Annotated in this window: 58 protein-coding genes, 1 tRNA gene and 1 pseudogene (2 of these 60 running past the window's edge); 35 read left to right on the top strand and 25 right to left on the bottom strand. The window is 62.4% G+C overall.

Features of this window, described 5'->3' with window-relative positions; genetic code table 11:
• On the bottom strand, window positions 1–347 hold the start of the coding sequence (locus tag AC1DZ8_RS01070; protein ID WP_477306795.1) for a sensor histidine kinase. The gene continues 1,513 nt to the left of window position 1, outside the view; only the first 347 of its 1,860 coding nucleotides appear in the window; the start codon lies at window positions 345–347; the stop codon falls past the left edge of the window.
• A gap of 240 nt (window positions 348–587) precedes the next feature.
• Here AC1DZ8_RS01070 and AC1DZ8_RS01065 point away from each other — a divergent pair, with 240 nt between their 5' ends.
• On the top strand, window positions 588–1,922 hold the full coding sequence (locus AC1DZ8_RS01065) for a dicarboxylate/amino acid:cation symporter (RefSeq protein ID WP_477306793.1): 1,335 nt from the start codon (window positions 588–590) through the stop codon (window positions 1,920–1,922).
• A gap of 145 nt (window positions 1,923–2,067) precedes the next feature.
• Window positions 2,068–2,649: a histidine phosphatase family protein gene (locus tag AC1DZ8_RS01060; protein WP_477306791.1), complete on the top strand. Its 582-nt coding sequence runs from the start codon at window positions 2,068–2,070 to the stop codon at window positions 2,647–2,649.
• 172 nt (window positions 2,650–2,821) lie between these two features.
• Here the strand turns inward: AC1DZ8_RS01060 and AC1DZ8_RS01055 are convergent, their stop codons facing one another.
• Window positions 2,822–3,586, bottom strand: coding sequence for a pseudouridine synthase (locus AC1DZ8_RS01055; protein WP_477306789.1), 765 nt, complete (start codon window positions 3,584–3,586; stop codon window positions 2,822–2,824).
• Between the two features lie 35 nt (window positions 3,587–3,621).
• On the opposite strand from AC1DZ8_RS01055, the gene AC1DZ8_RS01050 reads away from it, so the two are divergent.
• On the top strand, window positions 3,622–3,891 hold the full coding sequence (locus tag AC1DZ8_RS01050; RefSeq protein ID WP_477306787.1) for a hypothetical protein: 270 nt from the start codon (window positions 3,622–3,624) through the stop codon (window positions 3,889–3,891).
• A gap of 54 nt (window positions 3,892–3,945) precedes the next feature.
• Here the strand turns inward: AC1DZ8_RS01050 and AC1DZ8_RS01045 are convergent, their stop codons facing one another.
• On the bottom strand, window positions 3,946–4,404 hold the full coding sequence (locus AC1DZ8_RS01045; RefSeq protein WP_477306785.1) for a hypothetical protein: 459 nt from the start codon (window positions 4,402–4,404) through the stop codon (window positions 3,946–3,948).
• A 169-nt stretch (window positions 4,405–4,573) separates the two neighbouring features.
• Here AC1DZ8_RS01045 and AC1DZ8_RS01040 point away from each other — a divergent pair, with 169 nt between their 5' ends.
• From AC1DZ8_RS01040 to AC1DZ8_RS01020, 5 genes are all read left to right on the top strand, one after another.
• The gene (locus AC1DZ8_RS01040) at window positions 4,574–4,837 is read left to right on the top strand and encodes a DUF982 domain-containing protein (protein ID WP_477306783.1); all 264 of its coding nucleotides are present in this window, start codon (window positions 4,574–4,576) and stop codon (window positions 4,835–4,837) included.
• Between the two features lie 64 nt (window positions 4,838–4,901).
• On the top strand, window positions 4,902–5,501 hold the full coding sequence (locus tag AC1DZ8_RS01035; protein WP_477306876.1) for an SOS response-associated peptidase: 600 nt from the start codon (window positions 4,902–4,904) through the stop codon (window positions 5,499–5,501).
• Between the two features lie 239 nt (window positions 5,502–5,740).
• Entirely contained in the window at window positions 5,741–6,826 is a 1,086-nt protein-coding gene (locus AC1DZ8_RS01030; RefSeq protein ID WP_477306781.1) for a DUF3616 domain-containing protein, read from the top strand.
• Window positions 6,827–7,267: 441 nt separating this feature from the next.
• Complete coding sequence (locus AC1DZ8_RS01025; protein ID WP_477306779.1) at window positions 7,268–8,062, top strand: hypothetical protein; 795 nt, start codon at window positions 7,268–7,270, stop codon at window positions 8,060–8,062.
• Window positions 8,063–8,185: 123 nt separating this feature from the next.
• On the top strand, window positions 8,186–8,470 hold the full coding sequence (locus AC1DZ8_RS01020) for a hypothetical protein (protein ID WP_477306777.1): 285 nt from the start codon (window positions 8,186–8,188) through the stop codon (window positions 8,468–8,470).
• A gap of 112 nt (window positions 8,471–8,582) precedes the next feature.
• Here AC1DZ8_RS01020 and AC1DZ8_RS01015 read toward each other — a convergent pair whose 3' ends face one another.
• Window positions 8,583–8,999 carry a MurR/RpiR family transcriptional regulator gene (locus tag AC1DZ8_RS01015; RefSeq protein WP_477306775.1) on the bottom strand — a complete coding sequence of 139 codons (417 nt, stop codon included), beginning with the start codon at window positions 8,997–8,999 and terminating at the stop codon, window positions 8,583–8,585.
• A gap of 81 nt (window positions 9,000–9,080) precedes the next feature.
• Between AC1DZ8_RS01015 and AC1DZ8_RS01010 the strand changes: the two genes are divergently transcribed.
• Window positions 9,081–10,124, top strand: a complete 1,044-nt coding sequence (locus tag AC1DZ8_RS01010) for a LacI family DNA-binding transcriptional regulator (RefSeq protein WP_477306773.1) — start codon at window positions 9,081–9,083, stop codon at window positions 10,122–10,124.
• A 15-nt stretch (window positions 10,125–10,139) separates the two neighbouring features.
• On the opposite strand, the gene AC1DZ8_RS01005 is transcribed toward AC1DZ8_RS01010, so the two are convergent.
• Together AC1DZ8_RS01005 and AC1DZ8_RS01000 are read right to left on the bottom strand one after the other, a co-directional pair.
• The gene (locus AC1DZ8_RS01005) at window positions 10,140–11,171 is read right to left on the bottom strand and encodes an L-idonate 5-dehydrogenase (protein ID WP_477306771.1); all 1,032 of its coding nucleotides are present in this window, start codon (window positions 11,169–11,171) and stop codon (window positions 10,140–10,142) included.
• Between the two features lie 15 nt (window positions 11,172–11,186).
• A complete protein-coding gene (locus AC1DZ8_RS01000) occupies window positions 11,187–12,107 on the bottom strand; it encodes a 2-hydroxyacid dehydrogenase (protein WP_477306874.1) in 921 nt (306 codons plus the stop codon).
• A gap of 143 nt (window positions 12,108–12,250) precedes the next feature.
• On the opposite strand from AC1DZ8_RS01000, the gene AC1DZ8_RS00995 reads away from it, so the two are divergent.
• From AC1DZ8_RS00995 to AC1DZ8_RS00960, 8 genes and pseudogenes are all read left to right on the top strand, one after another.
• Window positions 12,251–13,018: an SDR family oxidoreductase gene (locus tag AC1DZ8_RS00995; RefSeq protein ID WP_477306769.1), complete on the top strand. Its 768-nt coding sequence runs from the start codon at window positions 12,251–12,253 to the stop codon at window positions 13,016–13,018.
• A pseudogene (locus tag AC1DZ8_RS00990) lies at window positions 12,993–13,564 on the top strand (gluconokinase). Before AC1DZ8_RS00995 ends, AC1DZ8_RS00990 begins: the two are co-directional and overlap by 26 nt.
• Window positions 13,561–14,445, top strand: a complete 885-nt coding sequence (locus tag AC1DZ8_RS00985) for an NAD(P)-dependent oxidoreductase (RefSeq protein WP_477306767.1) — start codon at window positions 13,561–13,563, stop codon at window positions 14,443–14,445. Before AC1DZ8_RS00990 ends, AC1DZ8_RS00985 begins: the two are co-directional and overlap by 4 nt.
• 79 nt (window positions 14,446–14,524) lie before the next feature.
• Window positions 14,525–16,021: a sugar ABC transporter ATP-binding protein gene (locus AC1DZ8_RS00980; protein WP_477306765.1), complete on the top strand. Its 1,497-nt coding sequence runs from the start codon at window positions 14,525–14,527 to the stop codon at window positions 16,019–16,021.
• Window positions 16,022–16,040: 19 nt separating this feature from the next.
• Window positions 16,041–17,096 carry an ABC transporter permease gene (locus tag AC1DZ8_RS00975; RefSeq protein WP_477306763.1) on the top strand — a complete coding sequence of 352 codons (1,056 nt, stop codon included), beginning with the start codon at window positions 16,041–16,043 and terminating at the stop codon, window positions 17,094–17,096.
• A gap of 28 nt (window positions 17,097–17,124) precedes the next feature.
• Entirely contained in the window at window positions 17,125–18,060 is a 936-nt protein-coding gene (locus AC1DZ8_RS00970) for an SMP-30/gluconolactonase/LRE family protein (protein WP_477400264.1), read from the top strand.
• Window positions 18,061–18,124: 64 nt separating this feature from the next.
• Window positions 18,125–19,240: an ABC transporter substrate-binding protein gene (locus AC1DZ8_RS00965; protein ID WP_477244233.1), complete on the top strand. Its 1,116-nt coding sequence runs from the start codon at window positions 18,125–18,127 to the stop codon at window positions 19,238–19,240.
• An 84-nt stretch (window positions 19,241–19,324) separates the two neighbouring features.
• Entirely contained in the window at window positions 19,325–19,657 is a 333-nt protein-coding gene (locus AC1DZ8_RS00960) for a hypothetical protein (RefSeq protein ID WP_477306872.1), read from the top strand.
• Window positions 19,658–20,615: 958 nt separating this feature from the next.
• Here the strand turns inward: AC1DZ8_RS00960 and AC1DZ8_RS00955 are convergent.
• Window positions 20,616–21,647, bottom strand: coding sequence for a LacI family DNA-binding transcriptional regulator (locus AC1DZ8_RS00955; protein ID WP_477306759.1), 1,032 nt, complete (start codon window positions 21,645–21,647; stop codon window positions 20,616–20,618).
• A gap of 347 nt (window positions 21,648–21,994) precedes the next feature.
• Between AC1DZ8_RS00955 and AC1DZ8_RS00950 the strand changes: the two genes are divergently transcribed.
• From AC1DZ8_RS00950 to AC1DZ8_RS00885, 14 genes are all read left to right on the top strand, one after another.
• Entirely contained in the window at window positions 21,995–23,608 is a 1,614-nt protein-coding gene (locus AC1DZ8_RS00950) for an extracellular solute-binding protein (RefSeq protein ID WP_477306757.1), read from the top strand.
• 82 nt (window positions 23,609–23,690) lie between these two features.
• Complete coding sequence (locus tag AC1DZ8_RS00945; protein WP_112560257.1) at window positions 23,691–24,551, top strand: carbohydrate ABC transporter permease; 861 nt, start codon at window positions 23,691–23,693, stop codon at window positions 24,549–24,551.
• Complete coding sequence (locus AC1DZ8_RS00940) at window positions 24,548–25,507, top strand: carbohydrate ABC transporter permease (protein ID WP_477306753.1); 960 nt, start codon at window positions 24,548–24,550, stop codon at window positions 25,505–25,507. The genes AC1DZ8_RS00945 and AC1DZ8_RS00940 overlap by 4 nt, the downstream gene beginning before the upstream one ends.
• Window positions 25,504–26,595, top strand: a complete 1,092-nt coding sequence (locus tag AC1DZ8_RS00935; protein WP_477306752.1) for an ABC transporter ATP-binding protein — start codon at window positions 25,504–25,506, stop codon at window positions 26,593–26,595. Before AC1DZ8_RS00940 ends, AC1DZ8_RS00935 begins: the two co-directional genes overlap by 4 nt.
• Before the next feature lie 4 nt (window positions 26,596–26,599).
• On the top strand, window positions 26,600–27,661 hold the full coding sequence (locus tag AC1DZ8_RS00930; protein ID WP_477306750.1) for an ABC transporter ATP-binding protein: 1,062 nt from the start codon (window positions 26,600–26,602) through the stop codon (window positions 27,659–27,661).
• A 35-nt stretch (window positions 27,662–27,696) separates the two neighbouring features.
• Window positions 27,697–28,785, top strand: coding sequence for a Gfo/Idh/MocA family protein (locus AC1DZ8_RS00925; protein ID WP_477306748.1), 1,089 nt, complete (start codon window positions 27,697–27,699; stop codon window positions 28,783–28,785).
• A gap of 35 nt (window positions 28,786–28,820) precedes the next feature.
• Window positions 28,821–29,735: a sugar phosphate isomerase/epimerase family protein gene (locus tag AC1DZ8_RS00920; RefSeq protein WP_112560262.1), complete on the top strand. Its 915-nt coding sequence runs from the start codon at window positions 28,821–28,823 to the stop codon at window positions 29,733–29,735.
• 68 nt (window positions 29,736–29,803) lie between these two features.
• A complete protein-coding gene (locus tag AC1DZ8_RS00915) occupies window positions 29,804–30,748 on the top strand; it encodes a sugar ABC transporter substrate-binding protein (protein ID WP_477306745.1) in 945 nt (314 codons plus the stop codon).
• 59 nt (window positions 30,749–30,807) lie between these two features.
• Window positions 30,808–31,815, top strand: coding sequence for an ABC transporter permease (locus tag AC1DZ8_RS00910; RefSeq protein WP_477306743.1), 1,008 nt, complete (start codon window positions 30,808–30,810; stop codon window positions 31,813–31,815).
• On the top strand, window positions 31,815–32,591 hold the full coding sequence (locus AC1DZ8_RS00905) for an ATP-binding cassette domain-containing protein (protein ID WP_477306741.1): 777 nt from the start codon (window positions 31,815–31,817) through the stop codon (window positions 32,589–32,591). Before AC1DZ8_RS00910 ends, AC1DZ8_RS00905 begins: the two co-directional genes overlap by 1 nt.
• Before the next feature lie 4 nt (window positions 32,592–32,595).
• Entirely contained in the window at window positions 32,596–33,777 is a 1,182-nt protein-coding gene (locus tag AC1DZ8_RS00900) for an aldose 1-epimerase family protein (protein ID WP_477306739.1), read from the top strand.
• An 82-nt stretch (window positions 33,778–33,859) separates the two neighbouring features.
• Entirely contained in the window at window positions 33,860–34,945 is a 1,086-nt protein-coding gene (locus AC1DZ8_RS00895) for a fatty acid desaturase family protein (RefSeq protein ID WP_477306737.1), read from the top strand.
• Window positions 34,946–34,984: 39 nt separating this feature from the next.
• Entirely contained in the window at window positions 34,985–35,299 is a 315-nt protein-coding gene (locus AC1DZ8_RS00890; protein WP_477306735.1) for a MocE family 2Fe-2S type ferredoxin, read from the top strand.
• 24 nt (window positions 35,300–35,323) lie between these two features.
• Window positions 35,324–36,151, top strand: a complete 828-nt coding sequence (locus tag AC1DZ8_RS00885) for a 3-methyl-2-oxobutanoate hydroxymethyltransferase (RefSeq protein WP_477306733.1) — start codon at window positions 35,324–35,326, stop codon at window positions 36,149–36,151.
• Window positions 36,152–36,424: 273 nt separating this feature from the next.
• Here the strand turns inward: AC1DZ8_RS00885 and AC1DZ8_RS00880 are convergent, their stop codons facing one another.
• The 9 genes from AC1DZ8_RS00880 to AC1DZ8_RS00840 all read right to left on the bottom strand — a co-directional run bounded on the left by AC1DZ8_RS00880 (window position 36,425) and on the right by AC1DZ8_RS00840 (window position 45,798).
• Window positions 36,425–37,573, bottom strand: a complete 1,149-nt coding sequence (locus tag AC1DZ8_RS00880; RefSeq protein WP_477306731.1) for a response regulator — start codon at window positions 37,571–37,573, stop codon at window positions 36,425–36,427.
• Window positions 37,574–37,586: 13 nt separating this feature from the next.
• Window positions 37,587–37,952: a response regulator gene (locus tag AC1DZ8_RS00875; protein ID WP_140762002.1), complete on the bottom strand. Its 366-nt coding sequence runs from the start codon at window positions 37,950–37,952 to the stop codon at window positions 37,587–37,589.
• Window positions 37,949–40,603: a GAF domain-containing protein gene (locus AC1DZ8_RS00870; RefSeq protein ID WP_477306728.1), complete on the bottom strand. Its 2,655-nt coding sequence runs from the start codon at window positions 40,601–40,603 to the stop codon at window positions 37,949–37,951. Before AC1DZ8_RS00870 ends, AC1DZ8_RS00875 begins: the two co-directional genes overlap by 4 nt.
• On the bottom strand, window positions 40,569–41,174 hold the full coding sequence (locus AC1DZ8_RS00865; protein WP_477306726.1) for an SCO family protein: 606 nt from the start codon (window positions 41,172–41,174) through the stop codon (window positions 40,569–40,571). The genes AC1DZ8_RS00870 and AC1DZ8_RS00865 overlap by 35 nt, the downstream gene beginning before the upstream one ends.
• The gene (locus tag AC1DZ8_RS00860; protein WP_477306724.1) at window positions 41,171–41,419 is read right to left on the bottom strand and encodes a twin-arginine translocation signal domain-containing protein; all 249 of its coding nucleotides are present in this window, start codon (window positions 41,417–41,419) and stop codon (window positions 41,171–41,173) included. The genes AC1DZ8_RS00865 and AC1DZ8_RS00860 overlap by 4 nt, the downstream gene beginning before the upstream one ends.
• A gap of 38 nt (window positions 41,420–41,457) precedes the next feature.
• Window positions 41,458–42,477: an ABC transporter substrate-binding protein gene (locus AC1DZ8_RS00855; protein ID WP_477306722.1), complete on the bottom strand. Its 1,020-nt coding sequence runs from the start codon at window positions 42,475–42,477 to the stop codon at window positions 41,458–41,460.
• A 220-nt stretch (window positions 42,478–42,697) separates the two neighbouring features.
• On the bottom strand, window positions 42,698–43,705 hold the full coding sequence (locus AC1DZ8_RS00850; protein WP_477306720.1) for an ABC transporter substrate-binding protein: 1,008 nt from the start codon (window positions 43,703–43,705) through the stop codon (window positions 42,698–42,700).
• A gap of 45 nt (window positions 43,706–43,750) precedes the next feature.
• Window positions 43,751–44,755, bottom strand: coding sequence for an ABC transporter substrate-binding protein (locus AC1DZ8_RS00845; protein WP_477306718.1), 1,005 nt, complete (start codon window positions 44,753–44,755; stop codon window positions 43,751–43,753).
• Between the two features lie 29 nt (window positions 44,756–44,784).
• Window positions 44,785–45,798, bottom strand: coding sequence for an ABC transporter substrate-binding protein (locus tag AC1DZ8_RS00840; protein WP_477306716.1), 1,014 nt, complete (start codon window positions 45,796–45,798; stop codon window positions 44,785–44,787).
• 600 nt (window positions 45,799–46,398) lie between these two features.
• Here AC1DZ8_RS00840 and AC1DZ8_RS00835 point away from each other — a divergent pair.
• The 4 genes from AC1DZ8_RS00835 to AC1DZ8_RS00820 all read left to right on the top strand — a co-directional run bounded on the left by AC1DZ8_RS00835 (window position 46,399) and on the right by AC1DZ8_RS00820 (window position 50,778).
• Window positions 46,399–47,976 (top strand): EAL domain-containing protein, encoded by a 1,578-nt coding sequence (locus tag AC1DZ8_RS00835; protein WP_477306714.1) that lies wholly within the window; start codon window positions 46,399–46,401, stop codon window positions 47,974–47,976.
• An 821-nt stretch (window positions 47,977–48,797) separates the two neighbouring features.
• Window positions 48,798–49,550 (top strand): hypothetical protein, encoded by a 753-nt coding sequence (locus AC1DZ8_RS00830; protein ID WP_477306712.1) that lies wholly within the window; start codon window positions 48,798–48,800, stop codon window positions 49,548–49,550.
• Entirely contained in the window at window positions 49,550–49,786 is a 237-nt protein-coding gene (locus tag AC1DZ8_RS00825) for a hypothetical protein (protein WP_477306710.1), read from the top strand. Before AC1DZ8_RS00830 ends, AC1DZ8_RS00825 begins: the two co-directional genes overlap by 1 nt.
• Window positions 49,786–50,778 carry a tyrosine-type recombinase/integrase gene (locus tag AC1DZ8_RS00820; RefSeq protein WP_477306708.1) on the top strand — a complete coding sequence of 331 codons (993 nt, stop codon included), beginning with the start codon at window positions 49,786–49,788 and terminating at the stop codon, window positions 50,776–50,778. The genes AC1DZ8_RS00825 and AC1DZ8_RS00820 overlap by 1 nt, the downstream gene beginning before the upstream one ends.
• Window positions 50,779–50,933: 155 nt before the next feature.
• Here AC1DZ8_RS00820 and AC1DZ8_RS00815 read toward each other — a convergent pair.
• From AC1DZ8_RS00815 to murA, 9 genes are all read right to left on the bottom strand, one after another.
• Window positions 50,934–51,009: transfer RNA gene (locus AC1DZ8_RS00815), tRNA-Phe, on the bottom strand.
• 258 nt (window positions 51,010–51,267) lie between these two features.
• Entirely contained in the window at window positions 51,268–51,459 is a 192-nt protein-coding gene (gene yacG / locus AC1DZ8_RS00810; protein ID WP_477266539.1) for a DNA gyrase inhibitor YacG, read from the bottom strand.
• Window positions 51,456–52,082, bottom strand: a complete 627-nt coding sequence (locus AC1DZ8_RS00805) for a Maf-like protein (protein ID WP_477279633.1) — start codon at window positions 52,080–52,082, stop codon at window positions 51,456–51,458. The genes yacG and AC1DZ8_RS00805 overlap by 4 nt, the downstream gene beginning before the upstream one ends.
• A gap of 19 nt (window positions 52,083–52,101) precedes the next feature.
• A complete protein-coding gene (gene infA, locus AC1DZ8_RS00800) occupies window positions 52,102–52,320 on the bottom strand; it encodes a translation initiation factor IF-1 (RefSeq protein ID WP_006329283.1) in 219 nt (72 codons plus the stop codon).
• A 184-nt stretch (window positions 52,321–52,504) separates the two neighbouring features.
• Window positions 52,505–52,924: an arsenate-mycothiol transferase ArsC gene (locus AC1DZ8_RS00795; protein WP_477400263.1), complete on the bottom strand. Its 420-nt coding sequence runs from the start codon at window positions 52,922–52,924 to the stop codon at window positions 52,505–52,507.
• Between the two features lie 32 nt (window positions 52,925–52,956).
• A complete protein-coding gene (locus tag AC1DZ8_RS00790; protein WP_477306705.1) occupies window positions 52,957–53,442 on the bottom strand; it encodes a UPF0262 family protein in 486 nt (161 codons plus the stop codon).
• A 6-nt stretch (window positions 53,443–53,448) separates the two neighbouring features.
• The gene (hisD, locus tag AC1DZ8_RS00785; protein ID WP_477306703.1) at window positions 53,449–54,741 is read right to left on the bottom strand and encodes a histidinol dehydrogenase; all 1,293 of its coding nucleotides are present in this window, start codon (window positions 54,739–54,741) and stop codon (window positions 53,449–53,451) included.
• 9 nt (window positions 54,742–54,750) lie between these two features.
• Window positions 54,751–55,185: a DUF2948 family protein gene (locus AC1DZ8_RS00780; protein WP_477306701.1), complete on the bottom strand. Its 435-nt coding sequence runs from the start codon at window positions 55,183–55,185 to the stop codon at window positions 54,751–54,753.
• A 287-nt stretch (window positions 55,186–55,472) separates the two neighbouring features.
• Window positions 55,473–55,691, bottom strand: the 3' portion of a protein-coding gene (gene murA, locus AC1DZ8_RS00775; protein ID WP_477306699.1) for a UDP-N-acetylglucosamine 1-carboxyvinyltransferase. 1,074 nt of this gene lie beyond the right edge of the window; 219 of the gene's 1,293 nt are visible here — the last part of the coding sequence; its start codon lies off the right edge, out of view — the gene reads right to left on this strand; its stop codon occupies window positions 55,473–55,475.

Raw genomic sequence — 55,691 nt, 5'->3', positions numbered from 1 at the left:
TTGGTGCCGGAGACCAGCCCCTCGAGTTTGCGGTTGAGCACGTCGATTGCGACTGCGCCTTTGTTCTGCAGGGCGTCATGGACCTGCTGGTCCTCCGACAAAAGCAGCGGCAGCGCCCGCGGGCTTTCCAGAACCGCGCGCAGCAGCGCCACCTTCAGATTGGCATCGGTGCGGCCTTGTGCCGCCAGCGTTGCGACCTCGGCACGGCGCGCATAGAGGCCGGCGCCGGTGAGCGCCGTCGCCACGATCACGAGCGCTATTGTCGCAAACAGCAGCCAGGCACGGCGCGCACGTTTGCCGAGTTGCTCGGGCGTCGGCGACAGGACCGCGGGAGGACGTTGCAGCATCGCCTATTTGTGCATGATTTCGCACAAAGCACAATTCGCTCATGCGGATGTCCGCACTTCCGCTCAGACGCTGTCGAGCTTAGTGTCGAAAAATAGTCAACAAAATCAATGGTGGTGGGCTTGTCGCTCAGTCTGGCACGGCAGTTGCAATGACCTGCCCAGCAGTCGCGAGGCTGCTGGAGGTCAAAACAACTTGCCCCGGGAGGTCGAGCTTTCGATCGGGGCGCCATGGAGGACGTCATGCAGCCAGCATTCGCTGCCGCCGAACCGCGCGGCAAGGTACCCTTTTACCGGCATCTCTACGTGCAGGTTCTGACGGCGATCGCCGCCGGCGTGCTGCTCGGCCATTTCTATCCCGAGCTAGGTGCTTCGCTGAAGCCGCTCGGCGATGCCTTCATCAAGCTGGTCAAGATGGTGATCGCGCCGGTCATCTTCCTGACGGTGACGACCGGCATTGCCGGGGTCTCCGACCTGAAAAAGGTCGGCCGCGTCGCCGGCAAGGCGATGATCTATTTCCTGGTGTTCTCGACCCTGGCGCTGATTGTCGGCCTGGTCGTTTCCAACGTCGTCCAGCCGGGCGCGGGCATGCACATCAATGCCGCGACGCTCGACCCGTCGAAGGTCGCGACCTTCACCGAGAAGGCGCATGACACCACCATCGTCGGCTTCCTCCTCAACATCATCCCCGACACCATCACCGGCGCTTTCGCGCAAGGCGACATCCTGCAGGTGCTGTTCTTCTCGGTGCTGTTCGGCATTTCGCTCGCCCTGGTCGGCGAGCGTGGCCGCCCGGTCGTCGATTTCCTGCAGGCGCTGACCTCGCCGATCTTCCGCCTGGTCGCCATTCTGATGAAGGCCGCCCCCATCGGCGCTTTCGGCGCCATGGCCTTCACCGTCGGCAAATACGGCATCGGCGCCATCGCCAACCTCGCCTTTCTGATCGGCACTTTCTACCTGACGTCGCTGCTCTTCGTGCTGGTCGTCCTTGGCGCTGTCGCCTGGTACAACGGCTTCTCGATCCTCGCTTTGATCCGCTACATCAAGGAAGAGCTGCTGCTCGTGCTCGGCACCTCGTCTTCGGAAGCGGCCTTGCCCGGCCTGATGGCCAAGATGGAGCGCGCCGGCTGCAACCGTTCGGTGGTCGGCCTGGTCATCCCGACCGGCTATTCTTTCAACCTCGACGGCACCAACATCTACATGACGCTGGCTGCCCTGTTCATCGCCCAGGCGACCGACACGCCGCTCACCTATGGCGACCAGATCCTGTTGCTGGCTGTCGCCATGCTGAGCTCCAAGGGTGCCGCCGGCATCACCGGCGCCGGCTTCATCACGCTGGCGGCGACGCTCTCGGTGGTGCCTACGGTGCCGGTCGCCGGCATGGCGCTGATCCTCGGCGTCGACCGCTTCATGTCGGAATGCCGGGCGCTCACCAACTTCGTCGGCAATGCGGTGGCGACCATCGTCGTTGCCCGCTGGGAAGGTGAGCTTGACCAGACCAAGTTCGCCGCCGCCATGGCCGGCACATTGTCCGAGGAAGCTGACCTCGCCCTGTCGGGCGACCTCCTGGCCGCCTGATCTCCCAAGGCGTTCGACCTCAAGGCCGCAGCCGGTTCGCCGGTTGCGGCCTTGTTTCGTCACAGCTGGTGCTCGGCGCGACTGGTGCAGGCTACGCCTTCCCGGCTAGGGTGTGGGTGTTTCTCCAAACCTGAAAGGCCGGTGCATGAGCAGTCCGTATCCCGAAATCTATCTGGTCCGTCACGGCGAGACCGAATGGAGCGCGTCGGGAAAACACACCGGCCGCACCGACATACCGTTGACCCCGAAGGGCGAGGCCGCCGCCCGCGGCGTCGCCGACCGGCTCAAGGGCCTGTCCTTCAAGGCTGTATGGTCGAGCCCGTCGCAGCGCGCCTTCAACACCTGCACGCTGGCCGGCTTCGGCGCTTCCGCCATGAAGAAGGACGACCTGCAGGAATGGGACTACGGCACCTATGAGGGCGTGAAGACCAAAGAGATTCTGGCCGAACGCCCCGGCTGGCAATTGTTCCGCGACGGCTGTCCCGGCGGCGAGGCTGCGGCGAATGTCGGCGCCAGGGCCGATACGATCATCGCCGGGCTGCGCGCCATCGAGGGCAACGTGCTGGTGTTTTCGAGCTCGCATTTCCTGCGTGTGCTGGCAGCGCGCTGGCTCGGCCTGCCGCCCGAAGGCGGCGCGCACTTCGTGCTCGACACCGCCAGCATCAGCATCCTCGGCTACGAACACGATTTGACTGAGCCGGTCCTGCGCAGGTGGAACCAGAAGTAGCTTTCTTCTTTCCGGCAGAGCCAAAGCCCCCTCATCCGACCGCTTCGCGGCCACCTTCTCCCGAGGGGAGAAGAGATCGCCAACGCTGGTGCCAGCCTCCTCTCCCCGCGGGGAGAGGTCGGATTGCCCCGAATTGCCCTTCGCAATTCGGTTGGCAATCCGGGTGAGGGGGCTAACGCACGCTCGTAGTCGTAAGCACAGCCAACTCCTCACCCGTCAAATGCCGCGCCTTGCCCTTGGCGAGTTCACCCAGCAGCAAGCCGCCGATCGCTACCCGAACCAGCCTCAGCACCTCGATATCGAAGGCGCCGAGCAGGCGGCGGATCTGGCGGTTGCGGCCCTCATCGAGCACGATCTCCAGCCAGGCTGTGCGGCCGCCGCTGCGCAGCATGTCGATCGAGCTTGCTGTCAGCAACTCGCCATCGACGACCGCGCCTTCGCGAAACCGCGCCAGCATCGCCTCATCGGGCGCAGCACCGATCTGCACGTGATAGGTCTTGGCGACATGCGAAGCCGGATCGAGCAGGCCATTCGCCCAGCGCGTGTCGTTGGTCATCAACAGCAGGCCTTCGCTGGCCTTGTCGAGACGCCCGACCGGTGACACGAAAGGCAGGTCGAGCCCGGTGAGGCAGTCATAGACGGTGCCGCGATCTTGCGGGTCGTCGCGGGTGGTGACCAGACCGCGCGGCTTGTTGATCATCAGGTAGACCTTGGCCTCGGCAACGACATTCTCGCCATCGACGCTGATGCGATCACGGTTGAGGTCGACGCGCAGCGACGGATCGCGCGCCACCTGGCCGCCGACACGCACGCGCCCCTCGGCGATCAACCGTTCGGCCTGCTTGCGCGAACACAGGCCAAGCTTGGAAAGCGCCCGGTTCAGGCTGACGCCTGCTCCCGGGGCCGGTTGTCGGGCATTGTTGGGCGACTGCGCCATAATCCTTTTTGCATCACAATGAGCGGCAGCGACAGATGCCACGCGGCGCGATGGTGGCGCAACATGCCGCTGCACAAACCAAGGGTTCGCCGGAGCGAAAGGTCAAAAGCGATGTGTCCGGGCGTCCGGCTCACCGGCCCGTCATGGAACGCGGCTTCGCGAAGGACGTTGTTGCCGGCGAGCGATCTGTCGCGAAAGGCACCGCCATGAAGAAAATCTATGAAAGACCGACGCTCGTGAAGCAAGGCAGGCTCACCAGCGTGACGGCCCAGATCGTCGCCTCCGGGATCATTCTGGGGCAGTAGCCCCAGAGCAATTCCAGTGAGCGGTTTTCGTGACGGCATCCCTGAGTGCGCAGCCTATGCGGCACGCACCGATTGCGCTGCCCGGTCCGGCGGCAATTCGAACACAGTGGCGCCGTTCTCCTGGCCGCTTTCGACATAACCGATGACGCGGAACCATTTGGCGACGTCGGCCCGCTGCAGCCAGCTGCGCGAGTGGATGGGAAGGTTGCCGGCGAGCGCCTGGATGTGGCGGATGTGATGACGACAGAAGCGGACCGTCGCGGCGCTGAAAAAACCATCCTGCGCGGCAAACAGCGTGTCGGCGGCGTCGCTGTTCTCATGCCAGGCGATGATCGCCACCGTCTTGTCGCCCTCGACCAGCGCGTGCGCGCGGCCTTCCTTCAAATTCATCATCAGATTGTCGTAGGCGGCCTTGCTGTCCTTGCCGGCCGCCACATACTCGTCCGACATCCGCCTGGACAAATCCCGGAAAACACCTTCGAGATCGCCGATCGTAGCTGCGCGTGCTCTCATTTCTCCTCCTGCAGCCCCGACAGGCAGTTTGCCCTAAGAAGAGGGGATCACCAAGCAAATCAAATCCGCCAAACGGCCGATGCGCGCAAAGTGATTTCGGCCCGCGGGACCCGGTGGAACCGAACTGGCTCCCCCGAATTGACTCGAGGTCACGTTCGGGAGGAAAAGCATGCAAGACCAGCATTTCGATGAGCCGGTTCGCGTCGCGTTCGGCAGGTCCAAAAACACCATCTACAAGGTGGAGCGTGTCGCCCAGGCCGCCGACATCCTCATGAACCGCTGGCCCGTGAAGACCGGCCGGTACCACGTCGCCGCCCGCAAAGCCTGCCTTGGCGCTCTCGAAGGCCTGAAAGAGGCGCACTATGCCCGCGCGGCCTTCGTCAATGCGGCGATCGAGGCCGATATCCTGGTTGAGCGCGACCGTCAGGGTTGAGCGCCCACCACTTTTCATCGCCTCTTCGTTTGCCGTAGACTGCCCGCCCGGCCTGGAGCCTTCCATGTGCAACGATTATGAGCAGCATATCCTCTGGGCTGAATATTGCCGGATGCTGGAGTCGCTGGCGCTCGAGATTCCGACCCACGAGACCGAACTTGACCTGCCGCAGGCAGACGACATCCACATCAATGATCCGGCCCCGATCATGCGCGCCGCCGGCGGCACCGGCGTTGTTGAACTCACGTCGATGACGTTCGGATTTCCACCGGCCGGACCAAAAGGCGGACCAGTGTTCAACTTCCGCTCCGAAGGCCGGCAATTCGCAAGCAGCAAACGCTGCCTCGTTCCGGCGTCCGCCTTCTTCGAGTTCACCGGCACCAAATATCCGAAGGCGAAGCATCGCTTCACCCTCAACGGCTCTCCGTTCATGGCCATCGCAGGGCTTTGGCGTGAAGCCGTCGGCAACAGGCCGCCAACCTTCACCATGCTGACGACCGAGCCTGGACCCGATATCGCGCCCTACCACAATCGCCAGGTGGTCGTGCTTCAGCCCGAGAACTGGTCCGCCTGGCTCAATTTGACGAAGTCCGAAGCCGAGTTGTTGCAGCCGCTGCCCGCAGGCTCGCTGGGCGTGGAGACAGTGCGCGCCGAAAGTTCCTGATTCAGTTGCGCAGTCGCACCGGAATATTCCACGGCCCAAGACCGGGAGCGCTCAACAACGAGGCATTATTGCTTCAACTCAGTAAGCGTTGCCATAGTGCCAAATTGTTTTCAAAAATTATGGTCCGCATCACAAAAAACGTTCCCCTGCCCTAAGGTTGAGTGACTGGCGGCCGCTGGTTGGTGACAATCGCGTCAGAGTTGTTCACAATAGAGAGACAAGCAGATGGACTGAGCGCCATGGCATGGTCGATTGAATCCCGCAAACTCAGCACCGCATTTGTGGCGGCTTGTTTGTCGCTCGGCTGGACCGGATCAGCACTTGCGCAGGCGCCGCAATCCTGGACCATCCAGGGCAAGCTGACAGGCAAGCCGAAAAATCTCGAGGGATCGGAGAGCAAGAATTCCAAGGATGTGAGCGGCATCGCCTGCGCGACGGAAAGTGGCTTCCCGCGGCTTTGCCTCATTGCCGATGACGAGACGCAAGGGGCACAGATCGTAATCCTGGAGGACGGCAAGCTGATCGCCGGGGATTTCGTGCGGCTGATCGACGACCGTTTCGCCGGCAAGCCTCTCGAACTGGACGCCGAGGGCGTGGCCTTCGCCGGCGGAGCCTTCTATGTCATAGGTTCGCATGGCCGGCCGCGCCATGAATCCGGCGTCGACGCCGCCGCCAAGGTCGAGGCGAGGGCCAAGGCGAGCAGTGAGATTTTCCGCATTCGCTTTGCGCCCGATTCGGTCGACATGACGACCGGCAAGCTCATGGCCGAGCCGGAAAAGACGCGATCGACGGAACTGCCGGCAATCGTGCGCGCCCAGCCCGAGCTTGCGCCCTTCGCCGAAAGCCCGCTTGAGGAAAACGGCCTCACCATAGAGGGCGTGGCGGTGCGCGACGGCGCCCTTTTGGCGGGACTGCGCGGGCCGGTTCTGGAGGGCAACCGGGCCGTCATCCTGTCGGCGCCGCTCGGCATACTGTTCGATCACGGGGCGGGCGACGCGACCCTGCTGAAGCTGGAACTCGGAGTCGACGGCGAGGGACATGCGCGCGGCGTGCGCGATCTTCTCGCCTATCAGGGAAAGCTGCTCGTGCTCGCCGGTCCCGTCAACGACCCGCCCGAAGGCCAGCCCATCAAGCTCGGCGACTACTCAGTGTTCTCCTATGGCGATCAGGCCGACAAGCTTCTCGATCTCGAAGGCTATGGTGCCGAGATCAAGCCGGAAGCGCTGCTGTCGCTCGGCGAGGCCGATGGCAGGCTGCGCGCGCTTCTGCTGTTCGATGGGCCGGCCGGCGGTCAGCCGACGCCGATCGAGTTCGGACTGAAATAGCCGGCGCAAATCGGCGCGGCGGCGTTCGGATGGCTGCAGGCGGAGTTCAACTCACTGGCGGCGCTGACACCGCGATGTGCAGCGCGGAGGCATTGCTCAGCTAGGGTGATGGTGCCCAGAGGCGGATTCGAACCACCGACACGCGGATTTTCAGTCAAACGTTGAGCAGCCAAAATCAAGGACTTGCGCGGAAACTTCCGTCAAACCCGGCTCTGGATATCAATCACTTAGCTCTCATTTGTCAAACTTGCCGGTCGGCGGAACGACCGGCGTTTGCCACCAGTCGAGCGCCGCAATCAACATCGCCGCCGCGTGGTATCGCGCCAACGTCGCGACCTGCGAACATCCAATCATTCCCGCTCTGCGGCATCGCTTCGGCCTGACACCGCTGCAGGCGATCGCCGTGTTGCGTGAGGCCGCACGGGCATGAGCATCAACTGCATGATCAAGGTGATCCAGCGCGCGCCGGTCGCGGGGAGCAAGTTCACCTGCATGCTCGTCATGGCCAACTGGTGCAACGACGACGGCGGCAGCCTCTATCCCTCGATGGACCTCCTTGCTGAAGCCATGCGGGTCAGCCGTTCCCAGGCAAAAAGGATCCTCCGCTCGCTCATGCCGGCGGGGCCTGCCGACGAAGCGGCCGGCAACTGGTGGTTCAAGGTCGTTGGAAACGACAAGGGCGGCGCTCCTGGCATGACGAGGCGCCACGAATTCAACGTCGCGCGGCTTGACACATTTCCGAAGCTTCCAGAGTTCGAAAAGGCTGATGCGCGGCGACAGAAAAAAGGTCTGACGGGGCGCATCCATGCACCCCCTGTCAACTATGAGACGGGGCGCACCCGTGCACCCTCACGGGGCGCACCCATGCGCCCCGATTCTTCAGAAGAATCATCAGTTGAGAAAGAGCGCGCCGTGGATCACTTCGATCAAACACTAAAGCGTTGGCCTGTGGTGGACAGCCCCAAGGCGGCTCGGAGAGCATGGGAAGCGCTGTCGCTCGACGATCGCATCGAGGCCGCGAACGAGATCGATAGGTTCGTCGCGATCAACCGGTCCGCCGGTCGAAAGCTGATCTGCAGCTTCGCCAAGTACCTCGCGGAAAGAATGTGGAGGGCGCTGCCAGAGCGCGCCACGATCCCCGCGGCCAGGGTGCAGTCATCAGCCGCGCCTACGCAGCCTACGCGGTTTCAGCGCGCAAATCCCCACCTATATCCCGAACTGTTTGGCCGCCCTTAATGTTCTGGTCTGGAACATTTGCGGTTGGGGAAAATCGACGGGTCCTCCCGCGCTCCAAACTGTATGCGGCTTGCGGATAGTGGTCGCAAGCGACTGATCTGACAGCTGTAGGCCAGAACCGGGGTGCCGCCGGGTCGGCTGCTGGTCCACAATCTGGGCTACCGATGGAAGTCCCTCTCACTGCATCTTGGCGTGCCAGAACCGGACCAGTCCTATCCCGATCGCAACAACGCCAAAGACTTCAGTCGGCTGTCGCACAGAACGAATCTGAGCATCTGCAATGGGACAGGTCGCGACGATGTTCGCGCGTCAACTTTTGACCCACAGGTGACCGTCGTCCCAACAATTTTTCAACGACGGGTTTGCGCCGCATCTTGGTCACTAAAGTTAACTGTGCCACTGCCTTAAAGCGGACATTACCGGCGACCGCGCTGGGCGTCGCGGTGCACCATTTGCCGACATCGAGGAGAGCCTCGGAAAGGCGCGTTGCCGCCAAGAGCGGACCGTCGCAAGCCGTGGATCAGCCGACCTCGATGTTCATCTCGGCGATCAGACGCTCACGCCCGGCTAGCGAGTTCAGCGCCTTGTCGCCGAGTTCCCGGGCGACAAGGTTGAGCAGCGCCTCGCAAAAAACGACATAAGCGCCCATGCTGTTCGAATAGAAGCTGCTGGCGTGAGGGATGAAAAAGGCATGCTCGGCTGGAGGAACGAGCGGTGAGGATCGGGAATCCGTGATCGCGATCACGGTCTGGCCATTCGCCGCCGCGATCCGGGCAACCTCTGCAACGCTGCGCGTATAGGGCGCACAGCTTGCGACGATGACGACGTCGCCCTGATCGAGCTGAGAAGGAAACTCGATTGTACCGCGGCTGTTGTCTTGTTGATGTGATATCGATAACATGCCTTTGCGTGAAGTTGATTCCAATGGGTGGTTCATGAGCGATGCCGGACGCCGCAGAGACCGTGTGCCGGAGCTAGGGCTTTCCTTGGGCAGACCGCAGCCGGCCGGTGGAGCGGCATGATGGCCAAGGCAGCCGCATGGAGGCCGGGCGATAGCCATACGCCGACGATGGTCGATGTGGCGCTGCGGGCCGGTGTGTCGACCATGACGGTCTCTCGCGCTCTGAAGGAAGGCGGCCGGGTTTCCAAGGCCACGCGCGAAAAGATCATGACCGCGGTCAACGACCTTGGCTACGTGCTCGACCAATCGGCCGGCAGCCTGTCCTCGCGCAAGACGGGGTTCGTCGCAGCGATCGTTCCTTCGATCAACAATTCCAACTTTGCCGACACCGCGCGCGGCATCACCGACGAACTTGAAAGCACCGGGCTGCAGCTCCTGCTCGGCTACACTGACTATACGGTCGAGAAGGAAGAGCAGCTGATCGAGGCGATGCTACGCCGGCGGCCGGAAGGCATCATCCTGACCGGTGGCGCGCATACCGACCGCGCCCGCCGCCTTCTGAAGAGTGCCGGCATTCCCGTGGTCGAAACCTGGGAGTTGCCGGCCAAGCCGATCGATCAGGTGGTTGGGTTCTCCAACGAAGAGGCGATGGGGCTGCTGGTCAAGACGCTCGCCAAAAAGGGTTACCGAAAGTTCGGTTACATCGGCGGCACGACCTCGCGCGACACGCGCGGCAGCCAGCGACGCGAAGGCTTCGTCAGGGCCATCGAGGAACTCGGCCTGCCGACCGGCCGGCTCGTTTCCTTCGGCGTGCCGCCAATATCCATCGAGCAAGGCGGCCAGGCCGTCGTCAGCATGCTGGAACGCTGGCCGGACACCGAAGCCGTGCTTTGCGTCTCGGATCTTTCGGCCTTCGGCGCGCTGATGGAATGCAAGCGCCGGGGCATGCTGGTGCCGCGGGACATCGCGATTGCCGGCTTCGGCAACTATGAGGTTGCCGCCTTTTGCCACCCCGGCATCACCACCGTGAATGTCGACTGCTACGGCATCGGGCAACAGGCAGCCCGAAGATTGATCCAGGTGATCCGCGGCGACGAGAAAAGACACGGCCAAGAAATCGTCCTGACCGGTTATCGCGTTGTCGAGCGCGAAAGCACTTGACGTTGCCGTGTCGGCTCAGAAAGCGATCTGGACCTTCATCGATTTGTTGCGGTCACTGGCGATCTCGAAAGCCGCAACCGCCTCGTCGAGAGGGTAAATGCCCGTCAGCAGCGGCTTGACATCCACCCGACGGCGATTGATCAGATCTACGGCGAGCGCGAATTCCTCGTGAAAACGGAAGCTGCCGCGCATCTCGATTTCCTTGGCTACGATCAGGTTCTGCGGAATCGACACGTCGCCGCCGAGGCCAAGCTGCATCAGCACGCCGCGCGGCTTCAGAACATCGAGGCCGGCCCGCAAGGCGCGTTCATTGCCGGACGCCTCGAACATCACGTCGAAACTGCCCTTGTCGACATTGTAGGCCGCGAGCTTTTCGCCGTCGGTCGCGACATTGATCGTGCGGTCGGCGCCGATCTCCAGGGCTTTTGCCAGCACGCCGTCCATGACATCCGTGGCGACGATTTCGCGCGCGCCGTGGGCTCTGGCGGTGAGGATGCAAAGCGCGCCGATCGGCCCGCAGCCGGTGATCAGAACGCGCTTGCCGAGCAGCGAGCCGGCGCGGTTCATGGCATGCAGCGTCACCGCAAAAGGCTCGGCGAAGGCGGCCTCGTTGATGGAGACTTGGTCGGCTATTCTGTGGCACTGCCACGCCTCGGCGACCAGGCGCTGGCGGAACGCGCCCTGGATGTGCGGCATCGGCATGGCGCTGCCGTAGAAGCGCATGTTGGGGCACTGGTTCTGCATGCCTTGAAGACAGTAACGGCAGGCATTGCAGGGGCGGCTGGGCGAGATGGCGACACGGTCGTGTATGGCGAGCGCGGAAACCCCGCCGCCCACGGCTTGCACCGTGCCGGCGACCTCATGGCCGAGGATCATCGGCTCGCGCAGGCGGATCGTACCGAAGCCGCCATGATTGTAGTAGTGCAGGTCCGAGCCGCAGATGCCGCCGGCTTCGACGGCGATTTCCACCTGTCCATCGCCAAGTACGCCCGGATCGGTCTCCTCGATCCTCAAATCTTTGGCGGCGTGGATGACGATCGACTTCATCAGGATGATCCTCTCTCAGACGACCGGCGTCAGCAAGGTCTGCCCGCCGAAATGGGCCGCGAGGTTATCGCGAACCAGCTGGCCCATGGCCTTGCGGGTCTCCACCGTGCCGCTGCCATGGTGCGGTTGCAGCACCACGTTGGACAGCTTCGCGAAGCGCTCGTCGATCTTCGGCTCGTTCCAGAACACGTCGAGTCCGGCGCCCTTGATCGCGCCGGATTCCAGCGCGGCGAGCAGCGCGGTCTCTTCGACGGTGCTGCCGCGCGCAATGTTGATCAGGATGCCGTCCGGCCCGAGCGCTGCCAGAATCTCTGCATTGACGATGTTCCGGGTGCCTTCGCCGCCGGCAAGCGTCACGATCAGGAACTCGCTCCGACGTGCCAGCTCGACCAGATCACCAATGAATTCATAAGGCAGGTCATGGTGTTTGCGGGTGCCGAAATAGGCGATCTCGCACTCGAACGCAGCCGCGCGCCGGGCCACCGCCTTGCCGATGCGGCCCATGCCGACAATGCCCAGCCTCTTGCCATAAACGCGCGTGACCAGCGGCATGTTGGCCTTGCGCCAGCTGCCATCGCGCACATAGACGTCGGCCTGCGGGATCTGGCGCGCCACGGCGAGCAGCAGCCCGATGCCGATATCGGCCACGTCCTCGGTCAGCACATCCGGCGTGTTGGTGACTCGGATGCGGTTTTCCTTCGCATAGGCAAGGTCGATGGCGTCGGTGCCCATGCCGTAACACGAGACGATTTCGAGCTTCGGCAGTTTCGCCATCAGCGCGGCACTGGCGCCAAGTTCGCCGCGCGTCGCGATGGCGCGGATGGCGCCTGCATGGCTTGATATCCACGCGTCCTTGTCGTCGGCCTGCCAAAGCTTGTGGACGCTATATTTCGCTTCGAGGTCCGCCATGTCCCAGTCCGGATAGGGGCCGGTCATCAATATGTCGGTCACGGCATCGTCTCCTCGCCAACTGCATTTTTCCCATTGACTATGTTATCGATAACATTCATGTCAATAGGCACAGGCGGCGGCGCGGTGGAAATCGTATCCGCTTCAGGGACTTTCCTCAGGAGGAGCGCATGGGCAGTTCGTTGTTCGATTTGAGCGGCATGCGGGCGCTGGTCACCGGTTCCGGGCAGGGGATCGGCCTGGCGCTGGCGGAGGGGCTGGCGCAGCACGGCGCCGAAATCGTGCTCAACGGGCGCAGCGCCGAAAAAGTCAAAGCAGCCGCGGATGCGCTGGCGGCGAAGGGGTACAAGGCCCATAGCGCCGTCTTCGACGTCACCGATCACGCCGCGGTGGCGAATGGCGTTGCCGAGATCGAGACGACGATCGGCGCCATCGACATCCTCATCAACAATGCCGGCATGCAGTTCCGCATGCCGCTCGAGGATTTTCCCGCTGGCAAATGGGACGAATTGCTGCGCACCAACATTTCCAGCGTGTTCTTTGTCGGTCAAGCGGTGGCGCGGCACATGATCCCGCGCAAGCGCGGCAAGATCATCAACATCGCTTCGGTGCAAAGCGAACTGGCGCGGACCAACATCGCGCCCTATACGGCCACGAAAGGCGCGGTGCGCAACCTGACGCGCGGCATGTGCGCCGACTGGGCCAAGCATGGATTGCAGGTCAATTCGGTCGCGCCAGGTTACTTCAAGACGCCGCTCAACCAGGCGCTGGTCGACAATCCCGAATTTTCGACCTGGCTGACCAATCGCACGCCGGCCGGGCGTTGGGGCGACGTCGGCGAACTGGTCGGTGCGGCGGTATTCCTGGCCGGACCAGCATCATCCTTTGTCAATGGACACACGCTCTATGTCGATGGCGGCATCACAACCTGCCTTTGAGGCGTCACTCATCGTCGTGATGGGTGTCAGCGGCTGCGGCAAGACCAAAGTTGGCGTCGAGATCGCCGCGCGGCTCAGCCTTGCCTTTGTCGAAGGCGATACGCTGCATCCGCGCGGCAATGTCGAAAAGATGTCGGTGGGCATCCCGCTTGCCGACGACGATCGCTGGCCCTGGCTGGACCTGGTCGGCACAGCCTTGCGCCAGGCGCGTGAGGAGGGCGCGGGCTCGTCGTCTCTTGCTCGGCGCTGAAAAAATCCTATCGCGATCGGCTTCGCCCTGCGGCGGGCGGGCCGCTGTTTTTCGTATTCCTGGAGGGGTCGCGCTCGCTGCTGCAAGCCAGGCTCGCCGCACGCCGCGACCACTTCTTCCCGCCGGCGCTGCTCGACAGTCAGTTCGCGGCGCTGGAACATCCCGGCGGCGAGAAGCTGGTGGTCACAGTGGACATAGACGCTCCGGTCGACAGCATCGCCGATGCGGCATTGCAGGGCCTGGGCGCCTTCGGGATCGCCCCCGCCAGGATCAAGGAAAGAGGCTCGTTGAGATGACGCAAGCTGCAAAAGTCGCCGTTGTCGGCGCCGGCATCATGGGATCAGCGATTGCCACCCGGTTGATCGAGGCGAAGCAGGCGGTCACCGTGTTCGATCTGGACAGGGCCAAGGTTGCTGCCCTGACCGCGAAGGGTGCGGCTGCCGCAGCTTCGGTCGCCGAGGCAACACGGGCGAGCGACTTTGTCATCCTCAGCCTCAACCATGCCGATATCGTGCGTTCGGTGGTGTTCGGCGATGCCGGTGTTGCGGCTGCGGCATCGCCTGAAAAGCTGCTGATCGACATGTCGTCGATCGACCCGGCCGACACCGCTGCGATGGCGAAGAAGCTCGCGGCCGAGACCGGCATGAAATGGCTCGACTGCCCGCTGTCGGGCGGCGTTCCCGGCGCATTGGCCGGCAGGTTGACCGTCATGGCCGGCGGCGAGACGACGGACTTCGAACAGGCGCGCACGGTGATGCAGCATCTCTGCGCCAACTACACGCTGATGGGGCCGAGCGGGGCAGGGCAGACGACCAAGCTGATCAACCAGCTGTTCTGCGCCGTGCTGTTCCAGGCCGTCGCCGAGGCCGTGAAACTTGCCGAAGCCGGCGGTGTCGATCCGAAGGCCATCCCGGCGGCGCTCAAGGGCGGACGCGCCGATTCCAGCATCATGCAGGAGTTCATGGCAAAGTTTGCCGCCCGCGATTTTTCGGCCACCGGCCGCATCGACAACATGCTCAAGGACCTGGATTCGCTGCAGGCCTTTGCGCTGAAGACCAAGACGCCGATGCCGATGACCGGGCAGGTGGTCGAGATCCACCGCCTGCTCTGCGCGGCCGGCCTGGGGCCCAGGGATTCGGCCGAAATGATGCGCCTGCTCGACGGCAAGACCAGCTAAGCAACGAGCCCTGATTTTGTCGCTTGACGCTCAGAAATGTTATCGATAACATCGTTTTGCGATCTTGGGAGGAACGCTTGTGTCTGAAGAAAAATTGATCGAGTTCAAGTCGATTTCCAAGGAGTTCGGCGGCACCCGCGCGCTCTCCGACGTGTCGCTCGATCTGCACAAGGGCGAGATCCTGGCACTGCTCGGCGAGAACGGCGCCGGCAAGTCGACGCTGATCAAGACGCTTGCCGGCATCTACCGTCCCGATGGCGGCAGCATCCTGTTTCGCGGCGAGCCCTATCATCATCGCCCGCCGCGGCCGAACCAGCGCCAGCCCGTCGCTTTCATTCACCAGGATCTCGGTCTGATCGAATGGATGACGGTCGGCGAGAATGTCGGCCTCGCGCAAGGATTTTCGTTGCGCTCGGGCCTGATCGACTGGCGCTCGACCGAACAGCGGGCGCATGAGGCCCTGAAGCTGGTCGGTTGCGATTTCGATCCGACGACGCGCGTCCAGGATTTGACGCGCACCGAGAAATCGCTGGTCGCCATCGCCCGCGCTCTCGCCACCGAGGCCGATGTGCTGGTGCTCGACGAGCCGACCGCCAGCCTTCCGGCCGACGAGGTCGACCGCCTGTTCGACGCCATCCGTCCGCTCAAGCAGCGCGGTGTCGGCATGATCTATGTCTCGCATCGCCTCGACGAGATTTTCCGCATCGCCGATCGCGTCGCCGTGCTGCGCGACGGCAGGCTGGTCGGCCAGAAGAAGGTCGCCGACACCAGGCCGGATGAGCTGGTCGAGATGATCGTCGGCCGTCCGGTCAGCCAGGTTTTCAGCAAGGCTCAGACGCAGGCTGGCGAGACGGTGTGCGCTGTTCGCGACCTGGTCTGCGCCGGCGCCGGCCCAGTGTCGTTCGACGTGCGCAAGGGCGAGCTGCTCGGCCTGGTCGGCCTGCGTGGCGCCGGGCAGGAACTGGTCGGCCGCACGCTGTTCGGCTGCCAGGCCTTTTCCGGCTCGGTGACGATCAATGGCGTTACGCCCGATCTGTCGAGCCCGATCGCGGCGATGGCGGCCGGCGTCGGCCTCATCGCCCGCGACCGGACGGAGGAATCCATCGCGGCCTCCTTGTCGATCCGCGAAAACAGTTTTCTCAATCCTGGCGCCGGCAAGCGCGGACTGTTCTCCTTCCTGGCGCCGCACAAGGAGGCCGCCTTGGCGCAATTGATCGGCGGCTCGGTCGGATTGCGCCCCAACGATCCGAACCTGCCGATCGAGGCGCTTTCCGGCGGCAATCAGCAAAAGGTGGTCGTCGGGCGCTGGCTCCACACCGGTCGCACATTGCTGATCGCTGAGGATCCGACGGCCGGCGTCGATGTCGGCGCCAAGGCCGAGATCTACCGGCTCATCGGCCGCGCCCTTGAAGCCGGCCTCGCCGTCGTCGTGGTGTCGACCGATTTCGAGGAGATCGCCCATATCTGCCATCGTGCCTTGGTGTTTTCGCGCGGACAAATCGTGCGCGAACTCACCGGCGAAGACTTGACCACATCCGCCGTGATCACCGCGGCATCGGCTTCCGAAGCCGCCTGATCTTTCTGGGAGCGAACTCATGCAATCGATCGAATCCAGCGCACTCGAACCGACTCGCGGCGAAATGGCGGGTTTGCCGTTGGGGCAGAAGATCATCCGGCTGCTGCCGGTCTACGGGCTGGTGATCCTGACGGCGCTGCTGATCCTTTTGTTTTCGATCCTGCTGCCGAATACATTTCCGACCCTGCTCAATTTGCGCTCGATCATCTCCGACAAGGCCATCATCGCGCTGCTGTCGCTGGCGGCGATGATCCCGATGGCGTCCGGTCGCATTGACCTCACCGTCGGCTACGGCATCGTGCTGTGGCACATCCTCGCCATCAGCCTGCAGACCATGTTCGGCGTTCCGTGGCCGCTGGCGGTGATCATCGTGCTGCTTCTCGGCGCTGCGACCGGCTTCCTCAACGGCCTGCTGGTGGAAGTCGCCCGCATCGACTCCTTCATCGCCACGCTCGGCACCGGCACCGTGCTTTATGCTCTCGCACTCTGGCACACTGGCGGCCGGCAAGTGGTTGGCGTGCTGCCGAACGGCTTCTACGCGCTCAACGGCACGATGGTGTTCGGGTTGCCGATCACCGGCCTCTATGTTCTGGCAATTGCCGTCGCGCTGTGGATCATCCTCGAATATCTGCCGATCGGCCGCTACGTCTATGCCATCGGCGCCAATCCGAAGGCCGCGGCGCTGAACGGCATTCCGGTGCGCCGCTTCGTCATCGGCGCCTTCATCTCGTCGGGCTTCCTGACGGCACTGACCGGCGTGCTGCTGGCGTCCAAGCTGCGCATCGGCCAGGCCAGCGTCGGGTTGGAATATCTGCTGCCGGCCCTCGTCGGCGCCTTTCTCGGCTCGACCACCATCAAGCCCGGACGCGTCAATGTCTGGGGCACGATGACCGGTGTCATCATCCTGGCGGTCGGCATTTCCGGCATCCAGCAGTTCGGCGGCTCGTTCTTCGTCGAACCGCTGTTCAACGGCGTGACGCTGCTCGTCGCCATCGGCATTGCCGGCTACGCCCAGCGCAAGCGCGGCGCCGCGCACAGAGCCAGGACCAAGACCGTGGCGCAGTCCTCGAAGTGACCAGCCGAACCCATCCGGGAATAATGGAATGAGCGACTACGAGATTCTGGACGATCGCTTCCGAAAGCTGACGATCGGGCATGCCAAGYTCGAACGGCTGTGGACCGGTAGCCGCTGGGCCGAGGGGCCGGTCTATGTTCCCTCAGCAAAGCATTTGCTGTGGTCGGACATCCCCAACGACCGCTTGCTGCGCTACGACGAAAGCGACGGTTCGGTCAGTGTCTTCGAAACCCCTTGCAACAACCAGAACGGTCACACGCTCGATGGCGAAGGCCGCGTCGTCATTTGCGAGCATCGCGGCCGGCGCATCTCCCGGCTCGAGCATGATGGGCGCTGGCTGCCGCTTGTCGAGGCGATCAATGGCAAGCGGTTCAATTCGCCGAACGATGTGGTGGTCAAATCCGATGGGACGATCTGGTTCACCGACCCGGTCTACGGCATCGACAGCCATTATGAAGGCATGATTGCCCGGCCAGAGATCGGCGCGTCTCATGTCTACCGGTTCGACGAAGCAACAGGCGAGGTGGCTGCGGTCATCACCGATATGGTGCAGCCGAACGGGCTGGCTTTTTCACCCGACGAGAAAATCCTTTACGTGTCGGACACCGGTGCAAGCCATGTGCAGGGCCTGCCGCGTGCGATCAAGACCTATGATGTCGCCGCGGACGGCCGCTCGCTGCGGCCGCGCGGCACGCTGGCCGAATGCGAGGCCGGGTTCTTCGATGGGTTCCGCGTCGATCGCGATGGCAACATCTGGGCCTCGAGCGCCGACGCGGTTCGCGTCTACGCGCCGGACGGGACGCTGATCGGGCGCATCCTGGTTCCCGAAATCGTCTCCAATTTGTGCTTCGGCGGTCCAAAGCGCAACCGCCTCTACATCACCGCCCAGACGTCGCTTTATTCCATCTATGTCAACGCGCATCCAGCCGGCTTGGGCCCGGTGGCTGGGCACATCAGCCAGTGACCTGGCGCCCGAAGTCGAGTTCCGGAAGACCAGATAATTTTTTGAAACCAAGGGAGGTACCAACATGCAACGCAGAACATTCCTGAAATCATCCGTCGCTTTGATGGCCATCACCATCGCAGCCCCGGTCCTGTTCGCCGGCCACGCACGGGCGGACGCGATGGCCGACGCCATGGCGGTGGTCGAAAAATATGCCCAGAAAGTCACCGCCTGGGACGGTCCGACCACCGGCCCGAAGGCGCAGCCGGGCAAGACGATCGTCGTGCTCGCCGGCGACCTCAAGAACGGCGGCATTCTGGGCGTCACCACTGGCGTCGAGGAAGCGGCCAAGGCGATCGGCTGGGAGGTCAAGGTGATCGATGGCGCCGGCTCGATCGGCGGCCGCACCGCCGCCTTCGGTCAGGCCATGGCGCTGAAGCCGAATGGCATCGTCATCAACGGCTTTGACGCCGTCGAGCAGGCGCCGGCGCTGGAACAGGCGAAGGCCGCCGGCATACCGCTGGTTTCCTGGCATGCCGGACCAGTGATCGGACCCGACGAAAAGAGCGGCGTCTTCGCCAATGTCTCGACCGATGCCATGCAGGTCTCCACAGCGGCGGCCGACTGGGCCTATGCCGATGCCAAGGGCAAACCCGGCGTCGTCATCTTCACCGATTCGACTTATGCCATCGCTATCGCCAAGGCCGACAAGATGAAGGCGGAGATCGAGCGGCTGGGAGGCAAGGTACTCGAATATGTCGACACGCCAATCGCCGAGACTTCGCAGCGCATGCCGCAGCTCACCACCTCGCTGCTGCAGAAATACGGCGATGCCTGGACGCATTCGCTGGCGATCAACGACCTCTATTTCGACTTCATGGGACCCTCGCTTGCCGCTGCCGGCAAGGCCGGCACCGACGCACCGATCAATGTCGCCGCCGGCGACGGTTCGGAATCGGCTTATCAGCGCATCCGCGCTGGCCAGTTCCAGAAGGTGACGGTCGCCGAACCGCTCAACCTGCAGGGCTGGCAACTGGTCGACGAACTGAACCGTGCCATCGCCGGTGAGAAATGGTCGGGCTATCTGTCGCCGTTGCATGTGGTGACGGCCGACAATGTTGAGTTCGACGGCGGTCCGAAGAATGCGTTCGACCCCGAAAATGGCTACCGCGACCAGTACAAGAAAATCTGGGGCAAATAGACACGCACGGAGGCGGGCGCATCACCCGATGCGCCCGCAAAACCGGCAGACGTCTCAAGCGCAAAAAGTCAGGAAAGCCTCGCCATGATCATTCGCTACGCCCTTTTTGAAGGTGAAATCCATCCCGGGCAAGAGAGCGAATTCCGTCGCTTCGTCAGGGACAGGCTGGTGCCGCTGTGGACACAGTTTCCCGGCGCCGAGGAAGTGCGCGTTCTCGACGGCACGGCGCGCGACAAAGGTGCACCCGCCTACGCGATGGCGCTGGCCATTCGCTACCCCGACATGGACGCCTGCAACCGGGCGCTTCAATCCGACGTAAGATTGCAAAGTCGGGAGGTGACCGGTGAACTGCTGAAGATGTTCACCGGCCGTGTGCATCACCATGTTTTCGAGGCAAATGAGTACGCACCGGTCTGATTGGGATCTTGATCGGCAACGCTCCCATTGCTGCGATCGGCGAATGCCGGTATCGGTGGTTGCGTACCTGCGGACCAGACGTTCGCCCATTGGCCGCGGAACCATACGGAACGATGCGGGACCAAGGCAACCGCATGGTCCGGTGCTGGTAACATCCAGCCTTAAGACTAACAGATTGTCGCACTGTCCGAGGGAATTTGCCGCAGCTCGCATTGCGTCTCAATTGGCGCCATCCCGAGCGACGCGGCGATTGTTGATGCCTGCTGGAGGTGAGTGTGGGCATCCTGCCAACGATCCTGCGCCATAGCGACATCGGCGATCAAGCAATGCGCCCAGGATTTGATGGACGCTTGTTGCGCCGAAGCTGGGCAAGCGCGGTCCTTACAAAGCAGATAGCCTACTAGGCGGTTACCGGCCCTTCATGGCGTCCTTGTGGACTATCGAGAGCGTCGGTGCATGGGCTTCTCGGATGATCTGGCGGCCTCGTCTCTAGTGATGCCGACCTTGCGGGCGTAGTAGGCTGCCTCCGCTTCCAGCCCACCCCTGACGGCGCATCAATCGCCTGCTTGGCCTTGTGCTTTGCCTTCTTCCCCATGAGGCGAATCAACACATCGCGCGGCTTAGCTGAACGGTCGCTTCTGAGGTGGTTAAAATTTCAAACTGAGACACTAGCGCCATCCACCAATCCTTGACGAGACAGCCGCCGATCTTGCCGGCAAACGAATCGACCAGAACTAGCCGAGGGTCCAGGCGCTCAGGCATCCCCGCCGCCGAGCGCCCTGCGACCCATCTCCAGTAGGTTTGAGCGTCTGTAATCTTCCTTGCAGAGCCAGAAGATGACATTCCGCTTCCGGCCAAAGTCGGCCATTGGCCACATCGCCATCCGCGAGCGTTAAAGCAACAACGTTCAATGATCCAACGTTGCTGGTGGGGGATTGCTGGCGCTTGTAATATCCCTTCAAATCTCCGGGATGCTCTCGCGAAAAATTACCTGCAGCCGTGGCTGGTGCAGTTCGTAGGACAAGCCCCTGACGGAATGGGAGAGGATGTTGAGCGCCTCGCGCGCCTCGACGCGCGGGTTCTGGTCGATGACCGCGTCGAGCGTGCCGTCGAGCAGCAGGTCCTTGGTGCCGTCCGTCACCTCATGGCCGAGAAAGACCGTCGAACGCTCGCGGCCGCGCTCCTTGAGCGCGCGGGCAATGCCGGTGTTGCCGGCGCCGACATTGTAGATCGCGGCGAGATCCGGGTGGCGCTCCAGCAAGGCTGACGCTTCCGAATAGGCTTTCTCGCGGTCGTCGAGCATTTCGCGCATCTCGACGATCTGCAAATTGGGCGATTCCTCCGTCAGTATGTGGCGGAAACCCATCTCGCGTTCCTCATGGCCGCGATAGGACAGCGAGCCGGCAAACAGCGCCACCTTGCCCGGCCGCCCGGTGCCCATGAAGCGGTTGAGCAGATAGCCGGCCAGGCGACCTGCGGCGCGGTTGTCGATGCCGATATAGGCGACCCTCGGCACATGCTGGATGTCGGAGGCGATGGTGACGACCTTGATGTCGTTGGCCGACAGCGAGCGGATGGCCTCGCGCACCGTTGGATGGTCAAGCGCGATGACGCCGACGCCTTGCGTCTGGCCGCGCAAGTCCTGTAGCAGGCGTGCGAGCCGGTCCGGATTGAATCCCTCAATGGTGGAGACATGGACGTCGAGATCGGGCCGCGCCTGCGCCTGTGCCTCGATGTGGCGATGCAGCATCTTGATGAAGGAATTGGTGCCGGCGGGCAGCGCGAAATCGAGCCGGATGACGTCGCCGGAAAAGACGCTGCGTGGCACCGGGCTGTTCGAATTCTCCGCGATGTAGCCAAGCCGCTGTGCGGTTTCGAGCACGACTTCGCGGGTGCGCGCCCGCACGCCAGCGCGGTTATTGAGCACACGGTCGACTGTGGCGGGAGAAACACCGGCTTCCCGGGCTATGTCTGTCAGCGTGGACCGCACTTTCGATCACCTCAGCAAAAGCATCAAAATCGCCCAACCGGACTCGGATGACGGTTCATCGCTATCCGCGATTCTGATGGGAAATGATGTAACCGGCCTTGGCCAATGCGCAAGCCATGGCGCCGAACCAAATCATGCGGCCAAGCCGCACGTACGACGTAAGCCGCATTTCCCATCAAACACCGGCATCGGGGCGAGTGATGGTGATCGATGCAAGGCATTTTCTATCCTGTTTGCGATGTTATGAGGTTTTTTGATTATTTATGATGTTGACAGCCTTTGCATAGTGCCGTCAATATCAATCATCGGAGCCATGGAGGAACAAGGCTCTGAGGGAGGAGTTTTCAATGTCTGATTTGATCCGCATGTCGCGGCGCCGTTTGCTGGCGTCCGGTGGAAAGGCGGCGGTCTTCGTGGCCGCGGCAGGTATCGCACCGCAATTCATTCGTCCCGGCCGCGCCTTTGCGGCCGACGCGCTGGCGCCGGGCATGATCGGTGGCCCGACCGGCTTCGACGGCGCCGAGCGCTATCAATATGGCGCCGACACGCCGGAAGGCCGCGCCATCGAGGCGGCCAAGGCGCTGAAGGGCGCCGGCAAGGCACCGGCCAAGATCGTGCTCGGCCTGTCGGATGGCTCGATCGGCCAGCTGACGCAGCCGTTCCCGGCCGGCGCGCCGTCGATCAAGGATCTCTGGGAAAAAGAGACCGGCATTCCGATCGAAATCGTCGGCCTGCCGAACGGCCAGGAATTCACCAAGACGATGCAGGACATCTCCACAAAGGGTGGGGCCTACGACATCTACTCGACGGAATGGAACCGCCTTGGCGATCTTGCCGAAACCGGTGGCATCGCCAAGCTCGACGACTTTGTCGCCCAGTACAAGCCGGAGTGGGACGATCCCAACACCGGCTATGTCGACGGCGCCAAGGGCGTTTCGCTGCTCAACAAATATCGTGGCTCGACCTATGGTGTGTCGCTGGATGGCGATTTCCAGACCTGGGTCTACCGCACTGACCTGTTTGGCGACGAAGCCGAGAAGAAGGCGTTCAAGGACAAGTACGGCTACGATCTGGCGCCGCCGAAAACCTGGAAACAGCATGGCGATATCGCCGCCTTCTTCCAGCGCCCGGACAAGGGCCTGTTCGGCTCGACCGACCTGCGCAACCAGGGCTGGGGCTACACCAACTGGTACCAGCGCTATGTCTCGATGGCGTCGCCCAACCAGTTCCTGTTTGGCGAAGACGGCAAGCCGCTGATCAATTCCGAGCAGGGCATCGCCGCCACCAGCGAATACATCGCCTCGCTGGCGCATCATTCGCCGGATGCGATCTCGTGGGGCTGGCCGGAGCAGTACGGCAATTTCGCCAAGGGCGGGGCGGCCATGACTTGCGCCTTCTCCAACCTGCCGAAATTCCTCGACAATGCCGGCAACAAGGACTCTCAGGTCACCGGCAAGATCGGTTCCATGCTGCCGCCCGGCCGCGAGGTCGGCGGCAAGTTAATCAGCCGTTCGGTGCTCTGGTTCTCACTGACCGGAATGGTCTCATCGCAGTCGAAAAACCAAGAGGTCGCGTATCTCCTGCTGCAATGGCTCGGCTCCGCGCGGATCTATGCCTGGATGACGGCCAATCCGGGCGGCTATTTCGATCCGTTCCGGCTGTCGGACTTCTCCGATCCGTTGGTTCGCCAGACCTATCACGCCTACCACATGGATGTGGTGCGCGAGACGGTGGCGCGTACCGTGCCGACCATCAACTATCCCGGCGCCACCGCCTTCCACAATGCGTTGGACGAGAACCTGATGGCATCGCTGACCAAGGCCAAGACCGCAGAGCAGGCGATGGCCGACACCGAGACCGAGTGGAAGAAGATTTCCCGCCGCATCGGCGAGGACAAGCTGCTCGAGGCCATCAAGACCAACAAGGAGGCCTGGCCGACCGTTCTCGATCCGATCAGCTGATTCTCCTCCTGGGATCAAAAGGGAGGGGAGGGGCCTGTCGCTCCTCCCCTCAGGTAAACGACGCCACCAGCAAAGCAGCCAGATGAAGCGTTCCGCTCCCTTCGAGATATTCCGCTATGCCGCGATTGCCGCGGCCATGGCGGTGACGTTGATCCCGATTCTGTGGATGGTGTCGATGGCGTTCAAGCCGATCGCCGAATGGTCGGCAACCGGCGCCGAGCTGACATGGTGGCCGAAAAACCCGACGCTCAGCAATTTTCGCTTCGTCTTCGGCGAGTCCACCAACAATCTGATCGTCGCGCTTGACCGCAACGCGCTGAAACCGATCCTGTCGTCGCTGCTGTCGGCCACGTTCGGAACAGCGATCGCCATGTCGGCCGGTACCGCAGCCGCCTACGGGCTGTCGCGCTTCGGCTCGGGCCAGAACCTGCCGCTGGCGCTGATCCAGCTCAGGCTGTTTCCGCCGATGGCGGTGATGACGCCTGTCATGATCATGTGGGCCTTCCTCAACTTCACCGACAGCTGGTGGGGGCTGTCGCTGATCTACGGCATCGTCACGCTGCCTTTCGCCTTCTGGCTGATGAAGACCTTTTTTGACGACATGCCGCGCGAGATCGAGGAAGCGGCGCTGGTCGAGGGTTGTTCGCGGTGGCGCGTCTTCACCCGCATCACGCTGCCGATGATGCGCGCGCCGCTGGCGAGTGCCGCGCTCTTCGTCTTCATCCTCAACTGGTCGGACTATCTGATCGCGCTGCTGTTGACGACGCGCGAATGGGTGACGATCCCCGTCTACATGGCCTCGCTGTCGTCCTCGATGACCGGACAGCTCTATGGCGCCAAGGCAGCGCTCGGCCTGATCGCCGCGGTGCCGCCTGTCATCATGGGCATTGCCATCCAGCGCCATCTGGTGCGCGGCCTGACCTTCGGGGCGCTCAAGCAATGAGCGCGGTGACTGCAACGATTTCGGAGGACGACATGAACGCCGTCCAGGCAAAGCCGGCCCAGCGGGACGATGGCGCAAAGCTCGGCTTCCGGCTGACGCTGCCGGCGCAGATTCTGGTGTTGTTCATCGCGGTCTTCCCGCTGCTGATGCAGCTCTACGTCAGCCTGACCGACTGGTCGCCGCTGTCCGGCCTCGGCTGGTGGAATGCCTGGTCGATGTGGAACAATTTCGCCAACTACGCGGACCTTGCATCCGATGCGCGGTTCTGGAGCGCGCTGAAGCGCACGGCCATCGTCATGATCATCTGCGTGCCGGTGGAATTCCTGCTCGGGCTGGCGCTGGCGACGCTGTTTGCCGACGAGTTTCCGGGCAAGCGCATCTTCTACTCGATCCTGCTGATGCCGATGATGGTGGTGCCTGCGGTGGCCGGCTACATGTTCTTCATGCTGTTCCAGTCCGGCGGCCCGGTGAATGACATCCTGTCGTCGCTCACCGGTTCCCCGGTGACCATCGCCTGGCTGTCGGATCCGACGCTGGCCATGTTCGCGGTCATGGTCGCCGACATCTGGCAGTGGACGCCGCTGATGTTCCTCATCCTGCTGGCCGGCCTGGTCGGCGTGCCCGAGGACCAGATCAAGGCTGCGACGCTGCTTGGCGCCAATCCCTGGCAGCGCTTCGTCACCATCGTGCTGCCTAAGATGAAGACGATCATCATCATCGCGATGGCGATCAGGGTGATCGAGAACTTCAAGATCTTCGACACGCTCTACATCATGACCGGCGGCGGTCCCGGCGTCGCCACCGAAACCATCTCCGTCTACATCTACAAGCTCACCACGCAGGACCTGATCTGGGGCTATGTCGCGGCGATCGCACTGGCCATATTGGTCGTGCTGTCGATCGCCGCTGTCTTTGCCATGAAGCGCATGGCGCGCACATCGGAGATACCGGCATGAGCGCCATCCATCTGCAGAACCTGGTCAAGAAATTCGGCGACTTCGCCGCGCTGAAGACCATGGACCTGGCCATCGCCGACGGCGAGTTCATGGCGCTGCTCGGTCCCTCGGGCTGCGGCAAGTCGACGACGATGAACATGATCGCCGGCATGGAGGAACCAACCGGCGGCAAGATCCTGTTTGGCGAGCGCGACATGGCCGGCGTCCCGATGGGCCGGCGCGGCGTCGGCTTCGTGTTCCAGAATTATGCCATCTTCACCCATATGACGGTGCGCCAGAACCTCGGCTATGGACCTAAGATGCGCGGTGCGGCCCGAGCCGAGATCGACCGCCGCGTTGGCGCCATTGCCGAGATGCTGCAGCTGACGCCGCTGCTCGACCGCAAGGCCGACCGGCTGTCCGTCAACATCCTGCAGCGTGTGGCCATCGGCCGCTCGGCGATCATGGAGCCGGCGATCTTCCTGCTCGACGAGCCGCTGTCCAACGTCGACGCCGCGTTCCGGGCTGTCATGCGCACCGAGTTGAAGCAGCTGCAGCGGCAGTTCAAGCAGACCATGGTCTATGTCACCCACGACCAGCTCGAAGCCATGACCATGGCCGACCGCATCGCCGTCATGGACCATGGCGTGCTGCAGCAGGTCGGCACGCCGCTCGAAGTCTACAACAATCCGGCCAACCTGTTCGTCGCCCGCTTCATCGGCGCGCCCGGCATGAACCTGCTCAAGGGTTTTCTGGCGGAAAGCGATCGCGGCCTGGTTGTCGATCTCGGCCCGCTTGGCGCGACGCCACCACTGCCGGACGATATCGCTGCCTCAGTGCGCCGAGCCAGTGGCGAAGTGTTTTACGGCTTTCGCCCGGAGCAGGTGACACTGGTGCAGCATGGCCCGGGCCTGTCGATGCCGGTGACGTTCGTCGAGCGGATCGGCGCCCGCACCATAGTTCATCTTGGCGAGGGTGAGAGCGCGGTGAAGGCGGTGTTCGACAATGATGTCGGCCTGGCGATCGGGCAAACCGCTATCCTCGCGCCGGCCGCGCAGTCGGTGCGCATCTTCGACGCCGCCACCGGCCGCGCCATGAAAGCAGACTGAGACCATGGCCGACATCGTCTTCCGCAATGTGACCAAGCGCTACGGCAAGACACTGGCCGTCGACGATGCCTCGTTCACGGTCAACGACAATGAATTCTTCTGCTTCTTCGGGCCGCCGTTGTCGGGCAAGTCTACAATCCTGCGGCTGGTGCTCGGGCTGGAAGCGCCTGATACGGGCGAGATCCTGATCGGCGGCAAGCCGGTCAACGCGGTGTCGCCTGCCGAGCGTAACGTCGCCATGGTGTTCCAGAATCTGGCGCTGTTCCCGCATATGAGCGCGGTCGACAATGTACGCTTCCCGCTGGTCGAACGCGGGGTTGCCGAGCTGCAGATCAAAAAGCGGGTCGCCGATGTCTCCGCCAAGCTGCATATCGGCCATATCCTGCACAAGCCGCCGGCGCAGCTTTCCGGTGGCGAGCGGCAGCGTGTGGCAATCGCCCGTGCACTGGTGCGCGACCCCAATGCCTATCTGATGGACGATCCGATCTCGGCGCTCGATGCGCGGCTGCGCGAGGAGACGCGGGTCGAGCTGAAGCGCATCCAGCGCGAGCTCGGCAAGACGCTGATCTATGTCACCCACGACCAGGAAGAGGCGATGTCGGTCGCCGACCGCATCGCCATCCTGGAGAATGGAAAGATCCGGCAGATCGGCGCGCCGTCCGAGATCTACGACCGGCCGGCGAGCACCTACGTGGCGAGGCTGCTCGGTTCGCCGATGATGAACATTTTGAAATCGGTGCACGGCGCCGGCGGCGTCGAGGCGGCGGAAGGCGCGATCCGCATTGCTGATACAAAGGCCCCTAGCGATGCAGTCGAGATCGGGCTCAGGCCGGAAGACATCAAGGTCGGGCCATGGTCGGATGGTGGGGCCGGCCGCCCGGCGCGGGTGTTCGAGGTCGAGCCGCTCGGCGGCTATACTGTGGTGACGCTGGCCGCCGGCCAGGCGCGCCTGCGGGCACTGCTGCGCGGTCAGCCCGACATCAGGCCGGACGCGATGGTGGCGATATCCTGCGAGCCGGCTCGCGTGCATTATTTCGGACAGAGCGGGGGAGCGCTGGCACGGTGACGGCGACGCTCAGAGAAGAATTTCGGGAGGACCAGATGACAAACAATGGCATTGAGCCGGACGTGAAGGTCCGCACGAAGGAGTACCGGATCGGCTGCGTCGGCGCCGGCATGATCATGGCCGAATGCCATCTGGCTGCCTACAAGGAGGCCGGCTTTCCTGTGGTGGCGATTGCCTCGCGCACCAAGGCCAGCGCCGAGAAAGTCGCCAAGCGCTGGAGCATTCCGACCGTCCACGACACGCCGGAACAGCTGATCGAGGACACAAATGTCGAGATCATCGACCTAGCCTTTCCGCCGGACCAGCAGCCGGCGCTGATCCGCCATGCGCTGAAGCAGAAGCACATCAAGGCGATCCTGGCGCAAAAGCCGCTGGCGCTGTCGCTCGAGGATGCGATCGAGTTGCGCGACGCGGCGGCCAAGGCCGGCAAGATCCTCTCGGTCAACCAGAACATGCGCTACGACCAGTCGATGCGTGTCCTGAAGCAGATCATGGACAGCGGCGCGCTGGGCGACATCGTCTTCGCGCAGATCGACATGCACGCCATCCCGCACTGGCAGACTTTTCTCGAGGACTATGACCGGCTGACGCTCGCCAATATGAGCGTGCACCATCTCGACGTGCTGCGTTTTCTGTTTGGCGATCCCGACGAGATCACCACTCTGACGCGCAAGGACCCGCGCACAAAATTCGACCATTCCGACGGCATCACCGTGTCGACGCTGCGCTTTCCCTCCGGCGTGCTCGCGGTGTCGCTGGAAGATGTCTGGTCCGGTCCGCGCCAGGATGGCTACAAGGACGACCAGCACATCAATTGGCGCGTCGACGGCACCAAGGGTGTCGCCAAGGGCACGATCGGCTGGCCGACAGGCTCCGCCTCGACGCTGACCTACGCCTCGACCGAAACCACCGACGGCAAATGGGTGACGCCCAGCTGGGACACGATGTGGTTCCCGCACGCCTTCATTGGCGTCATGGAGCAGCTGCAGCACGCGGTGAAGACCGGCACGCCGCCGGCGCTGTCGGTCGCCGACAACGTCAAGACCATGGCGCTGGTCGAAGCCGGCTACCGCTCGATCGACAAGGGCCGCACGGTCAGGCTTTCCGAAATCTCGACAAACTGAATCAACTGAATCGCTTACAGGGAGGACTTCACACCATGATGCAATCCGGAATCTTCACGGGATACTTTCCCTACGGGCTCGAAGAGACAGCGAAGAAAATTCGCGGCCACGGCTTCAACACCGTACAGCTCGACCTGCACTTCAAGGATATCGACCTGTCGGCCGGCCAGATCACCAAGGACAAGGCCAAGAAAGTCCGCGATACGTTTCGTGCCTACGACCTGCCGATCTGCTGCATCTCGGGCTACACCAACGTCATTCATCCCGACCTCGCGCACCGCAAGGCGAATGTCGATCGGCTGAAGGAAATCATCCGCAACGCCCGCCAACTCGGCTCGGCCTATGTGATCTCGGAAACCGGCACCTACAACACCGAGAGCGAGTGGATGAGCGATCCCAAGAACAAGTCCGAAGAGGGCTTTGAAATGTGCCGCAAGGTGATCGCCGAACTGGCGCAGGAAGCCTACGACCACGGCTCGATGTTCCTGCTCGAAACCTACGTCAACAACGTCGTCGGCTCGGTCGAAGAAACGGTGCGCATGTTCGCGCAGGTCGACCATCCCGGTCTCGGCCTGCTGATGGACCCGACCAACTACTTCGAGAGCCACAACATCGACCAGATGGACAAGGTGCTGAACCAGGTGTTCGACACGCTGGCCGACAAGGTCAAGATCGCGCACGCCAAGGATGTCGCGCGCGCTGGTGACGACAAAAGCGAGAAGCACGCCGATATCGGCGATGACGATGCGCTGGCCTCGCACACCTTCCGCGGCGTCGGCGAGATGGTGCTGAATGCGCCCGGTACGGGTTCGCTGAACTACGACCTCTATTTGCAGCGGCTTGCGCAGAAGAACCCGAACATTCCGGTGATCATCGAGCATCTGTCGGAAGACGACGTTCCGCGCGCCAAGAAATTCCTCGACGACAAGTTCCGCGCCAACGGGCTCTGAGACCGCAAGGCGCCGCCGGTTTGGGAGCGGCGCCTGCATTCGCAACGACACGCAGTGGAGGAAACGAGATGTTGAAGTTTGGATTCAAGCTGGCGGCCGCGGCGACCGTGCTTGCCGGCGTTGCCCTCGGCTCGGCCGCGCAAGCCGCGGACGGCCAGAAGACGTTCTACCTCTTGTCGCATGGCGGCCCGTCCGACGCGTTCTGGATCGACTGGAATGCCGGCGCGACCAAGGCCTGCGATCAGCTCAAGGTCACCTGCAAGATCTCCTTCAGCGGCGGCGACATGGCGGCGCAGAAGGAAGCCTTCAATTCGGCGCTCGCCGCCAAGCCCGATGGCATAGCCACCACCTCGGCGCAGCCTGGATTGTGGACCGAGGAAGTGAAGGCGGCGAAGGCCGCAGGCATTCCGATCGTGTTCTTCAACACCGACGATCCGGCGACCGGACGTCAGGCCTATGTCGGGGCAGACCTCAAGGAAGCCGGCGCCATCTGGGCGAAGTATCTCGTCGACCACAAGATGGTGAAGCAAGGCGACAAGGTGTTCCTGCCGGTAGAGGTTCCCGGCGCCAGCTACCAGCAACTCGAGACAGAAGGCATCGCCAGCGTCTTCGATCCACTCGGCATCAAGTACGACGTGGTCGACTGTGGTACCGATCCGGCGGGCATCATCGCCAAGATGACCGACTACATGGTCGCCAATAATCCACCGGCGATCATCGCGCTGGGCGACTCCGTGGCGGCCAGCGTCAAGCGGGTGTTCGACGGCGCTGGTATCCCGGGCGGCAAGATCCCAGTTATCGGCTGGGGCAATTCCAAGGAGACGGCGCAGGCGGTCAAGGACGGGTTCGTCAACGCCGCCGCCTGGCAGTATCCTTCGGCGCAAGGCTTCATGCCGGTCGCGCTGCTCGGTCTCGCGGCCTCGGGCGAGCCTATCGGCTACGACATCCACACATTCGGCCTGTACGACGCTTCAAGCGTCGAACCGATCCTCAAGCTCTACGACAAGAAGTGAGGAAGTCAGCGCCTGCCGCGCGCGGCTGGCGCTGTTCACAAAGCATGGTTCAACAAGTCATGGCTATCACCGTGGAAGACGGCGCAGGGCGCGCGAAAGGCAGGTCGAACCTGATGCGCTCGCCGCAATTCTCCTCCTTCGTCATCCTCATCGTGCTCCTGGCGGTGTTCGCGCTCGCCGACGGCAATTTCCTATCGCCGCTAAACATCTCCAACATGATGGCGTTCCTGCCGGAACTCGGCATCATCGCACTCGGCATGACGCTGCTGCTCACGGCCGGTGAGTTCGATCTGTCGGTCGGTGCGGTGTTCGGCCTGGCGCCGGTGGTGGTGATGCTCCTGGTGCAGAATGCCGGTGTAGATATAGGCGTGGCGCTGCTGGCGGGACTTTTGCTCTGCATCGCTATCGGCGCTATCAACGGCATGATCGTCACCAAGATCGGCATCTCGTCCTTCCTGGTGACGCTGTCGATGCTGCTCATCGTGCGCGGCGTTGCGCTATACATCACGCAGGGCTTTCCGCTGAAGTCATGGGACCAGCCGGGCTTTATCGTCACGCTGCTCGCCGGCAGCTTCAACATCGGCGCATTCCGATTCTACACTTCGCTCTGGTGGTTTGTCGGCCTTTCCCTGCTTGCGGTCTATGTGCTGCGCTACGCCAAGCTCGGCAACTGGATCAGCGCCATCGGCTCGAACCGCAACGCCGCGGTTGCGCGGGGGGTGCCGGCCGACGCCGTCAAAATCTGGTTGTTCATCCTGACCTCGGTGCTTGCCGGCCTCGCCGGCATGATCAGCGCTTTCCGCATCTCGGCGGCCTCGCCGGTGGCGGGAACCGGCTACGAACTGGAAGTGATTGCCATGGTCGTGGTCGGCGGCACGGCGCTGACCGGTGGCCGCGGAACGATCCTCGGCACCATCGTCGGCGCGCTGATGCTGCGCGCTATCCGCAACGGCATCGTGCTCGTCGGCGTGCCTGGGCTCGCCTACAACATCTTCGTCGGCGTCATCATCCTCGCTATGCTCATCCTGCACGCTCTGCTGCAGAAAAACGCCGCAAGGAGCCGATGATGATGCAGGAAGTGCTGCGGCTGCAGAATCTGCAAAAATCCTTCGGCAGCGTGCGCGCGCTGAAGAACGCGTCGCTGACGCTCAAGGAGGGCGAGGTGGTGGCGCTGCTCGGCGACAACGGCGCCGGCAAGTCGACGCTGATCAAGGCGATATCCGGCGTCTTCCCCATCGATCGCGGCGATATCTATGTGCGCGGCGAAAAGGTCTCCATCCGCTCGACGCGCGAGGCGATGGACCTCGGCATCGAAACCATCCACCAGGATACCTCGCTCGCGCCGGACCTCAGCATCGCGCGCAACCTGTTCCTCGGCCGCGAGCCGGTCAATCTCAAATGGCTCGGCGTCTTCGCGCCGCTCGATCTCGCCAAGTTGCGCAATGCTGCCTCAGCGCTGCTGAAGCGCGTCGGCATCTCGAAGAAGCTCGACGCCGACGCACTGGTCTTAACGCTTTCCGGTGGCGAGCGCCAGTCGATCGCGATCTCGCGCGCCATGCAGTTCGCCGCCAAGGTCATCATCCTCGACGAGCCGACCAACAATCTCGGCGTCGAGGAAACGCACGGCGTGCTGCGCTTCGTCAAAGAGATGCGCGCGGCCGGGCATTCGGTGCTCTTGATCACCCACAACATCCACCATGTGTTCGAGGTCGCCGACCGCATCATCGTCATGCGCCGCGGCGAGATCGTCGCCGAACAGACGGTCGCTGGCACCGACCTCCTTACGGTGGAAAGCCTGATAACCGGCGCCGACCTGTCGGCCCTGATGAAAAGAGCGCAGTGACGGCATGGTGAAGCTCTACGGTCAGACGCTTTCGCGCCGGCAGCTCGCCGAACGCTCCGGCATGCTGTCGCAATTTGCCGGCGTGCGGCTGATGACGCTCGGCGACGGGGTGGAGCGCGGCATTCGCATGCTGGAGTTCCGCACCGGCTCGGGCCTGCGCTTCACCGCGCTCGTCGACCGGGCGCTCGACATCGCCGATTGCGAATACAAGGGCCAGGCGATCGGTTGGCATTCGCCGAGCGGTTTTCGCCACCCGGGGCTGCATGACTATGAAGGCGAGGAGGGGTTTGCCTGGGGGCGGTCCTTCTCCGGGCTGCTGGTCACCTGCGGTCTCGACCACATTCTTGGCCGCTGCGAAGTTCCGGCCGAAAACTACAATTATCCTGGACGCAAGACCGTGACGCATTCGCTGCATGGGCGCATCGGCACTATCCCCGCGCGGCTCACCGGCTACGGGGAAAGCTGGGACGGCGACCGCTGCGTGCTGTGGGCGGAAGGGGTCGTCCAGCAGGCAAGCGTTTTCGGCGAGGATTTGCACCTCATCCGCCGCATCGAAGCCGATGTCGGCGGCAGCGAGATCCGGCTCTCGGACAGTGTCGTCAATCACGGGTTCCACCGAACGCCGCATATGTATTTCTACCACGTCAATGTCGGCCACCCCTTGCTCGACGAGGGCTCGCGTTATCTGTCACCGATCCGAGACGTGGTGTGGGCCGCGCATGCCGGCGAGCGCTACGAGGCGCAGAAGGTCGGCTACCGCACCATGCCTAAGCCACAGCTCGGCTTCAGCGAGCAGGTCTGGCAGCATGAGCTCGGCGCCGACGCCAGGGGCGAGGCGCCGGTGGCCGTCGTCAACGACCGCCTCGGCCTCGGCTTCGAGGTCGTCACCCGCAAGGACCAGTTCCCTTGTTGTTACGAGTGGCAGAATTTCCAGGCCGGGCAGTATGCGCTTGGCATCGAGCCCTCGACACACCATGTGCTCGGCAATCTTGCCGCGCGCGAGCGTGGTGAGATGATCTGGCTGGAGCACGACGAGACCCGTGCCTATGACGCGGTGTTCCGCGTCCTCGACGGTAAGGATGCGATTGCCGATGCGGAACGAAGGATCGTGGCCATCGCCCGCCAGCCCGAGCAGGATTATCCTCAGCCCTCCGGCAATTTCCCGAGACTGGCGGGCGGGGCATGAGCGTGACGAACATCCATAGCAAGCCCTCCGGCCGGCGGACCGGATTGCCAGCGCCGCTTGAAGATTGGAGGCCGATGTGACGATGGCAAAGAAGCGGGACTACAGCCTTGTCGGCGAAAGCACACGTACAGCGATCGAGACCGGGCTCGCCTCGGCGGACTGGTACCACACCGACGTGGCGCGCAAGACCATTAAGGAACTGATGCAGCGCTCCGACGGGCCGGCGATCCGCGACACCACCATCTGGATCGTCGCGATCCTGGGCTCGGCGGCCGGCATCGTCTGGTTATGGGGCACATGGTGGGTCGTGCCGTTCCTGTTCGTCTATGGCGTGCTCTACGGCTCGTCGAGCGACTCGCGCTGGCACGAATGCGGCCACGGCACGGCCTTCCGCACGCGCTGGATGAACGACGTCGTCTATCACATCGCCTCGTTCATGCTGATGCGCAATCCGGTGCAATGGCGCTGGAGCCATGCCCGCCATCACACCGACACCATCATCGTGGGCCGCGACGCCGAGATCGCGGTGATGCGGCCGCCTGACCTCATCAAGGCGGCACTGGCCTTTACCGGCATCCTCGACTTCCGCTATTCGCTGCCGACGCTGGTGCGCCAGGCCTTCGGCACATTGTCGGACGACGAGAAGAGCTACATACCGGAGATGGAGCAGCACAAGGCGGTGATCGCGGCGCGCTGGCATATGGTCGTGTATGCCGCGACGATCGCTGTCGCGATCGCGCTCAGATCATGGATACCGCTGGTCCTGATCGGCCTGCCGCGCCTTTACGGCACCTGGCACATGGTGACGACCGGCTTGCTGCAGCATATCGGGTTGGCCGACAACGTCACCGACCATCGGCTCAACACGCGCACCGTCTACATGAACCCGATCAGCCGCTTCATCTACTGGAACATGAACTTCCATGTGGAGCACCACATGTTCCCGATGGTGCCCTATCACGCGCTGCCGAAGCTGCATGAGCTGATCAAGCACGATCTGCCGCTGCCGAACCCGTCGATGTGGCACGCCTATCGCGAGGTCTGGCCCGTGTTGCTCAGGCAGCTCAAATACGAGGACTACTATCTTAAGCGCGAACTGCCGCCGACGGCCAAGCCCTATCGCGGCGAGTTCCACGATCTCGACATAACGGCCGCGGCCGCCGAATAGGCGTCGCGCGCCAATCCAGAGAGATGACCGGAGAAAGACATGGCGGAATGGGTTGAAGCATGCGCGGTCGACGACGTGGATGAGGAGGATGTGATCCGCTTCGACCATGGCGGTCGCACTTTCGCGATCTATCGCTCGCCGGACGACGCATTCTTCGCGACCGACGGTTTCTGCACGCATGAAAAGGCGCATCTCGCCGACGGGCTGGTAATGGATGACATCATCGAATGCCCCAAACACAATGGCCGCTTCAACTACAGGACCGGCCAGGCCAAGGGTGCGCCGGTCTGCGTCGACCTCAAGACCTATCCGGTCAAGGTCGAGGCCGGTAAGGTGATGATCGAGATCGGCTGAAACCCAATAGACAAGGATGTACCGATGAGCCGAAAGAGACCGACCGTTGCCGATCTGCGCGCCATGAAGGGCAAGCGGCAATTGACCATGCTGCGCGTGCTAACGCTGGAAGAAGCGGAGGCCGCTGAGCGCGTCGGCATCGACATCGTCTCGGTGCCGCCGGAGCTGGTGCTCAATCCGCAATATCGCGATGCCGCGCCGAGCCTCTTCACCATGCCGGGCGTCAACTTCTTCGAGATCGGCACGGCCGACGATTTCGTCCGCTGGTCGTTCCGGCTCTACAAGGCCGGCGCCGACGCCGTCTATTGCAGCGCCGGCTATGCCACGATCAAGCGCATGGCCGACGACGCGATACCTGTCATCGGCCATGTTGGGCTCATTCCGTCCCGCGCCACCTGGACCGGTGGCTTCAAGGCCGTCGGCAAGACCGCGGACACCGCCATGCAGGTGTTCGAGGCGGTCAAGCAGCTGGAGGCCGCCGGCGCCATCGGCGCCGAGATCGAGGTGGTGCCGGTAGAAGTGGCGAAAGCGATCTCCGAACGTACGCCGCTGATCATGCTGTCGATGGGCGCGGGCACGGGCTGCGACGCGCAGTATCTGTTTGCCGAGGATATACTCGGCACCAATCGAGGGCATATGCCGCGCCATTCAAAGGTCTACCGCAACTTCGCCGCCGAGTACGACCGGCTGCAACAGGAGCGCATCGCGGCGTTCTCGGAATATGTCGCCGACGTCAACAGCGGCGCCTATCCGGAAGACAGGCATATCGTGCACATGGATCCGGACGAGCTAACCCTGTTCTTTGAACACCTGAATAAGGCGAACTCTACCCTCTCCAATAGTCTGGCCTAGCGGCGCGCAACAAATTCGAATTCCCATGGTCGGCCGCCGAACGGCAGCTTTGCGCCGCATCTCGGTAGTTGAGCAGGCCATAGCGGCATCCCAAAAGTGGACATCCGAGCGAACAGGCAAGAAGGCGCGTTGCGCCAGAGGCGGCCATTGGTTGTACTTGCGGAACGACCGCATTCTCCCGGTTGCGGAGATTGCGAGATCGATCGGTGGCCGGGCTGCTTTGTGCCGACGGTTCGATGGGCCGCATCGTGCGAAAGAGACCAGCGTGCGTCGCTAGCTTGGCCGACCGATCCATCGCACGATTTCATAGGCCGGCATCGGGCGGCGAAAACCTTTCAGCGTCAGTTCGCCAACAAGAACGGACTCGACGATCGACTCGACAGCGCCGAGGACCCGTTGGCTAACGAGAATCTGGCGGGATTTGGCCTCCTCGCACAATCGGGCGGCATGGTTCGACACCGTGCCAATGACAGCATAGTCCGAGCGCTGATCAAAACCGATGCGCCCTATGGTTGCGTGGCCCCTGGCAATGCCGATCCCGAAGCCCAGCAAATAGTCCCGCTTGCGCCAGCGTTCTGAATGCTCATCAATCGCGTCGCGCATCGCAGCAGCCATCGAGACGGCTCTCTCGCTGTGGTCGGCGCATAGCAGTGGATCGTTGAAAACCACGACGATACCGTCGCCCACGAACCGCTCGAGAGTTCCCTCGTGGCGGACGATTTGTTCACCAAGACAGGAATGATACTCGGCAAGAACCGTCATGACTTCTTCGGGTTCTGCGGTCTCCGCGAAGGCCGTAAAGCCGCGCAAATCGCAAAAGACAACGGTCACCTCGCGACGGTGGCTCTGCAAAAGCGCGTCTCCATTGCCCGCCGCAACAATAAGGTCGGCGACCTGTTCGGGCAGGAACCGCCTGAGCCGCGCCATTCGCTCGAGCTCCGTCACCTGGTCGGCCACGGTTTGCTCGAGCGAGCGGTTCCAGTCGGAAAGTTGCGCGGCTTGATCCTCAAGGCGCTTGGCCTGGCTCGCGACAGTGTCGTGAAGCGCCTTCTGGCGCAGCATCGAGCGCACCCGCGCCAACAGCGCCTGGTGCTCGAAGGGCTTTGTCAAATAGTCGTCGCCACCGGCGTCCAGCCCCTCGACCACATCGCGCGTGTCGGCCTTCGCGGTGACGAGGATGACCGGAATCGCCTGCAGGGAGGTGTCCTGCTTGAGCATGCGTACCACACTAATGCCGTCGAGCTTCGGCATCATGATGTCGAGCAGGATCAGATCCGGCGTGAGTTCGCGGGCTTTCGCAAGCCCCTCTTCACCATCGGCGGCGGTTGCAACTTCGTAGCCGTTCGCCTCAAGGCGCATGCGCAGGATTTCGAGGTTTTCCGGAGTATCGTCGACCGCGAGAATGCGTGGCGGATCGTGCAAGGCGCTGCCTCCCTCAAGAAAGGAACCCGCGAATCTCGGAAAGCAGCTGGCGCGGACTGAATGGCTTGGCAATATAGCCATCGCACCCGGCAGCAAGGGCTTTCGCTTCGTCGCCCGACAACGCGTAGGAGGTGACGGCGATAATCGGAATGTGCCGCAGCGCCGGATCGGCCTTGATGCGGCGGGCAGCTTCATATCCGTCGATCACCGGCAGCTGAATGTCCATGAGGATCAGGTCTGGCCTGTGCGCTCCGGCCGCAGCGATGCCGGCGGCGCCGTCCGCCGCCTCGATCAGTTCGTACTCGGTGGTGGCAATGAGATCGCGGATGATCTGGCGGTTGTCCTCGGTGTCTTCCACCATCAGGATTCGTTTGCTCATGCGGCCCTCATGTCCTCATTCACCCGGATTGGTACCTTGAGACGGAATGTCGCCCCTGACCCGATCACGGACTCGACGTCTATGGTTCCGCCATGCATTTCGACGATGCGCTTCGAGATCGCCAAGCCAAGACCTGTGCCACCCTTCTGCCTGGTGCTGCTATTGTCGACCTGTTGGAATTCTTCGAAGATGAGAGCCTGGTCCTTGGACGCGATGCCGGGACCGGTGTCTCGGACGGTGATCTCGAAGTGCCCGTCGACCGCATCGGCAAGAATGTCGACCGCACCCGTTTCGGTGAACTTGACGGCATTGCCTGCGAGATTGAGCAGGACCTGCGTCAAACGGCGTTCGTCCCCGCGGCCTATCGGAAGTTTCTCGGCAACAGTGGTTGAAAGCTCAAGACCCTTCGCTCGCGCCAGCGGCTCGACAGCCGCAACGGTCGATCGAACAATCTGCGCGACGGAGTAGTCCTCGATCGCCAGCGAGAGCTGGCCGGCTTCGATCTTGGAAAGGTCGAGTACGTCGTTGATCAGCCCGAGGAGGTGACGGCCGTTTGCCTGCACGCGCGCGACGGTCGTCTTTGCCCTGTCCGGGAGTTCGCCGTAGATGCCGTCGACCAGCAGTTCTGTGAAGCCCAAGACCGAATTGAGCGGTGTCCTGAGCTCGTGGCTCATATTCGCGAGGAACTGGGACTTATGGCGGCTAGCTGCCTCCAACTCCCGGCCTTTCTCCTCGATCTCGCGGAACAGCTTGGCATTCTGGATCGCGAGCACCGATTGGGCTGCGAAGGTCTCCAGCAGGTGGACAACTTGCTCATGGAAGGCACCTGGCTTGTGGCGCCTGACGACCAGTGCACCGACGATCTTGTTGGGCCTCAGCAGCGGAACGATCAGGATACCGCGATATCCGGCTTCGACGATCGTCTTTCTTACAAGGAAGGATGAGGTCTCCTGGCTGAGGTCAGGAAACTGCACCGGCATGCAGCGCCCGGGTGCGTCGCCGATCCCCATGTCGGCCAGCCCGATCGTCTGGTGTGAGACTGCGGCAATAAGCTCATCGCTCATACCGAAGTTCGCGCGCGGAAGGAATTGCTGCCGCGTGCTGCTGAACACGTAGATGGTGCCAGCATCCGTTTCTGACAACTGGACCGCTTTGGCGACGATCGTTTTCAGCACCGTGTCGAGATCCAGCGTCGAATTGACCGCCTTGCTCACCTCACCAAGCGCCTCGAGCTCACCGACAGACGCGGCAAGCTCGCGCGTCCGTGACTGCACCGCCTCGAAGAGCCGCGCATTCTCGATGGCGATCACGGCCTGGTCGGCGAATGTCTCGACAAGTGCGATCTCCTTGGGATTGAAGGGTTGCGGCTCAACCCTCGTCATGACGAATACGCCAATGAGATCACCTTCCCGCAAGAGCGGGGCAGCGAGGACGGTGCGGAATCCGCCTGCCTCAGCGATCAAAGCAACGCGGTAGTCCGGATCAGCGGTCACGTCTTCGATTTGCACGATCCGCCGTTCTTCGATTACGCGCCCTACGGCGGAGCCTCGGCCTGCGGCAAGCGCTGGAAATGGATTTGCGTCGACATAAGCACGGAAACTGGGGGGGTAGCCATGCGTCGATACATAGCGGAATACGCCATCCAGCAACTGCACGATACCACCCTTGTCGGCACGGCAGAGCCTGACAGCCGATTCCACCAACGTATCGAGCACGACCTGCAGATCGAAGGTAGAGCGGCTGATCACCTTCAGAACGTCTGCAGTGGCTGTCTGCTGCTGAAGTGCTTCGTCGAGCTGCTGGGTGCGCGTCTCAATCTCCTGATACAGGCGCCCCAGCTGGTCGGAGGTGTGGTTGACGTTAGCGGCGAGCACTCCAAGTTCGTCGCGATTGGCGACGGCAACGTGTTGGGCGAAGTCACCGGCCGCTATCTGGCTGAGACGCGTCTCGATCTTCTTGACCGGTTCGATCAACGACCAGGAGATGATGTAGCCGAGCCCCAGCGCCAGCAGAATGCTGCCCACCGCAAACGAGAACACGATCAGTCTGGACGTGCCGTACGCACCCTCGGTCGTTTCTATGGCTGCCACCATGTCGGCTTCGGCGATGTTGACCAGCTGGTTTGTCAGCCGTTCGAGGCGATCGGCCGACGGTATGATTTCATCAAGCTGAACCTTGCGCGCCTCCTCAGTGCGGCCGGCGTGGACGAGTTCGGCTACGTGCGTCACCCCGGCTGTCAGCCGTTCGTACTCTTGCCTGACCTGGCCAAGTACTTCCACCTCGGCTTTGGCGACGAACTCCATGCGGTCGAGGTCGTAGCCGAACTGATTGAGCTGGCGCAGCGCAGCATCCAGCATCCGGTCGTCCTGAAGCAACAGGGCGGTGGAGATGCCGTAGAGCTGGGTGGTCGTATCGTGCTGTACCTGGCGGTAGGCCGCGATCCTGCGCTGCAGCTTGATCAGTTCGTTGGTCTGATCATTGACCCCACTCAGCACCTGCAACCCGACGGCCCCGAGCACGATCAGCAGGCCGACGATCGACAGGAACGCGATCAAGAGCTTGGTCTGGACGCGCGCCGGCAGCCGGGCAACCCAGCCAACGAGCCGGTTCGCTATGCTATTTGGATTCGTCCAAGAGGCTGACAAGGTCATCCCGGAACTCCTCCAAGTCGAACCGGACGCCAAGATACTGTACTCGCAAGATGCCATTGGGGTCTACGAGCGACGTCAACAAGGTATGGTCGACCTCTCCGTTCGCCGCCTTCGTCGCGATGACCCCGTATTTCCGTCCCACCTCATGGACGACCGCCGGATCACCGGTAAGAAACGACCAGCCGTTATGATCGGCCCCAAAATTCTGCGCATATTCCTTCAAGACATCGGGCGTATCGCGCTCCGGGTCGACAGTGATCGAAACGAAGTCGATCTTCGATCCGAACGTAGAGCCCAGCTTCTCCTGCACGCTGGCCATATGGGCGGTCAGCATGGGGCAGACGTCGGTACAGTACGTATAGATGAAGGCGATGGCGACCACCTTGCCGCGGAAGTCGTGCAGCGACACGCGCTTGTGGTCCTGCGATATCAGCGTGAAATCCGGTGCAGCGCCCATCATCGGCAGGCGCTCGCTGTCTCCGGCGTGCGCTGACGCTTCGTGCGCAGAGGTGTGCGCAGGCTCAGCGACGAGGGCGAGGAGCAGCAACGCGCGCGTCGGCCAGCGGCTCACGTTTTCATCTCGCGCTTGAGCTCTTTAAGGAAACGCCAGTCGGTGCCGCGGTCCAGGACCTCCTGTGGCTCGGTGGCCGCATACATCGGCGATTGGCAGACCGAGACCTTAGTGAACACCTGCAACCGGACTTTCGTCGTCTCTGGCGCCGGCTCGGCGAGCGCCAGCCTCGGGGCTGCGACTAATCCCGCGGCACCCGCCGCGATGCCGGCCATGAAGCGGCGGCGATTCTGGATGATGTGCACGACGTTCTCCCCTTCAGCGGTCCTTCGCGCTGCGCCTTTCACGTCTTCAGTTCGCGCTTGATCTCTTCGAAGAAGCGGAAATCCGTCCCTTTGGCGATGATCTCCTGCGGGCTTGACTTGATCATGCCCGTCTCCAGGAGGCGCAGCGCGTAGAAGCGCACCGAGTCTTCAGCATCGTATTCCCGCCACTTGTCGTGCCCGGTGTTCTGCAGAGTGGTCAGCGCAACGTCGTAGCTCGGCAGAAAGCCTCGATCGACCACCGCGCGGGCGGCCGATTTCGGGTTCGACACGCAGAATTCGACAGCCTGGAGGATGGCCCGCAGCACGCGCTTGGTGGCGACCGGATACCTATCGACATAGTCGGTCCGGCCGGCGAGCATGCAACAAAAATACTGTGACCAGGGACGGTCGATAAGATTGCTGAAGACCGTGTGACCTACCTTCTTGTTCCGAACCTCGGAGTATTGGCTGGTGTCTACCAGGAAGGCATCGACCTTGCCGTCGATGAATTTCTGCATGAGCGAGCCGTTCTCCTGGACGCCTACTACCCACTCAACATCGTGGTTGGGATCGAGCCCGACATAGTTGATCAGCAGTTGGAGAAACACCTGCGGGTGGTCGTTCATCGCCCAGACCCCCACCCGCTTGCCCCTTAGGTCGGCAACGCTGTTGACGCGATCGTTCGCCCGCAACTCCCAGCAGCCGGAATGCACGCCGGCCAGGATCTTGACGGGCACCCCGGCCTCGACGCTGCGGATGTGCATCGGCGGCATGTTGAAGTCGAAGTCCGTCTCACCCGCTGCAATCCATTGGCTGTTGTCGAAGTACTTTTGATCACCTTGCACGTACTGCACGTCGGTCATGCCTCCGGCGCGGAGCAGTTCGCCAGCTAGGTAGAGCGACTCCCAGCAGTAGGCGCCTCCGACCCACCGCCCCAGCCGGACACTGGTCGTCTCGGGCTCCGGCTCGGCAAACGCCAATCTCGGGGTTGCGACAATACCCACGGTGCCGGCTGCCAGGCCGGCCATGAAGCCGCGGCGGTTCTGGATAATTGGCATGGGGTCACTCCTCCTTGTCAGCCTTTCAATACCCGCTTTCGCAAAGGGCGCGGAACGTCCTTGGCAGACGCACTGTCGTGGTCACCGGTGCCGGCTCGGCATGAGCCGATGTCGGCACGCTGACGAGGCCTGCGGCGCAGACCGCCGCTGGGCCGGCCATGAAACGGCGTCGATTCTGGATGCTCCGCATGTCACGCTTCCTCCCTGGGACAAAGCAGGCTCAGATTTTCAACTCACGCTTCAACTCCTCGATGAAGCGCCAGTCCGTTCCATCGGCGATGATCTGCTGTGGGCTCGACTTGATCATGCCCGTCTCGTGCATGCGCAGCGCGTAGAAGCGCATCGAGGCTTCAGCATCGTAGTCCCGCCAGACGTCGTACCGCGTGTCGCTCAGCGTTTGCAGCGCGATTTCGTAGCTGGGGACGAAACCTCGATCGACCATCTGCGCTGCACTCCATGCGGGATCCGAAATGCATAGGTCGGCGCCCTTGACGATGGCCCTTAGCACGCGCTTGGTCGCCACCGGGTATCTGTCCACGTAGTCCGCGGCGGCCGAAGTCATGCAGCAGAAGTACTGCGACCAAGGGCGGTCGAGGGTCGTGTTGAGGATCGTATGGCCGATTTTCTTGGCGCGCAGTTGCTGCGTCTCCGGCGGCGTGAAGAGATATGCATCGAACTTCCCGTCGGCGAAGGCTTCCACCGGCTTGCTTTCCTGGACCCAATCGATGTCGTTGACGGGGTCCAGTCCGATATAGGCGGCCATCAGGGCGACCAGCACGCGCGACGGCGCATCGATGTCGTGCATGCCCACCCGCTTGCCCTTGAGGTCCGGGATGCCTTGGATGCTGTCGTTGGCGATCAGCTCGAGGCACCCGGAGTGCAAGCCGCCAAGCACCCTGATTGGCACGCCGGCGTCGATCGACGCGACATGGACCGGCGCGTAATTCATGCTGAAATCCGTGTCGCCGCGTGCAATCCACACCGCCTGATCGACTTTCTCGTCGCCCTGCACGTAGCGGACGTCGGTGAAGCCCTCCGCTTTGAGGAGCTCTCCGGCCAGGTACATCCCCGCCCAGCAGTAGGCACCATCGATCCACCGCGGCAAGCGGACGGAGGTCGTTTCGGGGGGTGCCTCGGCCCAAGCGTCAGTCGTTGCGCCGATGAGACCTGCAGCGCCTGCTGCCGCAGCACCGGCCAGGAAGCGACGGCGGTTCTGGATGATCTGCATAAGCCTCTCCTTCCTCGATAGGGCGCGCGGCGTGTCGGCGATTGCCTACGTCTTCAACTCGTTCTTCAGTTCGTTGAGGAAACGCCAGTCGGTGCCCTGGGCCAAGAGCTTCTGGGGGGTACTCTTGAGCATCCCGACCTCGTGGAGGCGCAAGGCGTAGAAGCGCAGGGTGTCCTCAGCGCTATACTCACGCCAACCGTAGGGGATCGCCTTCATGACCTGGAGGGCATGGTCATAGCGCCTGGTATAGCCCTGCTCCACCAAGAACTGGGCGGATTGCTCCGGCTCGCTGGCGCAAAAATCCGCCGCTTTCAACATGGCGCGGAGGGCGCGTTTGGTGGCCACCGGATTCGTGCGGACGAACTCCCGGTTCCCAGCCAGCATGCAGCAGAAGTATTGCGACCAGGGCCGGTCCACGGTGCTGCTAATCACTACATGGCCGATCTGCTGCTCCCGCATCTCCTGCGGTTCGGGGGGAAAGCCCAGGTAGGCGTCGATCTTCCCCTCACTGAGGAGCCGGATGGACTCGGGGCCCGGATGCGTGACGAAGTGTATGTCCTTATGGAGGTCCAGGCCCACATACGCCGTCATAGCGGCGAGAAAGACGTATCGGGCGGAATCCAGCGACGGCACAGCCACCGTCTTCCCCTTGAGGTCGCGGATCGATTGCACGCCATCGGTGCTGAACAGCTCAAAGCAGCCGACGTGGAGTCCAGCCAGGATGACGGTGGGATCCCCAGCCTCCAGGTGGAGAAGGAGCGGGGCGGCGAAATGCGCACTGAGGTCGGCTTCACCAGAGGCGAGGGCCGGCGCGATGTCTGCGGTCCCCCTCTTTTGGAGGTAGTGCACCTCGGTGAACCCTTCGCTGCGCAGCAGTTCTTCGGCTACATACTGGGGGGCCTGACAGATGCTGGGAAGCCGGATGAGCCGGATCCGCGTCGTCTCTGGCGGTGGCTCTGCGGAGAGCGATTGCCGGACCCCAACGAGGCTCGCGGCGCCGGCTGCCGAAAGGCCGGCCAGGAAGCGCCGGCGGCTCTGGATGATTTGCATCTCCACGTCTCCCCTTGAGAAAAATGGGATCAGGTTTTCAGCTCATGCTTCAACTCGTCGAGAAAGCGCCAGTCCGTTCCGTTGGCGATGATCTGTTGCGGGCTCGATTTGATCATGCCCGTCTCCTGCATGCGCAGTGCGTAGAACCGCAAGGAGTCTTCTGGATCGAATTCCCGCCAGCGGTCGTACCGAATGTCCTTCAGAGTTTGGAGCGCGTAGTCATAGCTGGTCTCGAAATCGCGATCGACCATCTGCCGCGCCACCCCTTCCGGATCCGACACGCAGAGGTCGGCGGCCTTGAGGATGGATCGCAAGACCCGCTTGGTCGCCACCGGGTATCTTGTCACGTAGTCCGTCGTGGCCGAGATCATGCAGCAGAAATACTGTGACCATGGGCGGTCGACGGCATTGTTGAGGATTGTGTGGCCGATCTTCTTGGCGCGCAGCTCCTGCGGCTGGGGCGGCGTCCCGAGGAACGCGTCGATCTTCCCTTCGACGAAGAGTTCCGTCGGCTTGACGTCGTTAGTCAAGACCCATTGGATATCGTTCACTGGATCGAGCCCGACATAGGCGGACATGAGGGACAGCCACACGTGCCGCGAGTTGTTGAAACCGTTCACGCCCACTCTCTTGCCCCGCAGATCCGTGACGCTGCGAATGCTCTCCTTGGCGATCAGTTCGAGGCATCCGGAGTGCAACCCGGTCAGCACCTTGATCGGCGCGCCGGCGGCGATCGACGCGACCTGGTTCGGCGCAAAGTTCACGGAGAAATCGGTCTCACCGCGTGCGATCCACACCGATTGGTTGACGCTTTTGTCGCCTTCTACGTAGCGGACATCGGTAAGACCCTCGGCGCGCATCAGTTCTCCGGCGATGTACGCACCTGCCCAACAGTAGGAACTACCGACCCACAGCGGCAGACGAACCGTGGTCGTTTCCAACGGGGGTTCCGCGTGGAGTGACCCTGGAAGACCGACGATACCGGCAGCGCCTGCCATTGCAGCGCCGGCCAGGAATCGGCGGCGGGTATGCATGATCTGCATCCGTACGCTCCACTTCCGAATCGCAAACGGCACTTCTGGCCGGAACCGAGCAAAAGAGGTTTCGGCGGAGGCAGATGGTCCATGGGCGCAACTAGTAGTTGTGGAACCTAGCGCGCCTAATCCAATGCGAGAGTCTTGCGCTCTCAGTCGCTGGCTCATGTATTAGCAACAGACGATATGCCACGATACGCCCAATTTGCGTAGGTAGCGAGCGCAAAACGTTCCGCCAGCACCTCGCTGTCAGGGGAGACTGTTTGCGCGGTTGCGAATGGTCACTTCGATTGCGGCTATTCCGAATGATCGACGCAAAGGTCTGCATCGGGTCAGCTTCAGAGCATGATCCCACCGGCGGAACGTCCGCTATCGTTCTTCGGACGCCAAAAGCCGTCATTCCGCTTCCGGCCCAAAGCTGTCGGTCAGCGATGCTCTCTCATGTCGGACATTGAGACCAGCGTCGCTGTGCGCTCAAAAACGGACCCTCGCGCCGGACTCCGGAACGCAAATCGAAAACGTGCCCCAGGCTGGCTCGCTGAATTTAGCTATTTGTTTTCTGTATTCTTAAGCTTGTTGGCGCAGACTTACGGCGGGAGGTCGGTATCGATGCACCCAAGAAGCGTCATTTTTGTCGCCGTGGGACTTGGATTACTCGGTACCGCGGTCCCGATAGCAGGCGCGGTCTATCTCTCGTGGCAAGCAGCCGTGGCAGATGACACGGAACGGCTGAGCCAACTCGCCGATCAGGCGATCGATAGAACCGTTTTCATGTTCAATCAGGCGACCCAGGTGCTTCGTACCATAAGTGCCTCCGGATACATTCCGTGCTCCTCCGACCACATCGCCGAGATGCGCCGCCTTACCATGAACGCACGAGCCGTCGACGAAATCGGATATTTCGAAGCGGGCAAACTTCGCTGCACGTCCTGGGGGCCGACGACTGTCGACGTCGCCCTGGAGCCAGGAACCTTCAGAACCAAAGGTGATATCGAGGTCACGACAGACATGAGTCCACGTGTCACCCGTGGCAAACGGATGATGGCTGTCCAACTCGGCAGCTACAACGTGCTGGTCGACCCGATGCGCATGTTCGATGTCATCGGCGACCCACAGGTCAAGCTGGCCGTGGCTCATGAGAGCGGAAACCTTGTTGTTGCTGATGATGACGCGGGTAGGAACCTTTTCGATCAGGCGCGCCAATCTTCATTCGGCGATGACTTTATCGTAGCCTACGCAAAGCACGGCGAATGGCAGGCTGCAGCGGCGCTGCCCCGCGCCCAGACGCGCCGGCATCTCTGGCGCGAACTCCTGTTTATGCTGCCCATCGGTGCAGGAATGGCGGCGATCATAGTGGGGATTGTCGTCTATTTCTCACGCAAGCGTTTGTCCCCTGAAGGTGAACTTGCACTCGCAGTCGCGAATAGGGAGTTTGTGGTCCAATACCAGCCAATTCTGGAGCTCAAGACTGGTGCCTGCACCGGAGCCGAAGCATTGGTGCGGTGGCGACGTCCCGACGGCTCAATGGTGCGGCCAGACCTGTTCATTCCACTCGCCGAAGAAACAGGTCTGATTCTTCCGATCACAGATCAGGTCATCGCCAGTGTCATCGCCGATTTTGGCGTCGCACTGATAGAGAACCGTGACCTCCATATCGCAATCAACTTTGCCGCTGTGGACATGAAGACGGGGCGCGTTCTTGATGTGCTGCAGTCGGCAATGACTGGGACAGGTATCGAACCGTCGCAGATTTGGCTTGAGGCAACCGAGAGGGGATGCCTCGATTTGGAGCCTACCGTTCATACGATCACTCGAGCCAGAGCGCTTGGTCACGCAGTCGCGATCGACGATTTCGGCACGGGGTATTCGAGCCTCCAGTACCTTGCCAAGCTTCCCCTCGACGCCCTTAAGATCGACAAATCGTTCGTTGATACGATCGGCAAAGACACGGCTACGAGCGCAGTCACGCTACACATTATCGAAATGGCGAAAGCGCTCAACCTGCTGATTGTGGCCGAGGGCATAGAGACGAAGGAGCAACTCGACTACCTGGTCGAGCACGAGGTTGGTTACGGACAGGGCTGGCTCTTCTCGAAACCGGTCTCTGCCCTCGATTTTATAGACTATTTCAACCGCAGGAAGCCGCGTCGCACCCCTATTCCAACCTTGGTCCACTCAGCAGCCTAGATTGAAGGCCGCGCTCGCAGGAGCGCCCATGATCAGCAGGCGCCTGATTTTGGCCGACGGCTTGGTGATGCAAGACTTGAACGCATCGCGTGATCCAGACATAAAGCGAGGGCGAGACGAGGGGCTTGCGGGCAGGATCTTGTCGGACTTTTCCAAAATGGCATGAACGACGAGACTATGCTGCTCATCGCGTCGGCGTGCCGAAATAGCCTGTCATGATTGTTTGTTCTCTCCGAAGGGTTCAACCTACCCAGAGGGAAATAATTTAAGCGATATCGTCATGTGGAAGGCCTGCCCGAGAGGCCAAAGCCGCCAGCGCCGAGACCAGCAGCGCCTGCCTTGCCAGTTGATCGTCACCGCTTGAGCGCAAGCACGGATGGCAACCGACCGCGAGGTAAAGCAATGAGGGGGGCGGGTCAAAAGTCGGAAAGGCCGGTCGCGCCCGGACCCGCATCCCCCTCATTCAGGGATTTTTTAATCAGCGGACCGATTTTTGGAGCCGATTTCGCCGTAGCCATCGGTGGCAGCCATGAGTAAATCGATAGAAAACAATGGCTTATCGGTTTCATTTGGCGATGAAACCACTCAAAACGCACCATTTTTGACCCTTACCGAACGAATACTTTTATCTAGCCCGGAACTGCCCGGGATGCCCGAACCGGCAACAGAGGAATTTCCGCTTTTATCGGGTCCGCAAATTTGCAGACCCACCCCCTGCCGGTATATCGGCAGGGGGTATTAGTGAGTAACGCACAGTCGAAAATTGACATTGGCGGATTAATGAGCGATACACAGTCGGAACCATCGAGTGACCTGTGCAAATGGCCGCAACCCTGACCGAATTGACCGACTGCCTCGCTGCGACCCTCAACTACCCATTGCCAACCGCCAGGCTGATATCCCGCCTTGGAAGAGAGCAGGAAATTCTCACCCACGGAGGCCGTGGCCGGAGTGTGCCAAAGGCTACTTCGGTCGATGCTGCGAATCTGCTCATAGCGCTGATGGTATGCCCGACGCCGGCGCGCGCGCCGGAATTCATGCGGGATTTCGGATCGCTGCAGCTCGGTGTGCCGATGATGACCTTCGGCAAGAAGGCAGGGACTGCCGTCAGGAAGAGATTTCAGGAAGGAATGACATTTCGAGACGCGATCGGCGCCGCGCTGGATCTCCTTGGTTCGCCCGACTTTGCGGCTGACTTTCAGCTGGAGGAATGGGTTGGCAAAGAGCGGCCCGGCGACGATCCCAAAATTGCGCCCGTCATAGACGTCACGATCATAGACACGTTTGTGGAGGCCGAGATTTCCATAGACGACAGTCATTTCCATTTCGTGCAGCCGTGGTTGATGACGGCACATAGCATCATAGGAGCTGGGGAGGAGGGGCAGGAAGTATCGACGCAAGCAGCTCGCGATAATCTCCTGGAAGCATCAACTGCAACTCAGCGATATCAAAGCCCGATCCGGTCGACGAGGACAGTAGAGGTCGGGCCGCTGCTACCAGTGGCCGAATTGCTCCATGGCCACAGTTTCGTGTCGTTACTGAATGAGCGGTTCGACCGGGAGGTGGCTTCCTGATGGCAAGCGCAACGCTCAACATCAAGGTTTCCCCGCGACGCATGCTCGGCGCGCGAGAGGCCGCCGAGTACTGCGGAATTGCGCCAAAGCGATTCCCTGCCGAGTGCGGCGTCACGCCCGTTGCCATGCCTAGCGGCGAGCGGCGCTATGACATGCGTGACCTTGACGCTTGGCTGGACAGCCTGAAATCCGGCGACACAAGCGGTGATGACGAACTAATCGGAAAGCTCGACTAATGGCAATCGTCCGCGTCAAGGGTTTTGCCATCTGGCGCGACCGCAAGCCGCCATTCAAATGGCGCTGCCGGCATCGCAAGAGCGGCACCATGATCGACATCGACAAGTTCCCGATCGGAACGCTTTCATTCATGGCCGAATGCGCGCGCATTGTCGCGCTCGGCAACAAGGGCGATGATCCAAAGCCAGGGACGCTCGGCCAGCTGATCGCGCGCTATCGTGCCAGCGTTTTTTTTACTGACCTTATGGCACGCACAAGGGCCGACTATCAGCGCTGCTTCGACTACCTGCAGCCGATTGCCGATACGATGCTCGACCGCTTCACGCCGCCGCTGGTCGTGAAGATCCGCGACAAGGCTGCAGCGAAGCATGGCCGCCGATTTGGCAACTACGTCAAGACGGTGCTGGCTCTGACCTTCGCCTGGGGCGTAGAGCGCGGCTATCTCAAGATCAACCCGGCAATGAAGATCAAGGGCATCCGCCGGCCGCGCGACATGGCCGACGCGAACAGGCCTTGGACAGACGCCGAACGCGATGCCGTCGCCGCCGCGCTGCCGGCGCATATGCGGCTGCCGGTGGCTCTGATGATGTTCTGTGGTCTCGATCCGCAGGACGCGCTTAAGATTCCGCCGACGGCCGTCGCTGACGGCATGATCGACGCCAAGCGCGGCAAGACCGGCGAGGCGATGTGGTTTCCGCTTCCGGCCCCGGTCGTCGACGCGCTGGCGGTGGCGCCGAAGCATGACACCATGACGCTGTGCGCCAACAGCAGGGGCAGGCCGTGGACGCCATCGGGCTTCCGGGCATCGTGGCGGCCGATTCGGCAAGAGCTGGAACGGGCCAGCGCAATTAAGCCTGGGCTCACACTAAAAGGCCTGCGGCACACCGTGGCGACGATCCTGGCCGAGATGGGCTACGACGAGCGCACGATTGCCGACATGCTCGGCCAGATGACGATCGAGATGGCGCGGCACTACTCCAAGCGCCGATAAGAGCCGGAAGATGTCGGCGGTTGTCACCAGTTTCGACGCCGAAGTGAACAGGCGGAGAACGAAAACTGTCAAACCCGCCTGAGAAAAACGTCAAACCGGATTGCGCCGACACCATGACTAGAGCCGAAAAACTAAATGAAAACAATCGGGTAGGATGGTGCCCAGAGGCGGATTCGAACCACCGACACGCGGATTTTCAGTCCGCTGCTCTACCAACTGAGCTATCTGGGCCTCGCCGGCAAACGAAATATCGTTGGCCGGATTTCAGGAAGGCGCCGTGGGCGCCCCTTGAAAGCGGGTGGGTTATAGCACGGGAATCCGGCCTGTCCAGCGCCTAAGCACCGATTTTCCGGGGCAATTGTCGCGGATACATGACGGGGTTCGATCGGCGTCGGCAAAGCAGCAATTGCGCCGGTCGGCAAAGTGAAATTGTCGCGGTCGGCGCCGACCTGCATCCGCCTGCCGGCCGCAATGCCGCCGCCCAAATCCCTATTTCGGCTCGTCGCTGTCGTCCTCGTCATCCCTTGCGGTGATGACATAGGCGCCTTTCAGCCAGCGGTTGAGGTCGATGTCTTTGCAGCGCTTCGAGCAGAAGGGATAGGTCTCGCGCGCCGATGGCTTGCCGCATTCGGGGCAGGGGCGCTTCGGGCGCAGCGGCGTGACCTTGTCGTCCAGGCTCATGGCCGCGCGGTGTGCCAGTTGGTGTGGATCTTGAAGCCTTCGCCCGAAAGCAGCGCCACCGTCTCGTAGAGCGGCAGGCCGACGATGTTGGTGTAGGAGCCGACCAGCTTGACGACGAAGGAGCCGGCGAGACCCTGTACGGCATAGCCGCCGGCCTTGCCACGCCATTCGCCCGACGCGACATAGGCGTCGATCTCCTCGCGCGGCAGCCGCTTGAAGCGAACCCGGCTCTCCACCAGCCTTTGGCGCAGTTTGCCGCCCGGTGTGATCAGGCAGATGCCGGAATAGACCCGGTGCGAACGGCCGGACAGGAGCCCAAGGCAATTTGCGGCATCGTCCAGCGTCTCGGCTTTGGGCAGGATGCGGCGCCCGACGGCAACCACCGTATCGGCGGCCAGCACGAAGCCCGGCGCATAGTCTTCCTCGCTCTTCAGCGAGGCGAACGCTTTCTCGGCTTTTTCCTTCGACAGCCGCTTGGCCAGCGAGCGCGGATGTTCGGCGCGCAGTGGCGTCTCGTCGACATCGGCCGGCAAGATGCGATCGGGCTCGATGCCGGCCTGTTGCAGCAATTCGATCCGGCGCGGCGAACCCGAGGCAAGCACCAGCTTCTGCAAACTGCTCATCTCTGGTTCCGGCAGGCTGTTACTTGAAACGGTAGGTGATGCGGCCCTTGGTCAGGTCATAGGGCGTCATCTCGACCAGGACCTTGTCGCCGGTCAAAACGCGGATGCGGTTCTTGCGCATGCGGCCGGCCGTATGGGCGATGATCTCGTGTTCGTTTTCGAGCTTCACCCGGAACATCGCGTTGGGCAACAATTCCGTCACGATACCCGGAAACTCGAGGACTTCTTCCTTCGGCATTCGATACCTTTGCTTGGATTGCAGTTCCGGCGTCCTGGAGCGCCCAGGCCGGAATTTCGGCGGAACCTATATGATAATCGTGCGCTTGTGAACACGCTTAGATCGCGTCATATGCGACGCGATCTAAGCTTTTGTTTATGCATGTCGTTGTCTCAAAACCGAGACCACATTTGAGCGACATGCATTAATCCGCCGCGTTTTTTGCTTCTGGAAGCAAAAAACGTCTCGATATCCGCGCTTTCAGCCGTTCGCGCACGTCGCGATAGCTTGCCATGATCTGCTCGCGCCGGCCGCCGGCGTCGGTCGGGTCGGGCATCGGCCAGTATTCGACCTCGACGGCAAGCGAGCGGGTGAGTTCGAGCGCGGCATGGTGGGCTTCGGGCGCCAGCGTGACGATCAGGTCGAAATAGTCGTCCTCGAGATCGTCCATGGCGCGCGGCTGGCGCTCGCCCAGCGTCAGCCCTTCTTCGGCCAGCACCGCATCGACGAACGGGTCGCGCTCGCCTTTGTGCACGCCGGCCGAGGCGACGAAGGTGGCCGGCGGCAGCATGCGCCGCGCCAGTTGTTCGGCCATCGGCGAGCGCACGGCGTTCATACCGCACAAAAACAGGATCGAATGCGGCGCCGAAGCCAGGTCTAACCCCGCCAGTGCAGCACGCAGACCAGCGTGAACAGCCGCCGCGCCGTGTCGAAGTCAATGTCGATCTTGCCGGCCAGCCGGTCCATCAGCGTCTGCGAGCCTTCATTGTGCAGGCCGCGCCGGCCCATGTCGATCGCCTCGATATGGCTCGGCGTCGAGGAGCGGATGGCGTCGTAGTAGCTTTCGCAGATCAGATAGTAGTCCTTGACGATGCGCCTGAGCGGCGTCAGCGACAGGATGTGGGTGACGACGGCCGCACCATCCTCGCGGGCGACCGCAAACACCAGCCGGGATTCGGCCAGCGACAGCTTCAGCCGGTAAGGCCCAATGCCGTCATCATTGACCGGCTGAAAACTGTTTTCCTCGATCAGGTCGAAGATCGCCACCGCGCGCTCATGTTCGACGTCGGGCGTCGAACGGCCGATCGATTCGTCGAGTTCGACGTCGATCAGTCTTGCGCGGGTTGGATCGCCGTCCGCCATCGCCGCCTACATGTTCAGCCGGATGGTGACGGAGCGACCATGCGCGTCGAGCCCTTCCGCCTTGGCCAGCGCGATCGCCGCCGGCGCAAGTGCTCTCAGCTGCTCCGGCCCGAGCTTCAGGATCGAGGTGCGCTTGACGAAATCGAGCACCGACAGGCCCGACGAGAAACGCGCGGAGCGCGCCGTCGGCAGCACATGGTTGGAGCCGCCGACATAGTCGCCGATGACTTCGGGCGTATGCCGTCCGAGAAATACCGCGCCTGCATTGCGCATCCTGGCCAGGAAACCCTCGGCGTCGTCGATTGCCAACTCGACATGCTCGGCGGCGATGCGGTCGACCAGCGGCAGCGAGGCGTCGATTGTGTCCACCAGGATCACCGCACCGAAATCGCGCCAGCTGGCTGCAGCCGTCTCAGCACGAGGCAAGCTCTGCAACTGCCGCTCGACCGCCTGTTCGACGGCTTTGCCAAACGCGGGATCGTCGGTGATCAGGATCGATTGCGCCGACACGTCATGCTCGGCCTGGGCGAGCAGGTCGGCGGCGATCCAGTCGGGATCGTTGCTCCCGTCCGCCACCACCAGCACTTCCGACGGGCCGGCGATCATGTCGATGCCGACCGTGCCGAACACCTGGCGCTTGGCCGCGGCAACATAGGCATTGCCTGGCCCGACGATCTTGGCGACCGGCTTTATTGTTTCGGTGCCATGGGCAAGCGCTGCGATCGCCTGTGCGCCGCCGACACGGTAGATTTCCGAGACCCCAGCCATGTCGGCCGCCACCAGCACCAGCGGGTTGATGATGCCGCCCGGCGCCGGCACCACGATGACGATGCGCTCGACGCCGGCCACCTTCGCCGGGACGGCATTCATCAGCACCGAGCTTGGATAGCTTGCCGTGCCGCCTGGCACATAGAGCCCGACCGCCTCGATCGCCGTCCAGCGTGATCCCAATTCGACGCCGGCGGCATCTGTATAGCGATCGTCCTTGGGCATTTGCCGTTCGTGATGGGATCGGATGCGGTCACGAGCGAATTTCAGCGCCTCGACCGTCTGCGGATCGGCTTGCTTGTAGGCCTGCGCGATGTCGTCCTTCGACACGGCGATACCGAGGGTATTGAGGTCGGCCTTGTCGAATTTCAGCGTATAGTCGATCAGTGCCGCGTCGCCTTCGGCGCGCACCCGCGCAATGATGGCGCGCACGGCGGTGTCGACGTCCTCCGAGACTTCCCGCTTGGTGGTCAGGAAGGCGGCGAAGCGCTGCTCGAAACCGGCATCGGACTGGCGGAGCGTGATGGCCATCGGCAGCGTCTAGCCCCTGTGCACCGGACGCGACGTGGCTTCCCAGGCGCCGCCTATGTCGGCAAGCCGCGCCTCGATGCACTCGACGTCGAGCATGATCGTGCCGCCGCCTGAAAAGACCAGCTCGACGATGCCGGCCGGCTTGCTGATCTCGACAAAGCTGACCGCCAAGAGCGAGAGCACCTCGGCCGGCCGGTCCCGGGCGATGCCGTTGGTCTTGGCGCCGAGCACGCGGTCGAAATGCAGCACTGCCTGGCGCCGCTCATTGTGCTGGCTGAACAGCCCGGACTTCGCCTCCCAGACGAAACGGTTCATGGTCAGCAGGAACCGCTTGGCCGATGGCAAATATTCGAGGTCGGAGACCTTCATCACGGCGTCCTGGACGTGGGCCGAGACAATGCTCAGATCCTGATCGTCGAGCGCGATGAGTTTGAGGGCTGCCATGCGGATTTTGTGCCTAAGGTTGGTTTGAAGCCTTCTGTTAGGCGGTCTTGGCGATCCGTGCAACCGTTGGCGAAGCTGCTGATCTCCCCCCTTGCGGGGGAGATGCCCGGCAGGGCAGAGGGGGGTGGGAAGGATCGCCAACGTTTCGAGTTAGCCTGTTCCGCAGGAGAACTCGCGCGAGGGCGCTGCACCGACTGGCGACAGGCCGGCGGGACAGCACCCCCCTCTGTCCTGCCGGACATCTCCCCCGCAAGGGGGGAGATTAGCCGTCACCACAGAAGCAATCCTTAAGCCGAAATCCGCTCGATCACCGCGCCGCAGTTGGACAGCTTTTCTTCCAGCCGCTCAAAACCGCGGTCGAGGTGGTAGACGCGGTTGACCGTGGTCTCGCCTTCGGCCGCGAGACCGGCGATCACCAGCGACACCGAGGCGCGCAGGTCGGTCGCCATGACAGGTGCGCCCTTCAGCCTGGCGACGCCGTCGACGATCGCCGTCTGGCCGGAAAG

Source organism: Mesorhizobium sp. P2_F7, from assembly GCF_056403695.1.
This window is presented reverse-complemented; position numbering and strand designations above follow the sequence as displayed.

Coding starts and splice junctions, on each gene's coding strand:
- AC1DZ8_RS00830 (WP_477306712.1), top strand. CDS start 48,798: ATGGCCGCAACCCTGACCGAATTGACCGACTGCCTCGCTGCGACCCTC.
- AC1DZ8_RS00805 (WP_477279633.1), bottom strand. CDS start 52,082: ATGAGCAGTTTGCAGAAGCTGGTGCTTGCCTCGGGTTCGCCGCGCCGG.
- AC1DZ8_RS00905 (WP_477306741.1), top strand. CDS start 31,815: ATGATGCAGGAAGTGCTGCGGCTGCAGAATCTGCAAAAATCCTTCGGC.
- AC1DZ8_RS01035 (WP_477306876.1), top strand. CDS start 4,902: ATGTGCAACGATTATGAGCAGCATATCCTCTGGGCTGAATATTGCCGG.
- AC1DZ8_RS00995 (WP_477306769.1), top strand. CDS start 12,251: ATGGGCAGTTCGTTGTTCGATTTGAGCGGCATGCGGGCGCTGGTCACC.
- AC1DZ8_RS00780 (WP_477306701.1), bottom strand. CDS start 55,185: ATGGCAGCCCTCAAACTCATCGCGCTCGACGATCAGGATCTGAGCATT.
- AC1DZ8_RS01045 (WP_477306785.1), bottom strand. CDS start 4,404: ATGAGAGCACGCGCAGCTACGATCGGCGATCTCGAAGGTGTTTTCCGG.
- AC1DZ8_RS00870 (WP_477306728.1), bottom strand. CDS start 40,603: ATGACCTTGTCAGCCTCTTGGACGAATCCAAATAGCATAGCGAACCGG.
- hisD (WP_477306703.1), bottom strand. CDS start 54,741: ATGGCCATCACGCTCCGCCAGTCCGATGCCGGTTTCGAGCAGCGCTTC.
- AC1DZ8_RS00835 (WP_477306714.1), top strand. CDS start 46,399: ATGCACCCAAGAAGCGTCATTTTTGTCGCCGTGGGACTTGGATTACTC.
- AC1DZ8_RS00920 (WP_112560262.1), top strand. CDS start 28,821: ATGATGCAATCCGGAATCTTCACGGGATACTTTCCCTACGGGCTCGAA.
- AC1DZ8_RS00855 (WP_477306722.1), bottom strand. CDS start 42,477: ATGCCAATTATCCAGAACCGCCGCGGCTTCATGGCCGGCCTGGCAGCC.
- AC1DZ8_RS00790 (WP_477306705.1), bottom strand. CDS start 53,442: ATGGCGGACGGCGATCCAACCCGCGCAAGACTGATCGACGTCGAACTC.
- AC1DZ8_RS00850 (WP_477306720.1), bottom strand. CDS start 43,705: ATGCAGATCATCCAGAACCGCCGTCGCTTCCTGGCCGGTGCTGCGGCA.
- AC1DZ8_RS01010 (WP_477306773.1), top strand. CDS start 9,081: ATGATGGCCAAGGCAGCCGCATGGAGGCCGGGCGATAGCCATACGCCG.
- AC1DZ8_RS00930 (WP_477306750.1), top strand. CDS start 26,600: ATGGCCGACATCGTCTTCCGCAATGTGACCAAGCGCTACGGCAAGACA.
- AC1DZ8_RS00985 (WP_477306767.1), top strand. CDS start 13,561: ATGACGCAAGCTGCAAAAGTCGCCGTTGTCGGCGCCGGCATCATGGGA.
- AC1DZ8_RS01000 (WP_477306874.1), bottom strand. CDS start 12,107: ATGACCGGCCCCTATCCGGACTGGGACATGGCGGACCTCGAAGCGAAA.
- AC1DZ8_RS00950 (WP_477306757.1), top strand. CDS start 21,995: ATGTCTGATTTGATCCGCATGTCGCGGCGCCGTTTGCTGGCGTCCGGT.
- AC1DZ8_RS01065 (WP_477306793.1), top strand. CDS start 588: ATGCAGCCAGCATTCGCTGCCGCCGAACCGCGCGGCAAGGTACCCTTT.
- AC1DZ8_RS00825 (WP_477306710.1), top strand. CDS start 49,550: ATGGCAAGCGCAACGCTCAACATCAAGGTTTCCCCGCGACGCATGCTC.
- AC1DZ8_RS01040 (WP_477306783.1), top strand. CDS start 4,574: ATGCAAGACCAGCATTTCGATGAGCCGGTTCGCGTCGCGTTCGGCAGG.
- AC1DZ8_RS01005 (WP_477306771.1), bottom strand. CDS start 11,171: ATGAAGTCGATCGTCATCCACGCCGCCAAAGATTTGAGGATCGAGGAG.
- AC1DZ8_RS00975 (WP_477306763.1), top strand. CDS start 16,041: ATGCAATCGATCGAATCCAGCGCACTCGAACCGACTCGCGGCGAAATG.
- AC1DZ8_RS00940 (WP_477306753.1), top strand. CDS start 24,548: ATGAGCGCGGTGACTGCAACGATTTCGGAGGACGACATGAACGCCGTC.
- AC1DZ8_RS00875 (WP_140762002.1), bottom strand. CDS start 37,952: ATGAGCAAACGAATCCTGATGGTGGAAGACACCGAGGACAACCGCCAG.
- AC1DZ8_RS00845 (WP_477306718.1), bottom strand. CDS start 44,755: ATGCAAATCATCCAGAGCCGCCGGCGCTTCCTGGCCGGCCTTTCGGCA.
- AC1DZ8_RS00900 (WP_477306739.1), top strand. CDS start 32,596: ATGGTGAAGCTCTACGGTCAGACGCTTTCGCGCCGGCAGCTCGCCGAA.
- AC1DZ8_RS01030 (WP_477306781.1), top strand. CDS start 5,741: ATGGCATGGTCGATTGAATCCCGCAAACTCAGCACCGCATTTGTGGCG.
- AC1DZ8_RS01050 (WP_477306787.1), top strand. CDS start 3,622: ATGCCACGCGGCGCGATGGTGGCGCAACATGCCGCTGCACAAACCAAG.
- AC1DZ8_RS00945 (WP_112560257.1), top strand. CDS start 23,691: ATGAAGCGTTCCGCTCCCTTCGAGATATTCCGCTATGCCGCGATTGCC.
- AC1DZ8_RS00840 (WP_477306716.1), bottom strand. CDS start 45,798: ATGCAGATCATGCATACCCGCCGCCGATTCCTGGCCGGCGCTGCAATG.
- AC1DZ8_RS00820 (WP_477306708.1), top strand. CDS start 49,786: ATGGCAATCGTCCGCGTCAAGGGTTTTGCCATCTGGCGCGACCGCAAG.
- AC1DZ8_RS00890 (WP_477306735.1), top strand. CDS start 34,985: ATGGCGGAATGGGTTGAAGCATGCGCGGTCGACGACGTGGATGAGGAG.
- AC1DZ8_RS00885 (WP_477306733.1), top strand. CDS start 35,324: ATGAGCCGAAAGAGACCGACCGTTGCCGATCTGCGCGCCATGAAGGGC.
- AC1DZ8_RS00895 (WP_477306737.1), top strand. CDS start 33,860: ATGGCAAAGAAGCGGGACTACAGCCTTGTCGGCGAAAGCACACGTACA.
- AC1DZ8_RS01025 (WP_477306779.1), top strand. CDS start 7,268: ATGATCAAGGTGATCCAGCGCGCGCCGGTCGCGGGGAGCAAGTTCACC.
- infA (WP_006329283.1), bottom strand. CDS start 52,320: ATGCCGAAGGAAGAAGTCCTCGAGTTTCCGGGTATCGTGACGGAATTG.
- AC1DZ8_RS01060 (WP_477306791.1), top strand. CDS start 2,068: ATGAGCAGTCCGTATCCCGAAATCTATCTGGTCCGTCACGGCGAGACC.
- AC1DZ8_RS00965 (WP_477244233.1), top strand. CDS start 18,125: ATGCAACGCAGAACATTCCTGAAATCATCCGTCGCTTTGATGGCCATC.
- AC1DZ8_RS01015 (WP_477306775.1), bottom strand. CDS start 8,999: ATGAACCACCCATTGGAATCAACTTCACGCAAAGGCATGTTATCGATA.
- AC1DZ8_RS01055 (WP_477306789.1), bottom strand. CDS start 3,586: ATGGCGCAGTCGCCCAACAATGCCCGACAACCGGCCCCGGGAGCAGGC.
- AC1DZ8_RS00915 (WP_477306745.1), top strand. CDS start 29,804: ATGTTGAAGTTTGGATTCAAGCTGGCGGCCGCGGCGACCGTGCTTGCC.
- AC1DZ8_RS00925 (WP_477306748.1), top strand. CDS start 27,697: ATGACAAACAATGGCATTGAGCCGGACGTGAAGGTCCGCACGAAGGAG.
- AC1DZ8_RS00935 (WP_477306752.1), top strand. CDS start 25,504: ATGAGCGCCATCCATCTGCAGAACCTGGTCAAGAAATTCGGCGACTTC.
- yacG (WP_477266539.1), bottom strand. CDS start 51,459: ATGAGCCTGGACGACAAGGTCACGCCGCTGCGCCCGAAGCGCCCCTGC.
- AC1DZ8_RS00910 (WP_477306743.1), top strand. CDS start 30,808: ATGGCTATCACCGTGGAAGACGGCGCAGGGCGCGCGAAAGGCAGGTCG.
- AC1DZ8_RS00960 (WP_477306872.1), top strand. CDS start 19,325: ATGATCATTCGCTACGCCCTTTTTGAAGGTGAAATCCATCCCGGGCAA.